Here is a 52,569-nt window from a genome sequence, read left to right as displayed (position 1 = left end):
AAGTGCAGCGACAATGAGCAGGTGAGGTAGGGCGAGGAGCCAGGACTTGACCAGGACCCGCCCATGCGAGAGCTTTTCGGGGTAGTCCACCTCAAAAGTTGCCGGGTAATCAGTGTGCGCCAGGGTGAAGGGTGGGTAGTGGTCGGTGCCCAGCACGCAGTTGGCATAAAAGGCGACCCGCCAGTGCCAGCGCAGAACGCCCACCGTGAACTGAAAGAGCGACGCCGGGTAGCGCCCGGTGAACAGGATCATCACCCCCGCGGCAGCAGTGACCACCACGAAGGCAATCCCGAGTATGGTCAGCACTAGGTAGTGCGGAATGGCCAGAATCCATTTGACCAGCCACATCCACCGCGAGAGGTTGGGATCCAGTTCCCCCTCGAGCCGTGCAGGATACGACCCCCCGGCGGGTGTGCCGATCTCAGGGCTCGACGAGGACAGTATTCTCCTGCCCAGGCCGGCAGCCCCGACGATGATGACCGCTAATCCAGCCGCCAGCGCAGCAAGCCCTGCGAGGACGGGCCCGGAGTTGGCGAGGACGCCGATTGAGCCTGCGGTTAGCAGAACTCCGGTGACGAGAATGAACATGTGCGGCGGACTCATTGTTTCGGCCGGCGAATTAAACTGTCTGGAGTTTTGGGTTGGGTGGGTGTCCATGGTGATGATCCTGGGTTTCTTGTGTAGGAATTGGTCGGAATTTGATGTCACCCTCCGTGTGCGGCGGGCAACGGATGGACTTGTAGGGTGATGGCGATTTTTGCCCAGGCGTGGTCCGCGGCGAAGTAGCGAATGGCCTCAGGGACCTGTCTCGACGGATAGGTCCGGTCGGTGGCCGGGGTGACCTGACGGATTCGATGGGTTCCCTTAACACGTCCGGGCTTTCCCGTCCCGGCTTCGCGCTGAACGTGGACAGGTTCTGGCGGATGAACAGCGTCAGAAGAAGCGCCCCCTGATGCGTCTCATGGGCCCGATGAGCCTGCGAACGCATCCGATGACCCGACCTGCCGGTAGGGGCCTTGGAAGGCCCCTACCGGACAGGGACTGCTCTTGGGTTCACGCTTGCTGCTGGGCGCGGACGGCTTCACGGTCCGGGCTGGGCGGCATGGTCGCCGACGGTGCGGTGCGGGTCCAGGTCCAGGCGGAGCGCAGGATGAAGGCCAGGATCAGCAACTCGACTCCAATGGTGAGGCCGTAGTAAAAGGCCCAGTCCCAGGTCGCCCCTGCCGCGTTGAAGACGGAGAGGGGGATGAATAGCAGGGCAACGACGAGGTTCGTGGCGCGGTTCGCCCTGGCGGGCAGTGTCATCGAGAGCAGCACCATCAGGCTCGGTATCGCTATGATCACGAAGAAGATGGAAACCAATGTCCCGGTGATGTCGAAGACAAAAATCTCGCCACCCCGGATTACATCAATTTCGCCGGGCTGGTAGAGGTGGAAGTAGTCGATGTAGATGACGAGGAACATGAAGCTGGTCCAGGCGGCGGCGAGCTTGGCCTGCACGGGGATTCGTGGGTTGTCGAGCAATTTCGGAGTTTTCGTTCGGAGGGTCATTGGTATTTCTTTCGATTGGAGCGATCCGTCCGCCGGAGTGGCGGCCGGTTTGGGTGTGCATTCGCACGGGTTGGGTCGTTCTCATCGGTGAAGGTCGTCAGACGGTGATCACGACCTTCCCTCGGGTGTGGCCGGCCCCGACGTAGCGGAGGGCGTCGGCCGCTTCGTCCAGGGGGTAGGTGCGGTCAATGACGGACCTGACCTGCCCGCTCGTGAGCAGCTCGGCCAGGGTGAGCAGGTCCTGGCGCTTCCCAACCGACATGAAAGGCAACAGCATCTGACGGGTGAACCCGGACAGCACACGCGCTTTGACGATCCGACCGAGGGGGCCGAACCAGCGGCCCCCTCGTCCGCTGTTGGGGATCAGGGTGCCGGTGGGCGTCAGCGCTCGGCGGACAGCCGCCAGGGGCTGGGCTTCCACGTTGTCGAGGATGACGTCGTAACGCTTGTCGCTGCGGGTGAAGTCGGTCCTCGTGTAGTCAATGACGTGGTCGGCACCGAGTGACCGGACCAGGTCGGCGTTGCGGGTGCTGCACACACCCGTCACCTCGGCACCAAACGCCTTGGCGATCTGTACGGCGAAGGAGCCCACGCCGCCTGACGCGCCCGTCACCAGCACCGTCTGGCCCGGTCGAACGTTCGCGACCTTGCGCAATGCCTGCAACGCCGTCATGGCCGAGGTGGGCACCGCTGCCGCGTCCACGACCGACAGGTTGGCAGGGATGGACACGAGGTTGTCCGCCGGGACGCAGATGTACTCCGCCAGCGCTCCAGCGGTGCTCCAGCCGAACACCTCGTCGCCGGGGCGGAGAGCGGTGACATCCTTCCCTACCGCTGCCACCACGCCGGCGAGGTCCATGCCAGGAATGCCGTGGCGCGGCCGGCGGAGCCCGTACACCAGGCGCACCATGTACGGCTTGCCGGTCATGACGAAGTAGTCGCCAGGGTGTACCGAGGCCGCGCCCACCCGGACGAGGACATCGCCCCGACCGGGTAGCGGTATACCGACCTCGGACGACTCGAGCACTGAAGGCGGGCCGTAGCGGTGCTGGACGGCGGCCCGCATCGTCGCAGCCCCGTCAAGATTCGCCCCCGGCACCAGGGGTGCCCCGGCATTCGATCGCTGTTCGTTTTCCACAGAAGTCTCCTTACACCCGAGTAGCGACTTGCGCTGACTCGTTATCCGTACGTTGTACGACGTACGTTGTACGATAGAGTGTGGGCGTACCTTGTACTAATGTCAAGGCTTCGAGAGAGCGAGGAATCCGTGTCCGCTAGGGAACAACGCCAGGTCACGACAGACGCGGGGCTAACCAAGCAGCGGGTGGTGGTCGAGGCGATCCGACTCGCCGACCGCGAGGGAGTCGAAGGGTTGAGCATGCGCCGGCTGGCTCGCGACCTCGGCGCGGGAGCGATGTCGCTCTACCACTACGTGGCGAGCAAGGAGGAGTTGCTGGACGCGATGATCGACATCGTGTTCGAGGAGATCGAACTCCCACCCGAAGGGACCGACTGGCAGTCGGCGATGCGACGGCGTTCGATATCCGCCCGACAGGTTCTAGCACGCCACCCGTGGGCGAACGGCCTGATGGACTCGCGGACATCGCCGGGGGCGGCGCACCTCCGCCACCGCGAGGCTGTCACCGCCTGCCTGCGGAGGGCCGGCTTCTCGGTTCTGATGGCGACGCACGCCAACTGGTTGCTCGACAGCCTTGTCTACGGTTACGCCCTGCAGGAAGCCAACCTGCCGTTCGATACAGCCGATGAGTTCGCGGACATGGCCGAAGACGTCTACCTGCCCCAGCTTCCTCCAGGCGAGTTCCCCTACCTCAACGAGTCCGCCGCGGCACTCGTCGCTGCCGGCTACGACCCGGCGGAAGAGTTCATCTTCGGCCTCGACCTCGCCTTGGCCGCCCTCGAGCCCCTGAGAGCCTCCGCATAGCGACGCTCACGGACCGCCGCCCGCCCTCTGCACCGCAATTCCGATCCACTACCGCTGCGTTGTAGTGAGTTCGTAGCGATCGTGCGTCTGGGATCCCTACGCGAATTCCGCACCTGAGGTGGAGCGGTGCGCCTCAGACATCAGCGACTCCGGCATCATCGAGCGCTAGCCAGGGGCCAAGACCGAGCGCACTGACCACCACTACGGGCGTCTCCTTGCCCGCCCTATTGCGTCGACGAAACAGGAGAAGTTCTGTCTCACAGGTCCCGAGGTTCTGTACTTGCACGCCCGCAGTAACGAGGTCTTTGACGCGCTGGACTGCCCCAGAGACATCGAATGAGCCATCGCAGAAGACACGACGTGGGTCCTTCAAGCCGGACCCGTAACGGTACCCCCACCGACTCCACAGCACGGCCACAGCCACCCGCCAACAGTGCCACCATCACCGGAGAGCCAGCCAGTCCAGGAATCGCTTCCGGCCCCCTCCGGCTCGTCCGCGGACCCGCTGACCTTCCCAAACTCCAGCTTGACGACGTGCTCGTCTGCCGCAACACCGCCCCGCACGGACACCGCTGTTCACTATCGCCTCGGCAGGGTGACCGAAACCGGCGGAGAGCTCTCCCACGCAGCGATCGTCGCCAGGGAAGCCGAGATACCCGCCGTACTCGCAGTTCCAAGAGTGACAACAGTCCTCATCGGCCCGGCGCATCACTTCGGCTTCCTACTCCAAAATCTTGATGCGCTTTTCCCCTTCCCGTAGCTCGGCGGATTCTTCTTTCGCCGCCCTGGTTTTGGGGTCGTCTTCCTCGTCGGCTTTCTTCAGCCAGCGGTGCAGGGCTGCTGAAGGTTAGAAGTCAACCAAACCTTCAGCAGCCCTCTACCTCTCGCCACCGAGCTGGGATCACCTCAACCTCACCGGCAATTACAGCCGGCCCCGAACCGCCCACAAGCCCGGCCGGAACCAGGCTCTCCGACGACCGTCACTAACCTCTGTGGGCAATACAGCTAGCTTCGGATATTTTTGCGAATTCGCTAGCCGCCCCATCTACGCCAGATCAGGTGAGACCAAAAAGTCCCCGGAACGTCTCATTCCGGGGACTTCACAGGGGTAGGGCTGCTGGGGCTTGAACCCAGGACAAACGGATTAGCAATTGCTGTCTTTCGTCAGTTTCCGGTGGATTCCATCACCCCGTAAATCCCCAGCAATAGCGCCATTCGAGCGAATTCAACTGACCATTGCCTCTCGACCTTGCTCGTTATTTCCGGTGGGTAAGCGGTGGGCTGAGCGCCACCGGCTGGGTGGCCGAACCGCACGAACGTGGCGAGCCTCGAGAAGAGCCGTGGTGCTTTCATCGAACACGGTAGCTTCACAGCAGAACAACTGGACTACCGGCGTCATGCTGTGCCATCGAAACATACCCATGAATGACCAGAAGCATCATCGCTGTTTGTCATTCTGATCCCCATCATCGCTGGGCGGGTCATCCGCGCAACCAGCGCGCGATGCGCCGGGAGCAGACCAAAGTTTCGTTCGGCGCTCCTCCGTCGCTTATTTCCTCCCGAAATTTCGGCCCGCTCCCGGTTCCCCAAGTTGCACTCCGGTCCCTCATACCCAGCGGTGATTCCTTTATCAGAACGACACACAAATCTGACAGACACTTAACTGGTGCGGCTCTGGACCGGTCTTGGAATTAGACGGACTTGCTATGAGCCACTGGCCTTAACTCACCCTGACACGTAGGGCCCTGGCCAAGGACACTCCGTCATGGCATGACGTGCTCCGCCTTGTCGATTCCACGCCGCTGCCCTGCGCCATGTCGCGGGATACCGTGAAACGCAGCGATCTCAGCGGGCATGCCGGCTACGGCTATTGCGCTTCGCATTCGCGCTACTTCCGGGGCTTCCGGCTTTACCTGATCAGCACACCGGAAGGAATGCCCGTCATCTGGGCCTGGCGAACCCGCCGGGCACTTCGCAACAGGCACCCGTGAACCCGGTAGCCGGATTGATCCGTTCTTTGACGGCTTCGGAGAGCAACTGCTGACCTCGATGCTATTGGCGGCCGCGTGTGATGATCGGCCCATTACTGAGATCCACGGCTGGCTCACTGATCCCAGCGAGGATGAGGCAGTGGAGATCCTGCGCCGTCACAACTACCCGATGAACGCTGACGCGCTCTCCAGCATCATGAACTACGCCGCTCAGCAGCGAGACGGGATCTACGGAACCGCCCTCGGCTACGTGGACTGCCTGACGAACCAGACGGTAGCGCCGTGGGTGAATCCCAGCGGCACAGCTCGTCGGCCTGAATTCAGCCCGGAAGAGTTCGTGCGCGGTAAAAACACCCTTTACAGCCTGTCCAAAGAAGGGGCCGGCACTGCTGGGCCCCTGGTCACCGCGCTGACCGTCGCCACAGTGGAAGCCGCTGAAGCCTACGCCGTGGTTTCTCCTGGCGGCAGGCTCGCCGTCCCTCTGGTTGGTGTTCTCGATGAAGCGGCGAACGTCTGCCGGTAGAAGAACCTGCCCGACCAGTACAGCCACTATGGTTCCCGCGGAATCGTCCTCATGACGATTCTGCCATCCTACGCACAGGGCGCGTCGGTGTGGGGTAAAGACGGGATGCGCAAACTCTGGTCAGCATCCAACATCAAGGTCTACGGCGGCGGCGTTGCTGAACCTGATTTCATGACTGAGCTATCCCAGTTCATCGGTGACTACACCTACACAGGGCGCACCACCAGCCGGGGCAAGAACGGGCGCGCCACCAGTGTTGACCCGAACCGAAAAGAGAGAATCCTCGAACCCGACGACCTGGTATCGCTCGAACGTGGCCGCGCTATCGTCTTTGCCTCCGGTATCCGTCCGGTCCTGGTCAAAACCATGCCATGGATGGCCGGGCCTGACGCTGAACAAATCAAAGCCTCCATTGCCGCCCATAACCCAGCAACACAGGCAACACAGGCAACACCCGTAGCTTCGAGCAACGGCTCGACGCCGCCGAAGAACAAGTGGATTCAGGCGGCCCAGAACGATGAGTGAGGGCCTGGGCGGCTGGGACGAAGTAAACCAGGACACTTCACCGGAAACCGTCGATCCTCAGACGACGACGACGGCGGAGGCGACTGAGGCGGCGCCCTCGTTGGTGTTCGCGACAGTGGATCTCTTTGTGCAGGAACATTTGGCGCTCAACTACCGGCGCAATCTGACCGCACAGGGAGGCACACATGGTGCCCCAAGTGGTGGCGGCACGGTGAGGCGATCAGCCGCTTAGAAGCACTTTGGAGGGCGTGGGAGAATCTACGCCGGGACGGCGCCACGGGAATGAGCTCTTGGTGGCGAGACCACGCGGACCACCACATGCAGATCCTTCTCTCCACCGATGGACCTTTCAAGGGCTGCACTCCAGACAAGGGCCACAATCCCCGGCTGGAGCCGTTGCCGTGCATCCCTCCACCAGCGGGTCTCTTCATTCCCCAATGATTTCGTCCTAATATGCCTGTCATTTCTCGAAGTCGTTGCACTGAATGCAGTTGAGTGAAGATGTCGGCGTGCCTAAACAGCTCAATAAGCTCGGTTACAGAGCGAAGGGCCCGCAAGCCGACTGCACCGATAACCCTTCAGCGCCTCGCAAGCATCAGTGGTGCGGGGCGTTCGGGGCCGGTTGGTGGGTTTCGTACATCCGTACGGCCACGACCAGGGCCGAGAGGGCGCTGACAGCAGCCGCGGCCCATACAGCTGCATGGAGTCCCATGAGGTCGGCGATGATGCCGCCGAGGACGGCGCCGACCGCGTAACCGAGGTCGCGCCAGACGCGGTAGACGCCCACGGCGCGGCCGCGCCAGGCGGGGTGTGCGACATCGCCGATAACCGCAAGGAGGGTCGGGTAGACCATCGCGGTACCAGCTCCGAGCAGTGCGGTGCCAGCCGCCCAGGTGCTGAAGCCGTCACCGAGTGCGATGACCACGAGAGCGGCGGCCTGGGTGGCCATTCCACCGGTGATCAGGTGTTTGCGCCCGATCCGGTCCGAAAGCGCCCCTGTAACCAGCTGGCCAACACCCCAGACTCCTGGGTAGAGGGCGAAGAGCAGCCCGATCTGGGCGACGGTCAGTTCGGCGGTGGCGAACAGCAAGGGGAACAGGCCCCAGGAGAGCCCGAAGTTTAGGTTGTTGACCAACCCGGCCTGGCTGGCTGAGGAGAGGGCGGGTTCCTTCAGGCTGGTCTGGGCGGCGATCTGTCGGTCGGTGAGTCCGGCGTGGAGATGATCGTGGAGGCCGTCGGCGCGGGGCACGTGCTGGCCGGCGTCGAGCAGGGCGTGGCCGCGGGTCTCTTTCACGAACACCCCGGACAGCAACAGGGCGATGGCCGTGTAGGCCAGTCCCAGCAGGAACGGCGCCGGCCGTAGACCGTATTGCTCGGCCAGGTACCCGGCCAGCAGGGAGGTCACGGCCACAGCCCCGTAGCCGGCGGCTTCGTTGAGGCCCATCGCGAGACCTCGCTGTTTCGGGCCGACGAGGTCGATCTTCATGACCACGGTGGTGGACCACGTCAGTCCCTGGTTGATGCCCAGCAGTATGTTGGCGGCCACGACCCAGCCCCAGCTCGGGGCGAAGATCAGCATCAGCGGGACCGGCAGGGCGAAGAGCCACCCGATGAGCAGTACGGGTTTGCGCCCGTAGCGGTCGGAAAAGGTTCCGGCGAAGTAGTTGGCGATCGCCTTTGTGATCCCGAACGCGGCGACGTAGGTGAAGATGAAGGTGTAGCCGGTGAGCCCGAACTCGGTCTCGGCCAGCAGTGGCAGCACTGTCTGCTGCTGACCCACCATGCCGCCGACCAGGGCGTTGATCGCGACCAGCAGGGCGAACTGGGCCATGTTTTGCTTCAGTCCCAAGGTGACGATCTCTGTTGCAGGGCTGGGCCTCTTTGGGTTCGTTACCATCGGATGCCTTTCCATTTTGCAGTCGTCAACATACCCTATACCCTAGGGGGTATAGGGTATGAATTGCCAGTCGACAGCGGAGGAAAGACGTTATGTGCCGTGCAGTGACATGCAAAAAATGTGGTAAAACAACCTGGGCCGGGTGCGGTCAACATGTGGACCAAGTCCTACGGGGAGTGCCGGTCGCCCAGAAGTGACGCGGGCACCAAAACGAGCCCAAGACTAAAGGCGGATTCTTCTCCCGGCTGTTCTCACACCGCTGACTCTGCCGGGTAGCCGGCCGGTAGTCAGGTCCGCCGGCCGGTTCAGCCCACCCTGCCCGGGAGGGTGCGTTGGCCGTGCCGGTACAGCAACCATCCGCCGACGATGAGGAGAGCGCCGAAAATCAGGAATCCTATATCCCAGGAAAGTGGGGATCCCAGGTCGTCACGGACGTGGTGAACCTCCAGCAGCTGGTGGTTGATCGGGCCCTCTACAAGGTTGAATATCCCCCACCCTGTAAGCATCAGGCCCACCTGGGAGCTCCAGCTCGGCGCTGCTTAACCCTGCCGCCAGGCCCTCACGGCAGCAACAGAGCCGGCCAGGACGAGAAGCCACGTCGCAATGTGAAAAAACCCGTCAGCCAGCGTATTGATTTTCAGCCCCGCCACCGGTGGTCCTGGCGGTCACGCATCAGTGTCGCTGGGTTTTCATTCCCGCCCGGACTCCGCCCAGTGCACCTGACGGGACGCCTGCACTATCGCCTGCACGCAGGTCAATTGAAGCTACGTTAACGGTGATATCTGTTCTCTTCCGAAAAAGTGCTGGTCCCGCTGGTGCCTTTCTAGGCGGGGTTGACTTCGAGGGAGGTCAGTGCGGCACGCAGTCGCGTGTCGGCGTCATTGGCCACTTCCTGTACGGCTGGGCTGTCGCTGAGCTGGACCATGGTCTGGGGGTCGATGGCCTGGATTGTGGTTTGCGTGGCGTCGGGTCCGCGGCGTACGACGACGTTGCAGGGTAGCAGCGCGCCGAGGTCCGGTTCGGCCGCCAAGGCGCGACTGGCAAGTTGTGGATTGCATGCTCCGAGGATTACATAATCCCCGAGGCCCTGCCCTGCCTCGGCACCAAGTTTGGTTTCGAAGGTTGCGCGGACGTCGATCTCAGAGAGGATGCCGAAGCCCTGCTCGGCCAGCGCCTCGCGGGTTTTCTGCACTGCTTCCTCGTAAGCTGCTGACACTACGATGCTGTGGGTATAGGTCATGTCTTCTCCTTCCACTACGTTCTGGCGGGTATCCGTTTGCTGGCCTTTTTCGATGGTGGCAGTTCAGGCAAGGGAAAGGAACAGCTTCTCCAGGTCCTTTTTGTCCATGCTGGCGTCTTCCTGGGTGATGCACTGTTGAAGACCGGTGGCGATGATGGCGAATCCGGCCCGGTCCAGCGCCTTGGAGACCGCAGCGAGCTGCGTGATGACGTCCTTGCAGTCGCGGCCTTCCTCCATCATCCGGGTTACGGCGGCCAACTGCCCTTGGGCCCGCTTGAGCCGGTTGAGCCGGTTGATAACCGGTGTCAGTTCTGTTGAATCGAGTTGCATGGTGGCCTCCGCCTAGGATTAGTGTCAATGTCATTATATACCCCCCAGGGTGTAGGGGTCGCTCGGGTGATCCGGGCGGGCCTTGCCGTCTGGGTGCGCCTAAGTGAGGTGCGCCGCCGCTGTGGTCCTCGTATAAGTCAACCGCCAATTAGGGGCCCTTCAGCAACCCGTCAAGACCGTAGACTTTCGGGCCCAGAACGATCCGGCTGACCTGCGCTTCGGATGCGGCACTGAAGACTTCGTCCGGGGCCGTGTCAGGTGTTCGATCTGCTGGCTGGTTGGGTGTGGTGCTCATATTCCTCTTCATCCTCGTTCTCGGTTGTTGGTTCAGTCAGTACCAGACTCCGTCGGATAATGACCACTGTTTCAGTAACCATTTTATACCCCAGGGGGTTATTTGCATACCCCATGGGTATATGGAATACTCGGCCACGTATTTCGAACTTCTGGTTTTTGAAAGGACCTTCATGACTTCTTCGACCACTTCCGTTCCCGCTGTAACGGCTCTTGATCCGCAGGAACTGAGTTCCTGGATTACCGAGCATGAGGACCTTGTGATCCTTGATGTGCGGTCGGCTGCTGAGTTTGAAACCATGCATATCCGCGGTTCATACAATGTGCCGCTTCCCCTGCTGTCCGAGCACACGGACGAGCTGGCGGCACGGCGGGGCAGCCGGGTAGTCCTGGTCTGCCAGTCCGGGGTCCGCGCCGAACAGGCCCGTCAGCGCCTCGGTGGCGTGGGGATTGATACGGCGTACGTCCTGACCGGGGGTGTGCCTGGATTCGCTACTGCTGGCGGCGAAGTAATCCGCGGCCAGCAACGCTGGGCCCTTGAGCGTCAGGTGAGGCTCGCGGCGGGCTCCCTGGTCGTCCTGGGCCTGGCAGGAGGGCAGTTCGTCTCACCGAAGCTGCGCCTGCTTGCAGGGGCCATCGGCACCGGCCTGACGTTCTCGGCCGCCACGAACACCTGCGCCATGGGTAAGGCCCTCTCGGCCATGCCCTGGAACAAGACCGCGCAGGAGCCAACCCGGGAGGCAGCTATCCTGCAACTTCCCAGCGCCGACTCCGCATCCAGCGCCAACGCCGGCGCCAATTCCATGACGGGGCCGGCGCGCGCCTCATGACCGCAACCCTGATCCTCGTGCTCAGCCTGTCGGTGGTTATCGGGCTTTCGCTCGGTGTCCTGGGTGGCGGCGGATCGATTCTGACCGTTCCGATCCTGGTGTATGTGGCCGGATTCGAAGCTAAGGAAGCGATCGCTGCGTCCCTGTTCGTTGTCGGAGTCACCTCGGCTGTAAGCGTGATCAGCCATGCCCGCGGTGGCAGGGTGATGTGGCGTACCGGCTTGACTTTCGGCGCCGCCGGCATGGTCGGCGCCTTCGTCGGCGGTCTGCTGGGTGGCCAGATTCCCGGTCAGATCCTTTTGATTGCTTTCGCCATCATGATGGTGGCGACCGCCATAGCAATGCTCCGCGGCAGGAAAAAAACTGGTGGGGATGGCACCGCCGAACCGGTGAAACACGAACTCCCCTTGGGCCGGGTGCTACTGGACGGAGCCGTCGTCGGGCTTGTCACCGGCCTGGTCGGTGCAGGCGGCGGATTCCTCGTCGTTCCCGCCCTGGCCTTGCTGGGCGGCCTGCCGATGTCAATCGCCGTCGGAACGTCACTGGTCGTTATTGCGATGAAGTCCTTCGCCGGACTCGCCGGTTACCTCCCCACTGTCCACCTGGACTGGGGCCTGACCTTGGCTGTCACGGCAGCTGCGATCGTGGGAACGCTCATCGGTTCCAAACTCGCAGGCAGTATTCCCGAAGCCGCCCTCCGAAAAGCGTTCGGTTGGTTCGTCCTGGCCATGGGCACCTTTGTCCTGACCCAACAGGCCCCTGAGGATCTGCGCTGGATCATCCTCAGTGGTATCGCCGCCCTGGCCGTGCTCGCCGCCGTCATCTGCTGGTTCTTCGTTCGCACATGCCCCATCAGGACACGCGCCCGCGACAACGAGCACCGCAACCAAGGCTCCGGGCGAGCGAAACATTCAACCGCCTGAGCCAAGAAGTATCGCTTCACCGAAGAACACCTCACCAAAGAACAATCGCATCAGAAACCAACCAGGAGGCAAGCGATGTCCGAAATTACCATCACCGAAGCCGAGAAGCGCCGTAACACGGATCAGATCATCGATGTCCGGGAAGACTTTGAAGTCGCCCAGGGAACAATCCCCGGCGCCCTGCACATCCCACTAGGGGACTTGGGCGCACGCCTGTCCGAACTCGACCGAACCGTACCGGTGATCGCCATCTGCCGTAGCGGAAACCGTAGCACCACCGCTGCAGACGCCTTGAATGAGGCAGGTTTCACCGCAGACACCATGGCAGGGGGCATGACCGCCTGGCAAGAGGCCGGCCTACCCACCACTTAAAAACCTTTCCCAGGCCCCAAAGCCCCATCCACGTCTGGCTGAAAGGAGCGGGAAGGCACAGCATGGGCCCCGACGAAATGAAGAGTAAGTGGCCGGGCGTGCCCTTGCTCGATGTACGCGCCAGGGAACATGACGTCCCTTCCCCTAATACCACCATGTACGTCGTGTGCGGATCGGGAAAACGGAGCACTCAAGTCGTCTCACTTCTCACCGAGGATGGATTCGACGTAGCGAATGTCGCCGGCGGAATCACCGAACGGTATCGCGACGGATACCCGGTCACTTATGCCACAGCTACTAAAAGCGTCCCCGCTGACCGCCCGAAAAGACCTTCTTCCTGGTCCCTTGGGGCAGTGCTGAACAAGTTCCGCCGCACCAGATAGACGGACCCAGCCTGACAGGGATAAACAAGCCCAACTTGACCAGTCGTATACCCCTATAGGTATTGTTGTTTTTGTGGGTCCTTCACAAGGCAACAATCCCCGCCGATTTTGAGGAGAAAGAAACCATGGACGTTATTGTCATTGACACCCCGCAGCTCGGGGACCGCAGCTACCTGATCCACGACGGGCACGTAGCCCTGGTCATCGACGCCCAGCGCGATGTCGACCGAGTCGAAGCCATCGTGGAAGAAGCGGGCGTGAAGCTCACCCACGTGGCCGAAACCCACATCCACAACGACTACGTCACCGGCGGGCTCGTCCTGGCCCAGAAATACGGGGCCGATTACCTGGTCAACGCCGCCGATGACGTGTCCTTCGAACGCACCCCGATCGCCGACGGGCAAACCGTGCAGGTCGGCGAACTCTTGGTCAAGGCGGTGGCCACCCCCGGCCACACCCACCACCACCTCTCCTTCATCGTCGAGCACGACGGGCAGCAAGCCGTGTTCTCCGGAGGCAGCGTTCTCTACGGCTCGGTGGGCCGCACCGATCTGCTCGGCTCCGAGCACACGGTCGGGCTGACCCACGACCAGTGGGACTCCGCCCGCCGCCTGGCGAAAGAGGCAACAGAAAAGGCAGCCCTTTACCCGACTCACGGGTTCGGTTCCTTCTGCTCTTCCGGCCCGGCAACAGGGGCGTCAGAATCCACCCTGGGCGAGCAGTTCTCCACCAACCACGTCTACACCGAGGGCGACGAGGAACACTTCGTCACCGAGCTCATTGCCAACCTGAGCGCCTACCCCAGCTACTACGTGCACATGGGACCGGCCAACGCTGCCGGCCCCACCGAGCCCAACCTCGAGGTTCCCGATTCTCTGGATCCGGCGGAGCTGAAGGCACGTCTGGAGGCTGGGGAGTGGGTGGTGGACCTGCGTAACCGGGTGGCTTACTCCGCTGAGCACCTGAAGGGGACCATCAGCTTTGAGTACGGCAACGGGGCGAGCTTCACCACCTTCCTGGGCTGGGTCTTCCCCTATGACCAGCAACTCACCCTCGTCGGTTCCCGCGATGACGTTGAGAACGCGATTCGCGACCTGTCCAGAATCGGCATCGACTCACCGGATGCGGCCGTCGGCGAGAACCCCGCCGAGCTGGCCCCGGACGTTCCGGCCACGTCCTACCTCCGGGTTGGATGGGACGGCGTATTGGCCGACCGCCCTGCCGGGGAAACGATCCTGGACGTGCGCCGGGTGGAGGAGTACGAGGCATCCCGAATCGAGGGTGCGGTGAATATTCCGCTGCACGAGCTCGTCACCCGCATGGACGAGGTGCCCGCCGGCCGACTGTGGGTGCACTGCGGCTCCGGCTACCGCTCCGGAGTGGCCGCCAGCCTGCTCGAACGTGCGGGCAAGGAACCGGTGCACATCGACGCGATGTTCGACGAGGCCGCCGACGCCGGCCTGCCCACGGCCAGCTGACCCACCCCCGGCCGCTACAGCCTGGTCTTCGTCTTAGACCCGGCGGGCGGGCAGGGGCATCCTGCCCGCCCGCTCACCCCGGCGACCTTCCCTGTCTAAATCCAACAAACCAGAAAGGGCGCAGATGGCCAGCCTTGCCGTAGCTCCACCCCGGAACCAGACACGTAGCCTGACCGGCATGGGCGTCACCGTCCTGGGGCTGCACGTCGCCGGGTGGGGGGCCCTGTTCGGCTGGTTGCTGCCGGCTCAGGAGGCCGCCGGAGCCAACCCTGGTTTGCTTCTGGGCCTGGCCGTGGGCGCCTACGCCCTGGGCGTGCGTCACGCCTTCGACGCCGATCATATCGCCGCCATTGACAACGCCACCCGCCAGTTCCTCACCAGGGGCCGTGCCACCGTGACCACCGGATTCTGGTTCGCTCTGGGACACTCTTCGGTGGTCGTGCTCTCCGTGCTCCTGCTGGCCCTGGGCGTGGAGGTCTTCGCTGGGGGCCTGGCCGATGAGAACTCCACCTTGCGCCAGGCCGCCGGGATCTGGGGCGGGACCGTCTCAGGGCTGTTTCTGCTCACCGCCGGGATCTTGAACATGCCGGCGCTGCGGTCCCTACACCGGTTGCGCCGCACGATGAGGACCGCACCGGTCGATGAGGCCGAGCTGCACACGCACCTGAACCGGCGAGGAGTGTTGCACCGTGTGCTGCACCCTCTCACCCGGGCGGTGGACCGTCCAGTGAAGATGTACCCGGTCGGGTTCCTCTTCGGGCTCGGCCTGGACACCGCGGCCTCCATCAGCCTCTTCGTCGTGGCCGGGACCTTGGCCCCGTCCCTGCCCTGGTACGCCGCGATGGTGTTGCCGGTGCTGTTCACCGCAGGAATGACCGCCTTCGACAGCGCCGACGGGCTGATGATGGCCCGGATCTACAGCCGGGCCACCGGCGACGCCCGACGCACGGTTGACTACAACCTCGTCGTCACCGGTGTCTCGGTGTTCATCGCCTTCCTCATCGGCGGGACGGGCCTACTTTCCGTGGCCGCCGAGGTCTTCCAACCTTCCGGCGGCATCCTAGAAGCACTCACCACCGTGGACCTGAACTTCCTCGGAATCACCGCGATAGGCTTCTTCGCCCTGATCTGGATGGGCACGGCCGCAACACGCCGGGTCATCCCCTCCACCGGTTGCCTCGACCCGGGGACCCCGGCCATAACCCACTCAGAAATGGCCCCGCTACGGGAAACGTCCTAGCCACCCCACTGTTTCCTGTAAACCGGGCTGCGCCTCGCTAAGGCCCGTCAATACCCCTCAGCAACGGGACGGCTTGGCTGCGATGGTGTATCCGATCCTCTGTCGGCGGACGGACACGTCGGGTCCGGGCAGATCCGGGCCGGGCCGTTGCGACCGGTTGACATCCTTAGCCAGCGGGAGTCAAGACTTGGGTGGGCGCGTACGGCAGAAGGCGCGTAACTGCTAGAGATTCGACCGCGTACGACGAGATATTAAGGAGCACGATCATGTGGAACGGCAATGGTATGGGCGGTATGGGATTGATGTGGATCTTCGGGCTGTTAGTGCTCGTGGGGGTGATCGTGTTGGTGGTCGTGTTGGTGAAGGCCCTCTCCGGTAAGTCCTCACACAATGCCAGTCCCGACGCCCGCCGCGAACCGGGTGTGGACCCTGGCCGAGGAAGGCAGATCCTTGAAGAGCGCTACGCCCGCGGGGAACTGAGCACTGAGGAATACCGGGAGCGGCTGAGGATCCTGGAGGAAGACGGCCAGTGAACCCGCTGACCCGCCGCCAGCTGCTGGCTCTCAGTGCCGCAGGTGCCGGTGCCACAGCCCTCGGCGGGGCGGGACTGTGGTGGACCACCAGCAACGATCCCGGATACACCGGCGGTGAAGAACTGGTCGAGCCCCCGGTGCTCTCCAGCCGTGACGGCGTACTGAAACTGGATTTGGAGGCCGCCCCGGCACGTGTCCAGGTCGGTGGGCGTGAAGCTTCTGTGTTGGCTTTCAACGGGTCCCTGCCGGGCCCGACCCTGCGTGTGGCGCCCGGTGACACGATCCGGGTGGCGATGACCAACGGGCTTCAGGCCCCGACGAACCTGCACGTGCACGGGCTGCACGTCTCCCCTGAGGGAAACGGCGACAACCCGTTCCTGAGCATCAGCCCGGGAGAGTCCTTCGACTATGAGTTCGTCCTGCCCGAGGACCACCCGCCGGGCACCTACTGGTACCACCCGCACCGCCACGGCCATGTGGCCGATCAGGTCGCCGCCGGCCTGTATGGGGTGATCGTGGTGGAGGACCCCGAAGTGATTCCGGTGACCCGGGAGCGGGTCCTGGTGGTCTCGGACCTGTCCCTAGACTCCTCCGGCAACCTGTCTGAGGTCGACCAGATGCAGCAGATGATGGGCCGGGAGGGTGAGGTCGTGCTGGTCAATGGCCAAGTCCGACCGCGGCTGGACGCCGCACCGGGGGAACGGGAGCGGTGGCGGATCGTCAACGCCTGTCCCTCCCGGTATCTGCGTCTGCAGTTGGAGGGCCAGCAGGTTCGATTGCTCAGCCGTGACCTCGGGCGCCTGCCAGTTCCTGAAGAGGGTACAGAAGTGGTGATCGCCCCCGGCAACCGCATCGAGCTGCTCGTCGAGACCACCGAGGGCTCCTCGGTCCTGGTCGCGGCGCCCGTAGACCGTGGCGGCATGGACGAGATGATGGGCGGGGCCATGATGGGCGGAAACGGTCCAGGCAACGGGGAAGCGATCGAGCTCCTCACCTTCGAGGTGTCTGGTGATCCGGTGCAGACGCCGGAGCCCGTGCCAGCGGGCCCTGCGCTGCGGGATCTGCGCGGGGAACCGGTCACCGGTTGCCACACTTTGGATTTCGACATGGGAATGGCCGGCAGTATGGGCGGTGGAAGCCACGGTGAGGGCACCATGATGGCTTTTACCATCAACGGCCGGGAGTTCGATCCCGCCCGCACTGACACCCCGGTGGCGGCTGGGGCCGTGGAGGAATGGACCCTGACCAACTCCAGCCCCATGGACCACCCCGTGCATCTGCATGTGTAGCCCATGCAGATTGTCGAGGACGGTGACCGCGACGTATCGGAGCCGAGGTGGCAGGATGTCATCAACGTCCCAGCGTTTGAGCAGGTGAAAGTCCTTATCGCCCTCGATGAGTTTTCCGGACGAACCGTCTATCACTTTCACATCCTCGACCACGAGGACCAAGGAATGATGGGCATCGTCGAAGCTCGCTGAGGCTAGGGCCGCCGGAGCGCGATGTCGCTGCCCGGCCTAATGCCGATAGCTGTGCCCGAGGACAGCGGACGTCAGGCACGATCGGGTCCCATAGGGGCGCCAGGAGGATCACCGGGTATCAGCCGACAAACAGTACAGTGCTAGGTGCGACAGGGATCGCGCCGCACAGCAAAATCGGATTATCCGACGTTTTGGCCCGAGGGCATCGCTGGGCGTGGCTGATAGCATCTTTGAGCACGAACAAACCACTCGCGTTCCCGGTTAATTCAAGATGCCTCATGCCGTCATTCGGACTCACAAAGTTCTAGCGACAGCACTTTTGAAACGAAACACGGCGAGACAAGTTTCCGAGACGCCCGCAGAGGACTTGATCATCCAGTCCCGCCTAGCGAATCATGCCGTCAAAGGGAGGGGTAAGGGTGGATCGGCGTCAGTATGCTGGATTACAGAACCTCGACTCGATGCGTGTATAGAGTGAGCGGCTCATGCATCATCCATCCCATTCAGGAGACTATCGTGCGGCTACGAACCTTCTTCGCCCCAATGAGCATCGCCGTCTTGGTGTTGCTCGCTCCGAGTCCGGCTTTTGCGGACGCGGAAGGCACCCCCCGCGCCAGCGCCAGCGCGCAGGAAGTTCATCGTATCAATGGGGCAGCCGTGAGTTCCCTGCCGGAGGACCAGCGTAGGCTGTCAGTCGAAGGCAAACTCGGCAGCGACGGTGTGGCCACCGGGCGCCTGTCCTTCACACATCAGAGCCCGTCGGGGCTATCTCACTTCACAGCCCGAGTGACATGCCTGGAGTTCAATGACGGCCAGACAGAAGTCAGTGGAACCATCACCAAGGGCGAAACGGCCGCCAGCGTTGTCCTCGACGGCAAGATGGTAGCTTTCACCCTCGACACAGAAGGTGTGCAGAACTTCTCACTCCCCCAGATCGGTCCCGGAGCAGCCAGCTGTGGGGGTGGCAGGGTCGAAACGGTCCCCGTGACCGAGGCGGGCTTCCACGTTCGCTGATTCTTTCGCGGATGACCTGCGGCGAGTAACGCTGGGGGCCACTGTGGCAGTCGCCGATTAACAGGTTGCCGGGCTCTGGACTTTCCCGCACTTCTGGCCGAGGCCGTCGAGTTCATTGCGGCTCGCTGGGACCGCTGTACTCAACCGCTGATATCGACGGCGGTAGGTCCGACCGGAGGGTAGCTCTGCAATCCAGGACCCACTTCGGCTGGCGGCGCTCCCGTAGGGTGATTCCATGTCCACTTCTTTTGTCCTGACCCTCCTTGGAATCGCCGCTGTCTTACTGGTCCTCCGACTGGTGATACCTGGCCTACCCCTTCAACGGGTCACGCAACGGTTGACCCCACTGGATCTCGCCCTGACCGTTCTGGGTGTGCTGGGGCTGATCCTGCACTGCGCCTCGATGTTCTTCCGACCGCTCGTCGCCGCAATACCGGGCAGTGGCAGCGTGATCACTCAGATCAATTCGATGGGAACGGCGAGCATGATCTGGTACGCGATCCCCACCCTTTTGGTTATGGTGGGATTGCGCCGCCAGCATTGGGTCGCGCTTATCCTTTTGGTAGCGTCATTGCTGGCGGTGGGCATCACCATGTACAACGGCACCGCACTGTCGACCCATCTGGACACCATCTTCGCCGCTGGAGTGATGATCGCCGCAACGGTCTTCCTCCTCAGCACACCTCCTTGGCACCGCGAACCGACCACAATCACCGCCGTTGCCTAGTAGCTAGCTGCTGACTAGGACGGCATGCCTCGGGCGGGACTGCCGAAGTCGCTGTTAACTCATGAATCGGTAGATCGTCGGGGAGCTTCCCCGGACCCGCCTACGCAGCACCTGCGAATGGGATGGCTTGCCGCAGGTCTTTCGAGGTGGTGAATTCTTCGGCGGGTGCTTCTTCTCTGTATTCAACGAGTTCGACGCTGTGTTCCACGAGAGCCTCCTTGACCTGCGCTGGGGTGGCGTAGAAGTACTCCCGCCGAAGGTTCACCAAGTTGACCCGTTCGGCAGCGAAATGGCGATGCAACATACTTTCGATGCCGACAGCGTCCTTGGAGAAAAACAGGGCATGTACATCGAACAAGAACGGCACGGAGGCATCCCCGAGTTCGCGTACACGTTCCATGGGGTTCAGTCGCCGGGTCATACCAACCTTGACCACACCTTCGCCGAAGGCACCGAGGTTCGAGATGACGTAGACGTAGCCAGCGCGAGTGTTTAGCGCGTTGTCTTCCGCGTCCGCTAGTTTGGCTTCGGCTTCCTCCAGCTGGTCCTGAACGCGCTGAACACCTTCGAGGTCGCCTGCTTCTTGCAGTTGCAGGAGCACGGTCATGTAGTGGCTGACCTCCTTCTGCTGCTTGGCTTTCAGCGCTTCCCACTCGCGCTGGGCTTTGGCGGTCTCGCGAGCTTCAGCCCGCGCCTCAGCCTCGAGCTGCTTCTGAATTGCCAGAGCCTGCAGATGCCGTGCGGCAAGTTCGAGTTCGTGTTCACGTAGGGCATGAAAGGAGTCAGTGACACTGAGCCCGATCATGGTGCCGCGCTTGGCTATCTGTTCCCGTGACTTCTGCAGACGGGACCGAGCGGTGTGCAAGTTTCCGGCCTTCACCGTCTTCACACAGTTCTCGGCTTCGGCATTGTACGCACGTAGGAGCAATGCAGAAAGGTCCCGAACAAACTTGTCGCCTTCCTTCGTCGACCCATTAAACGTAAATCCCGAGACAGCCGAGACAGCATTCTTCTGCTTCAAGGTGTCCTTGATCCGCGCCCGAACCGTGGCCAACTCGTCAGCTAGTTTGATCGAGGTTTCAGCTGGGTGCTCGTAGTCGTAGAACCCGACGTTGTGCCGTTCGGCCACCTCCCGGACATCCAGCACCTCACCTCGAACCGACCCAAGCTCATCGCGCGCTGTCCTGAGGTTCCGCTCCATGGCGGCAACCTCAACGTTCAGGTCCGCGACCCGCTGTTCACGGGCCAGAAGGTCCATGGCTCCGATGCGGTGTAGATCGGTCATCATTTGGGTGTTGGCCACGTACACCTCGTCCGCATAAAGCTTCAACCCGGCAGCTGGCACCGGCGGGGCACCCATACTGGTCCGGTAGGTGTTCTGCCCACTGATCCCAAGTCCTTCGGCTGAGGCTCCGAACGCCTTCTTATACTGCTTGACCATGTCCAACAGCACCCACAAGATACCGCCCGCCACCAAGAGACTGACAACGAACGCCTCTGTTGGGAGAACCGCAATGAACACCAAGCCCAAGCCGGCGAGCCACACACGCGAGGCAAAGCCTCGCGGCTTCTTCTTTGGTTTCCCTGGTTCGGGCAATTCGCCTGACGATAGATTGGACATGGATCCCCCAAGGCTCAAGTGATGATGGAGGAACGGTAGCAGGCGCACTCACGAAACAACGATCGCCGAGACTCATGCCAAGCCTGAGTACTCACCCCGGGCCCCACCGGTTTACTGTCCAGTGCCTAACGCCGATAAAGGTCTAGTACGTCAATCAGGTTTGCGGTTAGGCGGTGATGGGGGTGACGGTCCTGAGATGAGAGCGGCGGTGGCCTCCCATTTCGAGTCCTTGGGTGATCGTGAACCGATCACCGGTTGTAGCCTGGCCGAGCGTTTTGAGGTATGGCTTCTCCGGGCTACTAAGAGCCACAAGTTGTCCGGCCTTCGCAGCTGTGGCCTATCTCGCGTCCGTTCCTAGAAAGCTTCGTTACAACAGCCACCGACCGCAATCCGCCTCGATGACCAGAACCCCATTGATGTCCACTACAGTTATCAGCAGCCGCACCAAGCAGCGTAAGAGAAAGCACTAACTCCGCTGTCCGAAAAACACCCAGCAGCCCAGACGGAACCTGAAGCCGTCTTCACCCCCCAGTGAAGACGATCCGCACCAGACCCCAATGCTGACACTTACCCGGCCATCACTCGCCCCATACGTGCTGGCCCGACTTCTCCCACAGTAGACCTAACACCTTTCCGTGGACAGAGCCGTAAGTCCCGGCGGCGGGCCCCCCCCCCACTTGCAGAACCAGAATTGGATTGCTCTCTGCTACTTCGGTCAGATTCCGAGATTGGCTCACTGATCGTGACACAGTGGCCGACGTCGGGAGAATGGGATCCATGACATCTGCCGAGGTTGTTCTTCCCGATGGTTTACAGCCAAACTCTCGATGTATTCAAGGTCCGCGTCCGTGCTGCTTGCCTCCGGGAGATCATGCCCCATCAAGGGACCTACCCGCTCGCATTACCATCCTCCGCGAAAACACCGCCAACAAGTAAACACTCTGAGCCCCGATGTGAATGTCAACGAAACTGCCACTCAGCTCAGGGACGAAACCCCGTCAAACGCGTATCCGTGGTCTCCTGCTTTGGTTGCGCGCGGACAGTCTCACGCTGCTGCGGCTCTCCCACAGGTGGACGGCTTGAGCTGGTCGCATGGATCTACCCGCCCACAAGTGGATGACCCGCCTCAAACACCCAGCAGCACATCGTTACCATTCAATGGTGCGATTCGACCCCGAAGTCCATCCTCAGTTGTTGATTTCCTGTTGGATGATCATTGCTAGGGCTTTGAGTTCTTGCTGGTCTTCGGCAGAAAAGACTCGGGGGGTCTGGTCAATGATGCACAAAGTGCCAACGGCCCACCCTTTAGTCCCAAATATCGGGTACCCGGCGTAGAAGCGAATGTGCGGTTCGCCTGTGACCAGTGGATTGTTCTTGAATCGCGGATCGGCCAGTGTGTCGTTGATGATCAGAGGACCGGCCCGGCGGATAGTTTCATTGCACAGCGCAACGTCCCGGGGCGTGTTCCGGCTGAGTGGTCCGACGACTGATTTGAGGAACTGCCTCCGGTCAGTGATCAGGGCAACGCTTACAGAGCTGACACCGAAGCGTTCTTGGGCTTGGCGGGTGATCCGGTCGAAGCGTTCCTCGGCGGCGGTGTCGACCAGGCCGGTCTGGTCAACGGCCAGCAGCCGCTGAGATTCGGCCTCCCCGGGCAGGAGGAAGGACACGCCAGCGGCCCCCAGATCGCTCAGCGCCTGATCCACAATGTTTTGCGCCTGATTGAGGCTCCCAGAAACCATCTGACCCGTACTTTCAGTATTGGTGACCTCAGCATCGGTGCTGTAAGGGACGCGGTACTGCGAAGTGGTGCTCTGCAGAATCTCGTTAAGGGTCAGGGCGAAGACATCGCGTTCCAGTGAGGGAATGGTTTGCACGCCGGCCAGGTAGGCGTCCAGTTCCAACTGGGACAGTGTCCCGCCCCGGGCGAAGTACTCAATCCACAACTGGACCGGTTCCATTCGGGTCTGGGTCGCACCGGCGACGGTGAGCTGCTGCTGTGTTCGTGCATCCATGAATAACCTTCAACTCGCTTCGTGGGGACCAGCTGCCCTGCCCACCAGAGGGCGTATGGTTCCCAGCGATATCAATGAATATCCCAGCTCACTAAAGGTTAGCCGAGGGCCAGACGTGTTCGTAGGAAAACTGCCTCTTTGTCATGCCAGCTTTCGTTGTGTCAACGAAAATATGCTCCACATACCTTAGTGTGTGGTGCTGCCGGTTCTAAACTGTAGCCATGGCAGAAGGCCAGGGCGAGGGGTCGGTTGCGGCGCAGCTTCAGGAGCTGATGCTGCGGTCCGAGAATGTCGAGGTGTTCCTCGAAGCGTTCACTGTGCACGCCTCCAAAATCCTGGGCCCGGAGGTCGAGCTTCTGTGTGGGATCACCCTCAACCGAAGGGACCGGATCGTGACCGCAGGCAGTAGCGGCGAGGCTATTGAACTCAATGAGGTTCAGCACGATTGCGGCGAAGGTCCTCGCACCCAAGCTGCCCGGACCGGCCAGCCTGTTGTTGTCGAAGATGTCCGTAGCGATACGCGATGGCCGGAGCGCTTCGAAGCTTTAGAAGACCAGGGTATCGCCTCAATCCTTGCCATACCCGTGATGATCGGTGGAGACAACGGGGTCGGGCTCAACCTCTACAGTCGCAAGCCCGGGGTTTTCACCCCGAACGTTGTTGAACGTTTTGAACAGTACACTGGTGAGGCCGCAAGCAGCCTTGAGCTGGCCCTGAAACTGGCCTTCTATCAAGACGCTGCGGCCGATCTGCATGCAGCCCTGGAATCACGCACGAACATTGACATGGCTGTCGGAATCATTATCGCTCAGAACCACTGCACTCAGGCTGAAGCCGTTCAAATACTCCGGCGGGCTGCCAGGCATCAACAGATCAAACTGCGTGCGCTGGCGGAACGGATCGTCCAGTCGATCAACTCGGCGCCGGCAACCACCCACTTCACCCCCGCCCCGAGGCAGAGCTACGCGAAAAACTGAGCCAGGTTGCAACACGACACCTCATTCCTGCCTCGATAGGCCGATAATGGCTGATACGTCAACCAGATTGCTAGCACGACATCCCGGTCACTTGCCAAGCAGGTAGCCAGCCAGAAACTGGCGATCGGATCGGGATTGGTCCCGTTTCCCTGATTCCTGAAGCCGTGGGGACTAATCCTGCTGGACCGGTCAGTGATCGTGACGTATCCGGCGCTCCAGTTTGGTTAGCGAATCTAACCGACGGGCAGTGAGTCTTCGCAGCTCGCTGTTCGAGTCCGTCGTCTGAACCCGTTTCGTAGAATGCCGGCGACTTGGTACCGGTGAGGAGTTCCGCTGCAACTGCGTGAGGGGTTTCGATTGGTGTGCTGGCTCCATACCTAATTATTGTGCGTCGCCCGGTTCAGCGCCACCCATTGCTATCGCCAGGCACTGCCCTGGGCTGCGGCAATCTGTTCCACATAGAAGTGAGCCCCGAACGGGGCCGTCTTCCGTAGGGGCGTAAGACGGCTCCGCTCAGGATGCCGGTATGGACACGGCTCCCAAAGGCAGCAATGGTGGTCCCGGTACCATCGGCTCCTCTGGCATAAGTATCCGGTCCATTCCATGGGAAATACCTAGGCTGCCTGATGTAGAAATAGGGTCCTCGTATATGCACTCAAAGGTCATCGATCTGGACATTCGACCCTATCCAGTGGGGAAGAGATCCAGATGTCCTGCGCGCTTAGAGGGATTGCAATAGATAGAGGGCCAACTGATGGAAAAACCAACCGCCAAGGCTATCGTGGACGAGGACGGCAAGAAACCCTTGAGGAGCAGTCGGATCGCAACTGGAATGAATTGCTGCAGGAACTGCGGGTGATGCAGACGGGGACACAAATTCTTATTGCTTTTTTGTTCACAATCCCGTTTCAGCCCACGTTCGAAGACCTCGACGACGTTCAGCGTGTCGCCTATCTGGTCCTGGTGATCGTCGCTGCGGTGATGGTTGTTGTGCTGCTGGCACCGATCGGTCTTCACCGGTCTTTGTTCCGGCGTCGCCTTAAGCGGCAGATAGTTGAACACAGTGCCGTGCTGGTGCGCTTATCGCTGCTGGGCATTGCCGTCCTCGCGGCCGGCGGTGCTGCCCTGGTCTTTGACATCGTGCTTGGCCGAACGGCAGGCGTGAGCCTGTTCGTCGTCGCAGCCCTACTTTGGTTGGTTTACCCCGCCATCGTCGGACGGCAAAAACGGGCATAAGCAAATTTGGCCAGTAGCCGAGGTTCATGAGTGCCGGTAGCAAACCAGGATACAAGAAGCGTATTGAGCTCGTCCCGGGTGGTGGAGCCGTGCCGGTCAGTGTGAGGCGTGCACCTTTTTTTAGCCCGCTGCCCACCGCTGGGGACAGCTCTCGTGAGTTATCCACCGCTACTACGATCGGGGAGCCATTGATTTGCTCCCATTCCAAGCCGTGGATAACCCGACCTGCCCCCAGCCCTGGACAGCTTAGAGCGAAGTGCAAGTGCCCGAAGGCCCGCTGGTTATCTGCTCCTCATGGGCGGGTTTCGTGGCCCTCGAACTATTGTCGGCCAGCATGGACCCGCAGAGGGGGCACGGTCACATCAGATGTATCTTGTTATCGTTAAACGCCAATAACATTCCACTACGCAGGCCTCGCGGGATCCGTCCGGCATTATGTAGTTTTCGATGATGAGTCGATTAAGTGTCGCTTTTAATGAGGATAAGGCGGTAGATTGGTATCTGTCACGTAAGGGAGCCAGTAGACCATAAGTATCGCAACTACATCAGGAACTGCTCATGCTCGGACAGCCAGACTCGGAATCCGCGAGATTGTCCGACGCTTGAATGCTGCCCTTGGTGCAACCCTCGTAGCCGCGCTAGCCGGTAGTAAAGACCGGAAGATCAGCTACAAGTGGGCACAGCAAGATGGCCCAACCCCTAACGCGTCCGCGGTGAAACGTCTTCAGTTCGCCTACGCCCAATGGATCCTGATTTCCGATGCCGAAGGTGAACATGTCGCACGCATGTGGTTCATCGGTGCTAACCCTTGGCTCGGGCACGACTCACCCATTGATGCCATCCGAGCCGATAAGTATCGTGAAACTGCAGCAGCCGCCGCCGCAATGGTCGACGACGGGTTCATCGGTTAATGCGGACCTGCGAGAGAACTGGTCTTGCTCTCGTCGCCGGACCGGTTTCGGCTTATCGTGTGGCCAAAGAATCCTACGGCCCACTAAACCCGCAAGAGCGCGGCCTTCCGAGCGATGACCGGTCCCAGTGGTACCGCTTCGATACGCCCGGGCGCACCGTATACGCAGCCGAAGATCCCAAGACTGCGTTCCTCGAGGCATTGTCGTGGGCGCGAATGACCGCCTCGCATGCAGAGTATTTGAAGAAGACCGCGGCCTTCTTCGGTGAATCCCTTGAAGTGATCCGGCAAGAAGTTGAAGAGCAATGGCATGCCAACGGGCACATGGTTCCTGGATGGATTCCCGCTAACTGGCGTGACGGGCGGCTGCTCTACACCTTGGATTTCGGGGACGGTCATTGGGTTGATATTTCCCATGCCGACACCCTGGCAGCCCTCAATGATGCTCTCAGCAGCCTGCTGTACAGCATCGATGTCGAGGACACTCTGACTTTGGCTGAAATCACCGGTGGCCGACGCGAGGTAACGACAGTCCTTGCATCCTGGATCAGGGACCAAATCCTTGATGATGGGTCATACCCCATGGGAATCCGATTCCCCTCAAAACATGGGGCCGTCGGTCAAGGACATGGTTACTGCTGGGCTTTTTGGCTCAGACGCGCCGACATTAAGGACCCGTACGCGTTCGAGTTCCTGGGACTCACCGGCGAAGTCGCTGAACGAGACCTGGAGCGGGCGCTGACCGGGGACATGCGGATCACGAAGCTGGCCGCTATTTGGTGGGCCGAGTTCGAGGACATCGGCCGTGCTCTCAACACCCGCCGGCGATACAAGGACATCATGGACAACTACGTCGGCCCGGGCGTTGGCGGCCTCCGGGTCCGGGAAGCAAACGTTTCCACCCTGGACCGTTTCCTGAAGACCATGAGGACCAAGCACGGCAACGCCACGGCGAAGCTTTGCAGAACCGTCCTGTCAGGCATGCTGGGTCTCGCAGCCCGGCACGGCGCCCTGGACGGTAATCCGCTCCGCGACGTCGCCACGATCCCGACGAACCACAAGGAGGTCCGGGCGCTCACAGTACCCGAGGTCGGAGCGCTCCGTGCCGGCCTTCGACACTGGGAAGCCAACAAGACGCAGGCAGGCCGCTACCCCACCGTCGACATGCTCGACGTCGTCGACCTCATGCTGGCCACCGGTGCCCGCATCGGCGAGGCTTTAGCGATTCGCTGGCAGGACATTGACCTGAAGGCAGAGCGGCCGACAGTCACCGTCAACGGGACCATCGTCTATATGCCGGGACAAGGCCTGACCATCCAGGACCACCCTAAGAGCACCAATTCCCGGCAGAGGTACTCACTCCCACCTTTCGCGGTGGAAATGCTCCTGAGGCGGCAGCTTGGCCGCTTGGAGGCCAACCCCTGGGACGTCGTCTTCCCATCCGCGGTCGGTTCTCTCCGGGATCCGAACAACTTCCGTAAGCAATGGCGCGCTGCGCGGGACGAGCTCGGGTTTCAGTGGGTTACCCCCCATACCTTCCGGAAGACTGTAGGAACCATGCTGGAGGCCTCCTCAGGCATGGCGTCGGCATCAGCACAGCTTGGCCATTCCAGCGAGAACGTCACCCGGAAGCACTACGTGCAGAAGACCCATGTGGCGCCGGACAACACCGTTCTGCTGGAAGCGTTTGGTCAGCGCCTGGATTGAATTCGGTGGGTTTCCGGTGGACGCCTGCCTCAGACTCCCAAAGCAAAGAGCCCCTGATCCGCGTTTCCGCAGGCCAGGGGCTCTTTTCGGTAGGGCTGCTGGGGCTTGAACCCAGGACAAACGGATTATGAGTCCGCTGCTCTAACCAGCTGAGCTACAGCCCCGCACCATGACGCCGAAGCGCACTGTTTATTCTAGCGACACCCAGGTTATTCCAAAGACCCCACTTCTCAGACGTCCATTCGACTGACACCACTCGCGTGGCGGGAAACCCCACGGACGGGACGCCTACACGACTTCGGAGGCCCGCGAATCGCCGTAGTACAGGCCCTCGAACGTGGCCAGCGTAGCGGTGAGTGAGTGGACGTCCACCATCGACCGGCTGGCCTTGCCCATCCGGTCGAGATCGGCGGCGGGAAGGTTGAGCAACTGGGTGATCCGGTCGGCCAACTCGGTGCTGTCGTGTGGGGTGAACAGGTACCCATTGACGCCGTGGTCCACCAGGTGGGGCAGCGCCATCGCGTTGGCGAGCAGTACCGGGGTTGAGGCCGACATCGCCTCAAGTGTCACCAGGGATTGCAACTCGGCGGTCCCTGGCTGGCAAAACAATGCCGCCCTCAGGTAGGTCCGCCGGAGCTCCTCATCCGTGATCAACCCGCGGAACACCACTCGCTCAACCAGACCGAGTCGGGCAACCTGCGCCTGGAGTGCAGCCTTCACCTCGCCACCACCCACAATCTCGAGGTGGACGTTGAGCGCTGGTGGGGTTTTGGCGATGGCGTCGATCAGGACATCAACATGCTTTTCCTCGGCAAGGCGTCCGACGAAGAGAACCGTGGGGTGATCCTCGGGCTCAAGAGCTTCACCCGGTCTTGGTTCGTAGGCGGCCGAGTCGATGCCGTTGGACAGGGGCAGCACTTTACGCAGGAACGCGTGCTCATGCATCGCCTTCGCGGCCAGCGGGGTGGGAGTGGTGACCACGGCCGCCTTACTCATAACTTTGCCCATGTCGCGCCACGAATTCTTCGCAACGATTTTCTTGAACCACTCGGGGAAGGGCAGGAACGGATTCAGGTTCTCAGGCATGAAGTGATTGGTGGCAACCACGCGGATGCCGCGCTTAACCGCCTCATAGAGGGTGTATTCGCCCACCATGTAGTGGCACTGAATGTGCACCACATCGGGCTGCACGCGGTCAAAGAGCATGCTGATGTCCCGTTTGATCTCCCACGGCAGGCAAATTCGCCAGTAATCATGGGTGGGAACGGCGTGGGACTTTAGCCGGTGCACCGGCCACTCGCCGTCCGCCTCGGTAAAACTCTTGCCGTTCTGGGTACTCGGCGCGAGCACGTGGACATTATGCCCGCGGGAGTGCATTCCCTTGGCCAGCCGGTAGCCGAACTGCGCCGCCCCGTTAATGTTGGGTGGATAGGTCTCCGCGGCAATCAGAATGGTCAAGGGCAATTTATCGGCCGGGTGGCTCACGGTGGATTCCTCTGTGGGTGACTGGCGGATACGGCTGCTGGACAGATTAGGCTCAGCTAGCGCCGACGTCGTACTTCATTTCGACGCTCCAACACATCGGGATGATGGCGGGACAGCGCGATGACCCCCACAATAGCAACCAATGCTGCCATTCCCATGGCAATGGCGATGACGGATTCCACGTCGGGTTCCAGCTCCCCCAGAATCACAACGCCCACCGCGATCCCCACTATCGGATCAATGACCGTCAGTCCGGCGATCACCAGGTCCGGCGGACCGGTTGCGTAGGCACTCTGCACGAACCAGGAGCCAAGGGCAGCCGCCACAGCAATCGCCACCAGCGTGTAGGGCGGCACGTTCAGAAGGAACTGCCCATTGGGATCCAACAGGTGGGTAGCGATAATCTTCGTGAGCACTGCGACAAAGCCGAATAGCACCCCGGCCCCCAGAATGTAGGCGAAGGCGCCGAGCCGGCGCCGAAAAAGTACCGCCAGGGATCCGAACAGGGCGACGGCAATCGCCAGCAGAAGCACGGTGACCAGTTCCTGCTCCGGAAGCACCGCATGGTTCTCGCGTGTGACGTTGACCGCGAGCAACACGAACAGGGCGCTGCCGCTCACGCACGCAGCGATAGCGACGACGGTGGCCCGGTTGATCCGGATGCCCTGATCCTTGGAGTTTACGACGGTGGTAATCACCAGAGCGATCGCTCCGATTGGTTGCACCACTGTGAGACTTGCCAGGCTGAGGGCGACAACATTCAAAGCCATGCCCATCACCAGCAGGATAAGCCCGAGCACCCACCGCGGGCTGCGCAGCAACCGGACGAACCCCTTTGAGTTCAATGAGAGACCGCCGGTATTGGACCGCACGGCACTGCCCTGACGCTGGGCTCCGACGGCGAGGAAACACGCACCGACCAGGGCCAGCACAATGGCTAGCCAGACCATTCGCCAGCCTTTGTGCGACTAGGGCTGAGGCAGCTAACCCGCATCAACGGTCCCGGGATGGGCAGATCCGCTGGATCTGCCGTCCGAGCGATACTTCCGGTGGGCCGCGCTGAAGTATCCGTAGAACGCTATGAGGTGACCGACGCAGCCCAGAATGAGGAGGATATTCGCAGTGATGAGCAGCCACTGCAGGTCAAATCCGGGCACCCGGTGCAGCAGGAGCATCGGCGACCCGGTGAGCAGCAGCGCGGTGCGGATCTTCCCCACGTTGGTGACCGGAAGGTGCAGCGGCCCGCGGAACAGGATGAGCGCGTTGAGGATCAGGATCGCGTCCGGGATGACAATGGTCCAGACCAGCCAGGCGGGTGCGATGCCATCCACCACGAAAACCACTGCAATGACGATTAGCGCGGTGCGATCTGCAATGGGGTCGAGCCACTTACCGACTGAGGACACCTGGTTGAACCGGCGAGCAATGTATCCATCTACCCAGTCGGTCGAACCGAGGACCACAAGGGTGATGACCGCGAGGGCGTCCTCGTTGTTCACGATGAGGTAAACGAACAACGGGACCCCGAGGAACCTGATGAGCGTGATGATGTTGGGCAGGGTCCAGAAGGTCGCCAGTTCGTCGTTCTCGTGTCCCGGCCTGGCACCGGCCCCAATGAGTCTGATCACTATCGCCTCCCCCCACCATTATGCAGGCAGAGGGAACACCCGAACGTCATGTCCGGTCGAGCGGAGCGTTTCTAGCGGGAGACCAGTTTTCGCACCATGACGACGATCGCTGCCACCGAGCCGGCTACCACTGAGAGCGGCTTCCACCGGTCGGCCAAAGTAACATTGTGCTCGTGTTCCCGAGGTCCGCTGGGAGTGCGCTCGGGGATGACCGACCGCGCCTGCCCTGCGATCCGGTCGGCGCTCACCTTAGCTGAAGCCTTAGCACGGTTCCAGCGAGTTTTGACGTCGAGTCCGCTTCCCAGCTCATCCCGCAGATCCGCGAGGTGATCACGGCGCGACCCGGACCGACGGCGCAATTCGCCGTACGACGGCGTCGGCTCCTTGGGCTTGGAATCCTTGGGCTTGTCGTCGGGCCTTTCTTCTTTAGGCTTTTTGACGTCAAGGGTTGCCGGATCGAAACTTCGGCCTTCACGCAGAACGCCGATGTCGTAACGCACGCCGCGGATCGCGTCCTCGGGCAGCAGAGGCAACGCCTTCTTGAATCTGGAGAACCCAATCAGTGCGGTAATGGCAATGACGATCAGGAACAGACCCGCCACCAGCAGCGCTGCCAGCCAGCCGTCCATGATGGAGGCCAGGCCGAGAATCGCGGCGACGATCAGCGCAACAGCGAGGAAGGCGAGGAAGACAACTGCGACAACAAGAAATGCTGCAGCGATGCCCGCTTTGATGCCCTTCTGCTTCATCTGCTCGAGTGCCATCGCGAACTCGTCGCCGAACTGGCGAGGTGTCAGCCTGGCTAGAAGCTTGACCAGTCCAAAGACCGATGGCTTGCTGGAAGTCCTTGTGCCACGTGTGCTAGCGGAGCTATCCATAGCCCTGCCTCCATCCCTCGTCTAACAGGCCGCGTGAGCGGACCTGCAAGCTGCGTTAACCTTTTCCTAAAATTACCATTGAGCGGCTAATGCCGATTCCGTGTAAGCCTACTTCAATAGCAAGCACCCTTAGTGCCCGTCGGCTGGCGAAGCGGCCTAAGATGGAATTTGACGTCAGCGTGGTGCGTTGCCAATCCCCAATTTTAGGATGAGATTCAGCGCGCCACCGCTCGAGTTCTCCTTACCCATTTTTCGAGGCCCCCGGGCCACCCGTGACACAGGAAAAACCTTGGTCGGATAGGCACCAGTTGAGCACAGTAATCCACCCCGGCGCTTCGTTGTCCCGGCGTCAGAAGCTGATCTACGTGGTGATCCTGGGCTCCCTCACTGCGCTGGGCCCGTTCACCATCGACCTTTACCTGCCGGCGTTCCCATCGCTGCAGAGCGATCTTGGGGTCACCGAAGCAGCTGTGCAGCTGACGCTCACCGGCACAATCGTCGGGTTCGCCGTCGGACAGTTGATCGTTGGTCCGCTCAGCGACAAGGTGGGGCGCAGAGTCCCCCTGATTCTCGCGACGAGTGTTCACATTCTCGCGTCCCTGGGCGCCGCCATGGCTACCGACATCACCATGTTGATGGTCTTCCGCGTACTGCAGGGCGTTGGGGCGGCTGGCGGTGGCGTCGTCGCGATGGCCATGCTGCGCGACCTGTTCAGCGGGTATCCGCTGGTCAGAATGCTGTCCTACCTGGCTCTGGTCAATGGGCTGGCCCCGATTTTTGCGCCGGTCATCGGATCGCAACTGCTGCTCGTCATGCCCTGGCCCGGTATCTTCTGGTTCCTTGCCGCCTACGGGTTGCTGGTCATCATTGCCGTATCGGTGTTCCTCGTGGAGACGCTTCCCGCGGAGCGGCGGGGGACCTCGGGCGCCACCGCCCTGCAACGCTACCGGGCAGTGCTCACCGACCGGATCTTCATCGGCGTCCTGCTGGTCGGTGGCATGAACTTCTCCGGGCTGTTCTCCTACCTCTCCGCGTCCCCGTTCCTGTTCCAGGGCACCTACAACTTCAGCGAACAGCAATATGGCTTGCTGTTCGCAGTGAATTCGTTGGGCATTGTGGCGGGCGTGCAGATCAGTTCACGGGTGCTGCGCCGGATCGGCCCCCAGTGGGTGATGGTCTTCTCCACCGCGTCGATGCTGCTGATGTCCCTGCTCATTGTCCTGTTCGCGCAGCTGGGACTCGGACTGTGGGGGATAGTCGTGCCTCTCTGGTTCTACATCATGGCGGCCGGATTCACGTTCCCTTGCGTGCAGGTGCTCGCACTGGCCAACCACGGCGCCCAGGCCGGCACCGCAGCGTCACTGCTGGGTGCGGTCACGTTTGGGCTTGCCGGAGCGATCTCCCCGGTGGTCGGACTGCTGGGTGTCTCGGCCACCACCATGGGCGGCGTGATGGCCGCCTGCATCAGCGCCGGAGTGGTTTTCCTGTGGACCGTGGTCAAGCCACGGACCGTCCCACCCTTGCGCTAGGTGTATTGACCTGAGAGCTTAGCGACGCGGCCAGCAGTTGCTAGCTCCGTTCGGCCTTACCGGAGATGTTGCGGGCCATCGACTTGAAGATGATCCCGTGGAAGGGGAGCACTCCCAGCCAATACAGCCGGCCGGCGAGACCCTTCGGGAAGAACACTGCACGTTGGGTGTACTCGCTGCCGGTGCCGTCGGGGCTCACCGACATTTCCAGCCAGGCGCGGCCGGGGAGTTTCATCTCGGCGCGTAACCGGAGCCGTTCGCCTTTGATGATTTCCTCGACCCGCCAGAAGTCCAGTGGATCGCCGGTCAGCAGTTGGTCCGCATGGCGCCGACCCCGGCGAAGTCCCACGCCGCCGGCAAGTTTGTCCATCCAGCCGCGGGCAGCCCAAGCCACCGGCAACGAGTACCAGCCATTATCACCGCCGATACCCTCGATGACCTTCCAGAGTCGCTCGGGGGTCGCCTTGGATTGGTAGACCTGCACGTCGGTGAACACGGTGTGCCCGGCCCATTCGGGGTCGGTGGGCAGCGGATCCGCTGCGGTGTCAACGCGTGAGGCTCCCGCCCAGCTCGTCTCCACCTCTCCCCCACGTTCTTTGCCTAGCGCCAGGTCCACTGCTGTGCGGTAGTTGGTGAGCCCGCCGTCGGGAATCGGCAGATACTCGTCGATGTCGTGTTCGGCGGTGATCGCGTCGTGCTGCAGCGACTCGATCAGCGGCATCGCCATCACCCGTGGGATGGGTGTCACGAGGTTGACCCAATGGCCTGCGAGGCGGGGGGTCAGCACCGGTAGTGCGAGGATCTTGCGTCGCGGCAGTCCGGCCCCGACTGCGTACTGGTTCATCATCTCGGCGTAGGACAGCACGTTCCGCGAGCCAATATCGAAGGTCCGGTTGAGGTCGGTCGGCAGGGTGAGCGCGCCCATCAGATAGTGGAGCACGTCCCGGACGGCGATGGGCTCAATCCTGTTGAGCACCCACTTGGGCGCTGGCATCACGGGAAGCACGTCAGCGAGGTGCCTGATCATTTCGAACGAAGCCGATCCGGAGCCGATGACCACACCGGCCTGATAGGCGATGGTGGGCGTTCCGGATTCCAGGAGAATCCGTCCCACCTCCTCGCGGGAGCGCATGTGGGTGGACAATTTGACGTTTTCGGGGTGCAGGCCGCCCAGGTAGACCATCCGCACGACACCGGCCTTGGTGGCTGCCTTCGACACCATCGAGGCAATTTTCGACTCCTTGGTTTCGAAGCCCTTCCCGGTCCCCATCGAGTGGACGAGGTAGTACAGGGTGTCCACCCCTGCGCAGGCTTCGATGAGCGATGCCTCATCCTCAAGGTCGCCCTTCACTACCTCCACCGAAGACGCCCAGGGGACGTCCTTGAGCTTCTGTGGGGACCGCACCAGCACGCGCACCGTGTGACCTTCGGCAACGAGGCGGGACACCAGCCGTCCGCCGATATATCCGGTGGCACCGGTGACTAAGATCAGTTTGCTGTCTTGTTCCATTTCCTCAGCCTACGCTTCGCGCAGGGATCCTCGTGCCAAAAAGGAAACCCCTTCCCGCCAGCACGAAGCTGGTGGGAAGGGGTTTGATGGCTCCTCCGACTGGACTTGAACCAGTAACCCTTCGATTAACAGTCGAATGCTCTGCCAATTGAGCTACGGAGGAAAGCAGCAGATCCAACTTTACATACCGAGAGCGGGGAAGTGAAATTGGCTGGTAACTAGTCGGAACGCAACTGCCGACGACGCATTTCCAGCTCCAGCAGATCTCGCTGTAACTGCACGTACTGCTCGGGGTCTGCGGCGGCGTCGACCCGCTGCAGCCGCCCCTGCATCTCGGCCTTGAGCCGGGTGATGCGCAGTTCGTAGAGCCGGTTCAGAATGTCCCGGCAGTAGAGGGCGAGTGCATCCTCGGCCTTCGACGGCAGCGGCGTGACAGCCAACTCCGTGACCAATCCCCGCAACACCTCAGGGACCTCCTGGCGGACCCGTTCCACCCACTGGGCTGGATCCACGCTGGCTGCGCCCGCCGCCTGTACAGCGTCTTTCAGCACGCCGTACACGCGCTCCGAGAACTCCGACTCGGTGAACCTTTCCCAGTGCACCGGCTCCAGCAGGTTTGGGTACTGAAGGACCACCTCAAGGACTTCGCGTTCCATCCTGCCGATCGGGTCCCTGGGGTCCGGCCGCTGGAACTGCTGCACCTCGCGCCCCTGGTCCGATCCGCCGGGTGTGGTTGCTCCGTCGGAGGACGACGACGCGCCGTTCTCCCGGGATCCGGCACCCGATCCGCCGCTCGTGCCAGCGCTCACCCCGGTCCCCTTGCGGGCGGCAGTGGCCACGGCGCGGGCCACCTGGTCCTCGCCAACGAACTGCATGCCCAACCACCGGGATAGCTCACGGGTGTAAATGGACCGCAGCGACACGTCACGGATGCGGGCGACGATCGGTGCAGCATGCCGCAGCGCGTTGACCTGACCTTCACCGGTGGTCAGGTCGTAGTTGCCGAAGGATGCCTTGATGGCGAACTCGAAGAGTGGCCTGCGTGAGGAAATCAGGCCGCGGACGGCGTCGTCGCCCTTGGCCTGGCGCAGCTCGCACGGGTCGGCGCCGCTGGGCTCGACCGCGACGTAGGTCTGCGCGACGAACCGCTGGTCCTCCTCGAAGGCGCGCAGGGCCGCCTTCTGACCGGCGGCGTCGCCGTCGAAGGTGAAGACCACTTCCCCACCGGACCCGTCGTCGGACAGGAGCCGGCGCGCGATCTTGATGTGGTCGGCTCCGAAGGCGGTACCGCAGGTGGCGACGGCGGTCCCCACCCCAGCGAGGTGGCAGGCCATCACGTCGGTGTAGCCCTCGACCACCACCAGCTGACGTGCCTTGGCGATCTCCCGTTTGGCCAGGTCGATGCCGTACAACACCTGGGATTTGCGGTACAGGGACGTTTCGGGGGTGTTGAGGTACTTGGGGCCCTGATCCTCCTCGTACAGCTTCCGCGCCCCGAACCCGACGGTGTCGCCGGTGATGTCGCGGATCGGCCAGATCAGCCGGCCCCGGAACCGGTCGTAAATCCGCTGGGCGTTGTTGGAGGAGACGCTGAACATGCCGGTGAGCTTGAGCTCGTCCTGGGTGAAACCCTTGCCGGTGAGGTGGGTCAACAGTCCGTCCCACCCCTGCGGGGCGTAGCCCACCCCAAACAATTCGGCGGCGGCCCGGTCGAAGCCGCGCTCCTGCAGGAACCGACGGCCAGCGGCGGCGCCCTGGGTGAGGAGCTGGTCGCGGTAGTACTCAGCGGCGATCTTGTGAGCATCGAGCATGCGCTGCCGTTTGCCAATGTCCTCCCGGCGCGGGCCGGTCCCCCCGTCCTCATACCTCAGCTCGAAGCCGATCCTCGAGGCAAGCTTTTCGACGGTCTCGGAGAAGGACGTGTGGTCCATTTTCTGGACAAACGAGATAACGTCTCCACCCTCGCCGCAGCCGAAGCAGTGGTAGGAGCCCAGCTGGGGGCGGACGTGGAACGACGGCGACCGCTCGTCGTGAAACGGGCACAGCCCCTTGTAGGAGCCCACGCCAGCGGATTTCAGCGTGACGTACCCGTCGACAATCTCTTTGATGTCAGTGCGTTGGCGTACCTCATCGATGTCTTCACGCTTGATGAGTCCGGCCATGAAAACAGTCTATGCGTCGCCGCTACCCCGGGGTTGCGCCGGGACCCCATGTGCAGGAGGAGTGCCCCACGGGGTACCACCGGTGACCGGCGCCGCCGGCTACCAGAGGGACGGGACCGGTCCGACCGCCCGTCGGTGCAGGGCCAGGGCTGAGGCGTCGGTCAGGGAAGCGACCTGGTCGATGATGACCCGCAACCGGCCGTCGTCGTCGGGGGCGTCTTTCCAGTCCGCAGCGAAGGTCGGTTCAAGGAACCTGTCTCCCGCAGCCGACATCTGGGCGACCAGCGAACTGAGCACCTCCCGCTGGCGTTCGTAGACAGGCTGGCGCCGCTCGGTCGTCATCACGAAGGTGGTGGCCAGGCCCTTCATGACGGCAATCTCCAATTCGGTTTCCCCGGGGACCACCATTTCCGCGTGGTACCGGGTGAGCGGATCGTGGCCGTAGAGCGCACGGGTGGCGGCGAGTGCGCTCAGGCAGAACCGGCCGATCAGCTGGCTCGTCATGTTTTTCAGGGCGGCCATCGACCGCCGGCTGCCGTCGGCGTCGCGCACCCACATGTCCGTCGCCTCGAGGCGGGTGAGGGCCGCTTCCACCGCCGCGGGGTCGCTGTCCGGGAGGTACCACTGCTGGGTGTACCCGACCACCCGGGCGCGCTGGTCGGAGCTGTCCAGCTGCTTGAGCTGGAAATGGCCGGCGACGATGGCGTCTTCGACATCGTGCACCGAGTAGGAAATATCGTCGGCCAGATCCATCACCTGGGCTTCGAGGCAGGACTGGCCGGCGGGGGCGCCCTCCCGGAGCCAGTCGAAGACCGGCAGATCGTCCTCGTAGGCGCCGAACTTGGAGCTCCGCTGCCCGTGGCGGACCGGCGCGTTCGCGGCGGTCCACGGGTACTTCGAGGCAGCGTCGAGGCTGGCTCGGGTGAGGTTCAGTCCGGCCGGGGTGCCGTCGACGCGGATCACCTTCGGTTCCAGCCGGGTCAGGAGGCGCAGGGTCTGGGCGTTGCCTTCGAAACCGCCGACCGAATGCGCCAGATCGTTGAGCGTGGATTCGCCGTTATGGCCGAAGGGCGGATGCCCGAGGTCGTGGGCAAGACAGGCGGCGTCGACGATGTCAGGGTCGCAACCCAGTGCGCGGCCCAGTTCACGGCCCACCTGGGCGACCTCGAGGCTGTGGGTGAGACGGGTCCGGACGAAGTCATCCGTGTCCGGGGCGACCACCTGGGTCTTGGCACCGAGGCGTCGCAGCGCCGAGGAGTGCAGGACCCGGGCGCGGTCGCGCTCGAAGTGGGACCGGTGGGTGCTCTTGGCGGGCTCGTCGACCCACCGCTGCATGTCGGCGTCGGTGTACCCGGCAGTGACCGGCGCATGCGGGAAGCTCCTGGGAGATTCAGCCACCGGAGACATCCACTTCTGCAGCGGAAATGTCCGCCTGCTGCGCATCGTTGAGGGCCCGGGAGTTCAGCCAGTCCTGCGGTAGCGAGGTTTTCTTGGGGCTGCCGGCACGGCCGCGCGGACCCTCGGCGTCGACACCCGGGTACGGGGAGCCGGCGTCGAGCTCGGCCAACAGCTCCCGCAACACCTCAAGGGTGGGAACGGCAGCCAGCTTGGCGCGCAGCTCCCCGCCCACCACGTAACCCTTGAAATACCAGGCCATGTGCTTGCGGATGTCCCGTAGCGCCATCATCTCGTTGCCGAAGGTGTCCACCAGCAGTTCCGCGTGGCGGTAGACGGTCGCGGCCACCTCGCCGAGGCCGGGCTGGTGCCTGCTGCTGTCTCCCTCGAACGCGTTCATCAGGTCACCGAACAGCCAGGGCCGGCCCTGGCAGCCACGACCGATGACGACGCCGTCGACGCCGGTCTGCCGCACCATCCTGATGGCGTCCTCCGCCGACCAGATGTCACCGTTGCCCAAAACCGGAATGTCGGGCAGGGCTTCGCGGAGTTCGGCGATAGCGTTCCAGTCGGCCTTGCCGGAGTAAAACTGCGATGCGGTGCGTCCGTGCAGGGCTACGGCTGCGACGCCGCTGTCCCGTGCGATCTTCCCGGCCTCGCGAAAGGTCAGATGATCCTCGTCGATGCCCTTGCGCATCTTGATGGTGAGCGGGATTCCACCCTTCGACGCTTCCCGGACGGCGGTCTGCACGATGCCAGTGAACAGGTCAAGCTTCCAGGGCAGCGCTGCACCACCACCTTTGCGGGTAACCTTCGGGACGGGGCACCCGAAATTGAGGTCGATGTGGTCGGCGCGGTCCTCTTCGACGAGGATCCTGATCGCAGCGCCAACAGTGACCGGGTCGACGCCGTAGAGCTGGACCGAGCGGACCGCCTCGTCGTCGTCGTGCGAAATGATCCGCAGCGACTCCGGGTTGCGCTCCACCAGGGCGCGGGAGGTCACCATTTCCGAGACATACAGGCCGCCACCGTATTCGCGGCAGAGGCGGCGGAACGCTGTGTTGGTGATCCCGGCCATCGGCGCGAGCACCACAGGCGTTTTGACGGTGATTCCACCGAGCTGCAGTGGGGGCAGGTCAAGCCGCGTGTCGGCGGGCAGCGTTGATACAACAGTCACTTGTCCATTGTCGCAAGCGGAGGCAAATCGGGAAGGGCCGCAGGTTCGCGGCGTGTTTTGTCGGGTTCCGCCGTGTTCTGTCGTGTTCTGCCCCGGCAGGTTGTTAGTCGTTGCTGCGGTCTGCGGCGTCCCGACGGGAGCGTCGGGTCTGGACGGCGACCAGACCGGCGCCGGGCCCGTCGGTGGACCCCCCAGCGATGGTGCCCCCGCCCGCGCCGGCACCTTCGGTAACTGAGCTCCCGGCGGCGAGGACCCCGGGAGTCGGGCCGCCGTCGCCATCCAGTGCGTGTCCGCGAATACCCACCGCCTTCACCACCAGGACGGCGATCAGGGTGGTAGCTGGAATGGCAAGCACCAAGCCGATGGAACCCACCAGGGTGCGAACCACCTCCTCGGCGAGCTCGCCACTGGTGAGGTTTTCCAGCACGGTGCGGTCGTAAAGCGAGACCAGGATCAGCAACGGCAGCGCCGCACCAGCGTAGGCGAAGGCGATCGTGTAGACGGTGGACGCGATGTGGTCCCGCCCGATCCGCATGGCGCCGGAGAACAGCCGGCGGGCCGAGGTGTTGGGAGCCAGCTCGTATAGCTCCCAGACAGCCGACGACTGGGTAATGGTCACGTCGTTGAGCACGCCCAGCCCGGAAATGATCAGGCCGCACATGATGATCCCGGAGATCGACACCTCCCCTGAGGCGTTGACCAGCACGTACGCGTTCTCGTCGCCCACCCCGAACAGGTAGATCGACTCGGTGGCCCAGGCCGCCAGGAGCGCGGTGATCGACAGGCCGAAGAGGGTGCCGAGCAGGGCTGTCGACGTTCGGGCGGAGAATCCGTGGGCGAAGTACAGCACGCCGATCATGATCACCACCGACCCCACCAGAGCCAACAACAACGGCGGCTTGCCTTCCACGAGGCCTGGCAGGATGAACTGGGCCAGCACCACCAGCGCGCCGACCAGGCCGATCATCGCCCGCAGTCCACGCCAGCGCGCGACGGCGACCACCACCACCGCGTAGAGCACCGCAAGCCACATCATCGGCACGGTTCTGACAAAGTCAATGAAAATGTAAGGCGCGCTGCCGCCCTGGATGACGCCGTCGAGATTCAGGTACCGGATTCTGTCCCCGGCCTCGACGGCCCCGGCACGGGCGAGCTCGGGGGTCACCTCCACGGGGATCGGTGGCCCGCCGGCGTCGGGCACCGTTGAGGCCACCTGGCACTGCAGCGCTTCGCCACCGGCGTCGACCGTGGGCTGGGACGAGGGACAGTCCTCCAGCGACACCCGTTCCACCTGTCCCACCTCGATGGAGACCCCCTCCGCGGTGGCATACGGGTTGGCGATGGTGACACTGCTGCGATCGCCGCTGGGCCAGAGGAGGATCATGCCGATGATCGTCAGGACGCCCACCGGGACCAGGATGGCGGCGAGCAATAGGTTTGCCCGCTGCCGGGCGCCAATCGTTGCTGCGCTCGGCTCCGAATTGCCTGTGTCATGAGGGTGGCTGTGGCCCACGAGATTCCTAGCTCTCCTTGAGGGTGTTCAGTGCACTGGGTGGGTGCTCTACGGGATTCTACGCGGGAACGGGACGCGCCCTCTTCTGGACATAAGCTATAACCACGGTTTGACAGACACAACGCAGTAGGCGGAAAAGGCAGATGAAGGAGCGGTTTAGTGAATCGGATGAGGTTCCCGCCGGGACGGTTGCCCATGCACCGGTAATCACCGTCCGGAAGGCAACGGGCACGGTCAAGGGGGTGGCGCTGGTGCTCCACGGCGGCCGGGCGAACAGTTTCGAACCGGTGCGCGCACGCCACCTCAGCCCGGTGCGGATGATCCCCTTCGCGGCTCAGATTCACCATCGCGGTGCCAGCCACGGCCTTGAGGTGTGGACCCTCCGCAACCGGGTGCGCGGCTGGAACGGACAGGAAATGTCACCGCTCCACGATGCCCGCTGGGCTCTGGCGGCGATTAAGGACCGGCATCCCGGGGTTCCCATTTATCTGGTCGGCCACTCCATGGGCGGGCTGGTTGCGCTCTGCGCCGCCGATGATCCCCAGGTCCGTGCTGTGGTATCCCTCGCGCCGTGGCTGAGTGAGACCACCCCCGCAGAGCCAGTGACCGGTCGGCGCGTGCTGATCCTTCACGGCGACTCGGACCGCTGGACCTCGCACCGGCAATCGCTGCGCTATGCCCACCGTGCCCGCGCGCTGGCCACCGAGGTGCATTACGTCACCGTCACCAACGCCGGACATTTCATGGTCAAGAAGGCCACCCTCTGGCATGAGCTCACCGCCTCGTTTGTACTGAAGTGCTTCGCTGAGGATACGGGGGCTGCGGTGGATCCCGACGGCACCCGGCCCGCCCGGGAACTCCTGGTCAGCGACCAGCCCCTAGCCATCACCGTCTGACCATCACCGTCCAGCAACCGGCCCTAACCAACCCATCAAAGGTGCGCGATGCCTGATTTTCCGTTTCCAAGCTTCGTTGAAGGCTTCGGCTGGGCGGCGCTCGGCGTCGTCGTGCTGCTGGGCGCCACCTTCGCCCTGGCACAGGTCCAAAAACGCCATTCCGTGATCGATACGGCGTGGGGACTCGGCTTCGTAGTGATCGCAGCGGTCACCTTCGTGACCTCCGCCGATTCAGGCGGCGACGACGCCCGCCGCTGGCTCATGCTGATCCTCACCACTGTGTGGGGGCTGCGGCTTGCCGGTTTCATCGGCTGGCGTGCCCGCGACGGGGCCGAGGACCCGCGCTACGAGGACATGCTCAGCGAGGCGCCCGGCTCCCGCAACGTATTCGCGCTGCGGAAGATCTACCTGACGCAGGGAGTGGTGATGCTCTTTGTGTCACTTCCCATTCAGGTGGCCATGTACGCGACGGGTCCGCTCGGGTGGCTGGCCTGGGTGGGAGCTTTCATCTGGTTGGTTGGCTTCTTCTTTGAGACGGTCGGCGATTACCAGATGGCCGCCTTCCGGAACAATCCCGCCAACAAGGGCACCGTGATGGACAGTGGTTTGTGGCGCTACACCCGCCATCCCAACTATTTCGGTGATGCCGCCGTCTGGGTGGGCCTGTTCCTGGTGGCAGCCGATTCCTGGCCGGGGGTCCTCACCATCCTCTCCCCCGCCCTGATGTTCTGGACCCTGTCCAACAAGACGGGGAAACCGCTGACCGAGAAGCGCCTCGGCACGCGGCCCGGCTACCGCGAGTACATCGAGAACACCAGCGGCTTCTTCCCGCTTCCACCCAAACCCGGACGAGGTGCATCATCCTGAGTCGGCTCTCTGAGAAAATTGCCCGCTGGCAGCCGCAACCCAACGATCGTTTCTACCGGATGATCGTGCGGACCGGGCAGGCGCTCCGGTTCGCGTTCCGCATCCGTGTGATCGTCACCGGCCAGGAGAACCTGCTGCCGCCCGGACCGCGGAACGGACAGTCCCGCCGTCCGGTGCCGGGCGAGGGCGCGGTTGTCGCGATCACCCACTTCGGGTACCTTGACTTTGCGTTTGCGGAGCTGGTGCTGTGGCAGCACGCGCGCGCCCAGATGCGGTTCCTCATCACCAAGGGCGCGGGGTCGCACTGGTTCGCCGGACCGGCCATCCGGGCGGCGGGACACGTGATCGTTGACCGCAGCGCCGGAAGCGCCGCCTATCAGATTGCGCTGGAAAAGCTGAAGGCCGGCGAATATGTGGCGATCCTGCCCGAAGCCGGGGTCAGCCGCAGCTACACCGTCCGTGAGTTGAAGACCGGTGCTGTGCGCCTGGCGGCGGAGGCCGGGGTGCCAATCATCCCGATTTCGGTGTGGGGGTCGCATCGTCTGATGAGCCGGGGCCGCAAGCTGTCCCTCAAGACCGTCTTCCGGGCTCCGGTCCGGGTCCACGTCAGTAAGCCGATCTGGCACGGTGCGGATGCCGACGTCGTCAATGAAACGGAACTGCTGCGGGCCGAACTCCAGGACGGGATTGACCGCGGCATTGCCGACTTCCCGCTGGTTCCCGAGACCGGCGCCTGGTGGCAGCCTGCCCACCTCGGTGGTGGCGCCATGACCGAGGAGGAACGTATCGCCGCGGATGCCCACGACACGGCCGCTGGCCGGCACAAACGGCAATAGCGGGAGAGGCACGGGCAGCACGCTTCGCTCCCCCGATCGGCGGCGAACTTATGCGCAGGTATGGCGGGTAATCTCCTCCAGGCGCCCCGCCGCCGGAAGCAAGTGTGCAGGTCTGGCGGGTTAGGATCGCGCCAACCCGCCAGAGCTGCACACTTCTTTGGGGCCACTCGCCATAACTGCACAATTTTGAGGCAGCGTCCCCGTTCTTCGAGGTAACAGGGGCGAGCTAGTCGCCGACGACCTGGGTTTCGGGGGCGCTCACCGTCGCTGACCCCATGGCCAGCAGAGGCTCGACGACATGGACCAGCGCGGTCATCGAATCGTCCACCTCGAGCAGCACCGGGAACTGGTGGACCAGCATCGCGAGCAGGGAAGCCACAGCGGCCTCCTGCTCGGCCGGAGCCAGCTCGGGGCGGTAGCCCACCAGCACGTCGGCTGGATCGTCGGTCCGGGCCTGGGTGTAGCTGATCGCGAACGCGGCGATCGTGCCGCCGTCGGCGCGTGGCTTGTCCCTGAGCACCACCGCTCCGCCTGCCCCCGTGGTGTCGGCGAGCAGATACTGTTGGGCCTGGCCAAGGGTCATGTCAGCTGGATCCCAGGCATGCACCGCGTTGTACCAGGCGGCGACGGCGGTGGTCAGTTCCACCGATCCGGTCGCCGCCTCGTCCAGTTGCGGCCCGCCGGCGTCGTCGAACACCGGCAGTGACAAAGCGCCAGGTTCGACCTTCACAATTCGTGACCGCTGGATCTGCCCGAACCCTGACGCCGCCGCAAACTCCCCGCCGGTGCTGCCCGGGATGACCTTTGCCCGCAGCTTCGTGGTACCCGACGGCGAGCCGCTGGCCTCGTTGCGCAGCATGCCCAGCAGCGTGGACCCCACACCGGAGCGCCGGTGGTCGGCGGCCACCTCGACGTAGGCCCACAGCCGCTGGTTGTGCAGCTTCGGCTCGAAGACGTACGCCGCGGCGACGGGAACTCCGGCGTCTGTGCCCACAATGTCCTCGGCCACGATGCAGCGCAGCCACGGGTTGTTGGACGACGGACGGAACAGCGCCCGGGCCTGCTCGACCTGGGCGTTTTCTGATCCACCCCACAGCTGGATCAGTTCCAGGTCGTCCCCGTCACGCCATTCGCGGTAATGCAACGCCATCAGGAGCCGATCAACCTGGCGGCGAGATAACCCTCCACCTTGTCCAGCGACACCCGCTCCTGGGCCATGGTGTCGCGTTCGCGGATGGTCACCGCCTGGTCGTCGAGAGTCTCGAAGTCGACGGTGATGCAGAACGGGGTGCCGATCTCGTCCTGACGACGATAGCGTCGGCCGATGGCACCGGCGTCGTCGAAGTCGATGTTCCAGTTCCGGCGTAGCTGGGCGGCGAGATCCTTGGCCTTGGGCGACAAGTCCTCGTTGCGACTCAGCGGGAGGACGGCAGCCTTGACCGGGGCCAGGCGCGGGTCCAGTTTCAGGACGGTGCGCTTGTCGACGCCGCCCTTGGAGTTGGGTGCCTCGTCCTCGGTGTAGGAATCCACGAGGAAGGCCATGAAGGACCGGGTCAGGCCGGCGGCGGGTTCGATCACGTAGGGCGTATACCGCTCGTTGGTGCCCTGATTGAAGTAGCTCAGGTCGGTCCCCGAATGCTTCGAGTGGGTCGACAGATCGAAGTCGGTGCGGTTGGCGATGCCTTCCAGCTCGCCCCACTCCGAGCCCTGGAACCCGAACCGGTATTCGATGTCGGTGGTGCCCTTGGAATAGTGGCTGAGCTTTTCCAGGGGGTGCACGAACAAGCGCAGGTTATCCGGGTTGATGCCCAGACCGGTGTACCAGTCGAAGCGGCTCTTGATCCAGTATTCGTGCCACTCGTCGTCGGTACCGGGCTCGACGAAGAATTCCATCTCCATCTGCTCAAACTCTCGGGTCCGGAAGATGAAGTTGCCGGGCGTGATCTCGTTGCGGAAGCTCTTGCCGATCTGGCCGATGCCGAATGGTGGCTTTTTCCGGGAGGTGTTGAGGACGTTGTTGAAGTTCACGAAGATGCCCTGGGCGGTTTCGGGCCGCAGGTAGTGCATGCCCTCCTCGCTGGCGACCGGGCCCAGGAAGGTTTTCAGCAGACCGGAAAATTCCTGTGGCTCGGTCCACTCGCCGCGGGTACCGCAATTGGCGCAGGCAATGTCCTTCAGACCGTTCTCGGCGGGACGGCCCTTCTTCTCCTCATATTCTTCCTCAAGGTGGTCGGCACGGAACCGCTTGTGGCAGCTCAGGCATTCCACCAGGGGATCGCTGAACACGTCGACGTGGCCGGAGGCTTCCCACACCTTGCGCGGGAGGATCACCGAAGAGTCAAGGCCGACGACGTCGTCGCGTCCCCGGACCACTGACTGCCACCACTGGCGCTTGATGTTTTCCTTCAGCTCGGCGCCGAGGGGCCCGTAGTCCCAGGCCGACCGTGAGCCGCCGTAGATCTCCCCCGCCTGAAAGACGAAGCCGCGGCGTTTCGCGAGGGAAATGATGGGGTCGAGTGCGGACTGGTTCTTCGCCAAGGTGATTCTCCATTTCTACAGGCCGCTGGGTGCGGTCCGTGGTGGTGTCCGGCAGGGAATTGGCCCAGGGAATGGGCTGGGGCCTGCTCGAATCGAAGGTATAACCCTAGCCTATCGGGGGGCTCCCGCCGCGGGCTGCGGCAGGCCGGGGTGGGTCAGCGGAAGCGCAGGGCGCGTCTGGGCCAGGGCAGGGTGGTCAGCACAATGGCGATGAGGGTAAGGATGGGTCCTGCCACTGTGGCTAGTTCCACCACCGTGCCCGGGGTGGGAAGCGCGAGGTCGAGGAGCAACGAACCCACCAGCTGTCCACCGATCATGCCGAGCCCGGTGAGTAATACCCCCATGCTGCGCACCAGTACCGCGCCGAGTCCGATGAAGACACACCCCAGAGGGCCGCCCAGGTAATACCACCACTCGGTGGGCAGTGTCTCGCCCGGCCCGGCAATCAGGGTTTTGATCAGCCACGCCACGAACAGCACCAATGTTCCGGAGATAAAATTGACCAGGGTGGCGATGATGGGGGTGCCGTAGTGGACCGCCGAGGTGCCGTTCATGGCCTGCTGGAAGCTGATCAGGAAACCGGCGAGCACCGGGAGTAGGACGGGGATCAGCCAGGACCGAAGGTCGCCGGTGGCACCGAACCGGGGCGACACTGCCCACACTACCGAGGCGACGGCGAGCGCCGTCCCGATCAGCCGCATCGTGGTGAGCGGTCGTTTGCCTGCCGGGCCGATCCCCGCGCGGTCGGCCAGCAGCCCGCTGAGGGTCTGGCCCATCACCGCCGCCACCGTGAACAGCGCCACACCCAGGACCCCGATGGTCAGTGATTGGGAGAAGACGAAAAAGGCTCCGATGGTGCCAGCCGCGAGATAGATGGGTGGGAAGCGCCGTTCCCGAACAGAGGGAAGGATCTGCCGGAAACCGGCCCGTCCCCCGGGCAACACGCAGGTGATCAACCCCATCACTACTAGCCCTATAGCGAAACTGACCAGGGCAGCGCCGGCGCCGTCGTTGAGGTGGGTGCCCAGGGCACCGTTGATTCTGCCTTGCAGGGGGATGGCTACTCCGGCTAGGACGGCGAGGAGCAGGCCGAAGACCAGGGGAAGCCGGGGGTGGTGTGACACTCATTGATCCTATGGCAGCCTCATCACCGGAGCGGTACCGTCTAGGTACCGCGCCAGTTCGTGCCATGTCAGCCGGCCCGGTCGGGCAGAATGGTCCCATGAGTAAATCCCACGACGTTGACCCGCCCGCCGACGACACCGTCGAGATCACTGATGACATGATCCGGCTGGGCCAACTGTTGAAGCTAGCCAGCCTCGCTGAGGACGGCGCGCAGGCCAAAGAATTGGTGGATCACGGACTTGTAAAGGTCAACGGCGCGATCGAGGAGCGGCGTGGTGCCCAGCTTCATCCCGGCGATGTAGTGACCGTCAATGGTGCCTCGATACGAATTACCCGCGGCTAGGCTGCGGTTCAATCCCAAACACTGTGAGCTCAATAAACTCTTTCACATGCGCCAGTTCCCGCATGCTGATGCTGTGGCCGATCCCGGCGTAGAGCACCTTGGTGAGGGTGGTGTGGCCGACCGCCCAGCGGTGGGTGAATTCGATTCGGTCGGCAGTGATCACCGGGTCCTCCTGGTCGCGTCCCCAGAACAGTGGTACCGGGTGGGCCGCGGCGTCGTCATCGTTGAAGAATGGGCTCCCCTCGGCGGGAACCGCGAACCCTGAGAGGCCGACGACGGCGGTGAAATCCCGCGGACGGTGGCGCAGGAGGCTGGTCGCGACCGCCATACCCATGGAGAATCCGAGCAGCGAAACGCTGGTGTGCGCTCCCCTGACCGAGTCCAGCCAGGTCGCCACCCGGGCGACGGAGTCGGTGACAAGTTCCACCGAATATCCGGTGTCCTGCGACAGGGGGAACCAGGTGTAACCCGGACCCTGGGCGTGGGACGCCCTGACTGACGCCACCGTGAGATCGGACGGCAGATGATCCGCCAGCCCCATCAGATCCTCCTCGTTGGCGAGATGCCCGTGGAACATGACGAGCAGGGCGGTGCCCTGCCGCTCGGCTTCGGGCCGCGACCAGAGGACCACCGGGTCCCAGGCCGGCACGGTGAGCTGTTCGGCGGCTGGAGTATGGGGCATTTCCGAAAGAGTCATTGAAGTATTCTGGCATGCACTGGCTGGCGGTACCCAGCCGGGGGTCGCGTTCGGTGGACGTCTGTTACAGGATAGGAGGATGAACCGGAACCTGTACCTGCCCCCGGACTCTCACCCTGCCCAGAACAGCACCCCTCACCCCTGGACGCGATATGTGGCGCTGGGCGACTCGTTTACCGAGGGTATTGGGGACCCCAATCCCGAGAGCGTGGGTGGCAACCGTGGCTGGGCCGACCGGGTGGCCGAAGAACTCAGCAGGAGCCGCGATGATTTCGCGTACGCCAACCTCGCGGTCCGTGGCCGGTTGCTGCAACAGATTGTGGACCAACAGGTGGAGCCGGCCCTGGCGTTGAAACCGGACCTGATCACCATTTCGGCCGGCGGTAACGACCTGATCCGCCCCGGTGGCGATCCTGACCAGTTGGCGGCGCGCCTGGATGACGCCGTCGGGGCGTTGCGCGCCGATCACGCGACCGTGGTGCTGTTCACGGGCCCCGATGCGCGGGAATCCGTGCTCGGCAACTTCCGGTCCAGGACCGCCATCTACAACGAGAACCTGAGGATCATCGCCGCCCACCACGACGCGCTGATCGCCGATATGTGGGCCTTGCGGCAGCTGGTCAGCCCCCGGATGTGGGACGACGACCGACTTCATTTCTCACCGCTGGGCCACCACACCATCGCCATGATGGTGCTCGAAACCCTCGCCGTCCCCCACTCTCTGACGGCCCTCGAACCACAGCCGCTCCCCCATAAGAGGTGGCGTACCGCCCGAACCGAGGATCTGGTGTGGGCCAAGGTCTATTTCGTGCCCTGGGTACTGCGCCGGTTGCGGCGCCAATCCGCCGGGGACGGCATACTGGCCAAACGACCCGACGCTGCCCCCATCTTCGGCCCGGGAATGCCACCGGGCGCCGCCGGTTAGGGACCCACCATGCTGGCCACCCGGCGACGACGATATATTGCGTCAGGGCGCGGAGTAGAAGGCCTCCCGGAGCAGTCCGTCAAGTTGCTGGATTTGCGTCAGAAAAGCGTCGTGACCGATCGGAGAGTTGATCATGTGCACCGGCACCTCACCCGGCAGGGCCTTCGCCAGGACGCGGGACTGGCCCGGGTAATACAGCCGGTCCGAATCCACCGCCGCAATGAAGAACTCGGCGCTGACGTTCCGGAGAGCATCCTGCAGGGTGCCCCGGTCGCGGCCGGCGTCGTGGCCCATGAGGGCTTCAGTCAGCAGAACGTAGCTATTGGCGTCGAACCGTTCCACCAGTTTGTCGGCCTGATGATCGAGGTAGCTTTCCACCTGGTAGCGACCACGGTCCGCGGGATCCGGGGAACCGAACGGCGTCTCACCGCCCTGGGCGGTCCGGCCAAAGCGGTGCTCAAGTTCGGGCTCGGACCGGTAGGTGATGTGGGCAATCCGTCGCGCCAGCCCCAGTCCGTCAACCGGCCCGGGGCCCGGGTAATAGTCACCGCCAGCGAAGCCCGGGTCCAACCGGATGGACCGAAGCTGCGCCTGGGCAAAGGCAATCTGCTCGGCCGAACTGGCCGCCGTGCACGCAATTACCGCACACCGGTTGACCCGGTCCGGGTACAGAAGGGCCCACTCCAGGGCCCTGGCCCCCCCAAGTGACCCACCGACCACCGAATGCCACTGCCCGATGCCTAGGGCATCCGCGAGAAGTGCTTCAGCTCGGACCGAGTCCCGGACCGTGATGTAGGGGAACCGCGAACCCCAGGGGACGCCGTCGGGATCCGCGGTAGCCGGTCCCGTTGACCCGTAACACCCGCCGAGCATGTTGATGGACACGGCAAAATATCGGGTGGTGTCGATGGTTTTCCCGGGGCCGACCAGCTGGTCCCACCAGCCGTCCTCAGCCGAGTCGCCGCGGGCGACGTGGGAACTGCCGGTCAGCGCGTGCTGGATCAGGACGGCGTTGGATCGATCGTCGTTGAGGGTGCCCCAGCTTTCGTACGCGAGGGTGAGGTCGGGGAGGTGCCCCCCGGTTTCACAAGTGAAGGCCCCAAGGCTGCGAGTGCGGAGGACGCCGTCGAGACCTTCAGCAGGGGCCAGGGAGGCGTCGCTGGGCGCCCCCGGGCCGGGGCCCTGCTGTGTCGTGTGAAGTGTTGCCACTGGTATCGCCCGCCTTGGAGTTCGCGCTTGCGCCTGACACCCTGCCCGCCGCCTGGTCGTCACCCGGGGCACCCCACCGCGAAGGAGGGTTGCCGTCCAGCAAGCCGGGGCTTGGTGGAGCGGGCGTTCCGCTCCGTGCTGGCACTCGTGACCTATTCCTAGATAACCCGAAAAGCACCTCCCGGCGCAAATATGTGAACGTCTGTGGCCTGAAGACATGGTAAGGGTACCCTAAGTCGAGACACAGATCACAAAGTGCCAAACTAAGGCCATGCGCTTGGACCATGTCTCATATGCCTGTGAACCCGACGGCCTCGTAGCAACTGCTGGGAGGATTTCCGACGCCCTGGGCGTCGACCCTGTAAAGGGTGGTGTACACCCCCGCTTCGGCACCCGGAACATGATCTTCCCGATGCTCAATGGCCAGTACCTGGAAGTGGTCGAGGTGCTGAACCACCCGGCCTCGGACAAAGCTCCGTTCGGGCAGGCAGTGCGTGCCCGCTCCGAAGCTGGCGGCGGTTGGATGGGCTGGTGCGTCGCGGTGGACGATCTGGCCCCATTCGAGCAGCGGCTGGGCCGGAGCGCCGTGCCGGGTAACCGCAAATTTCCGGATGGGCAGGAACTAACCTGGCAGCAGATCGGGATCAAGGGGCTCATCGCTGACCCGCAGGTCCCCTACATGCTGCGGTGGGACGACGGTACCGAGGCACTTCATCCGTCGCAGGCCAAACCGGCGTCGGCCCGCCTTGATTCGCTGACGATCGCCGGCTCCCCCGATCGCATCGCCGAGTGGCTGGGCACCGACGCCACTGAGCCTCTCGATGGCGTCGCAGTGCACTGGGTGGCGCCGAACGGCACCCCGGGCGTCATGTCGGTGACCTTCCAGACAGCCAATGGCCTGGTGGAAATCTAGCCAGCCCGTGTAAAGGGGTCGCCGTTGCTACGCGCCGATTCCGATCGCCGGGCCGAAGAGGGCGAAGCCCACAAACCCGGCGATGTCGAGGACCGCGTGGGCAATAACCAGGGGCATCACCCGTTTGGTCCTCGTGTAGGCGTAGCCAAAGATCAGGCCCATGATGAAGTTGCCGATGAACGGCCCGAAGCCCTGGTACAGGTGGTAGCTCCCCCGGAGTAGGGCACTCGTAAGGATGATCACCGGCGCCGACCAGCCGAGCTGCCGGAGCCGGTGGAAGAGGTAGCCCACCACAATGACCTCTTCGAGCACCGCATAGCGCACCGCTGAAAGGATCAGGACGGGTACCGTCCACCAGTAGGCGTCGAGCGCTGCGGGTTCGATCGCCGTCGTAATCCCCAGCGCACGACCCGCCGCATACACGCCCACCGTGCCAGCACCGATCACTGCCGCGAGACCGACACCCAACCCGAAGTCGGTCTTCGGGTTGCTGAAAGTGAATCCCAAAGTTCGGAACGCCGATTTGCCGGGCTCGGTGAGCAAAAGCAGGACCAGGAAGACGGGGACCAGGGCGAAGAAAATGCCCAGTAGTTGGTACGCCAGGTCGAAATACTGTCGGTCGTTGAGGACCGGGTTTAGCCGGGTGGTCTGCGCCGCGAGGGGCGCCTTGCTCAGTTTGTCCAACAGATTCACCACGGCGTACACGGCGGATTGGCCGAGGGACAGTCCGAGGACGATGGTGATCTCTGCGGTGATCCGCCGGCGCTGAACGGGTGCGGAGCTTTCGGCGGCGCTCGACGTGGCCGGCGCCTTAGGTGGTTCGGTGGACATGCCAGCCATCCTAGTGGGCGTTCCTTGGTGCTAGTCGGGCCCCACCGTCGGCGCGACGATCACCGCAGTGCCGTGCTTCTCGAAGGCCTGCAGTTGATCGTCGGTGATCCCTGAATCGGTGATCAGATTGCTGAAGGTATAGCCAGTCATGGTGGCGAAACGGCGGGTGCCGATCTTTGATGAGTCGGCAACGACATAGGCGGTGGACGCGCGTCTGGCGACCATCGCGTTGACCGCAGCCTCACCTTCGTCGCTGATGGTGGGTCCCACGATCGGATCCAGTCCGTTGACTCCCACGAAAGCGAAGTCCAGGGCTACCCGCTGCAGCACCGCGTCAGCGTACGATCCGACGAGTTCGTAGGATCGTGGGTT

Annotated in this window: 49 protein-coding genes, 2 tRNA genes, 6 pseudogenes and 1 riboswitch (1 of these 58 cut by a window edge); of the genes and pseudogenes, 28 read left to right on the top strand and 29 right to left on the bottom strand. The window is 63.0% G+C overall.

Translation table 11 applies throughout. The features are described from left to right. From ACX80A_RS09855 to ACX80A_RS09845, 3 genes and pseudogenes are all read right to left on the bottom strand, one after another. Window positions 1–399 (bottom strand): annotated as a pseudogene (locus ACX80A_RS09855) (DUF4389 domain-containing protein); the annotation flags it as partial. Window positions 400–1,053: 654 nt separating this feature from the next. Next, on the bottom strand, window positions 1,054–1,551 hold the full coding sequence (locus ACX80A_RS09850) for a DUF6326 family protein (RefSeq protein ID WP_459259520.1): 498 nt from the start codon (window positions 1,549–1,551) through the stop codon (window positions 1,054–1,056). A gap of 97 nt (window positions 1,552–1,648) precedes the next feature. Next, a complete protein-coding gene (locus ACX80A_RS09845; protein ID WP_459259519.1) occupies window positions 1,649–2,689 on the bottom strand; it encodes an NAD(P)-dependent alcohol dehydrogenase in 1,041 nt (346 codons plus the stop codon). A gap of 99 nt (window positions 2,690–2,788) precedes the next feature. On the opposite strand from ACX80A_RS09845, the gene ACX80A_RS09840 reads away from it, so the two are divergent. Together ACX80A_RS09840 and ACX80A_RS09835 are read left to right on the top strand one after the other, a co-directional pair. After that, the gene (locus ACX80A_RS09840) at window positions 2,789–3,493 is read left to right on the top strand and encodes a TetR/AcrR family transcriptional regulator C-terminal domain-containing protein (protein WP_459259518.1); all 705 of its coding nucleotides are present in this window, start codon (window positions 2,789–2,791) and stop codon (window positions 3,491–3,493) included. 433 nt (window positions 3,494–3,926) lie between these two features. Continuing rightward, the gene (locus tag ACX80A_RS09835) at window positions 3,927–4,253 is read left to right on the top strand and encodes a PEP-utilizing enzyme (protein ID WP_459259517.1); all 327 of its coding nucleotides are present in this window, start codon (window positions 3,927–3,929) and stop codon (window positions 4,251–4,253) included. On the opposite strand, the pseudogene ACX80A_RS09830 reads toward ACX80A_RS09835, so the two are convergent. Beyond that, window positions 4,218–4,334, bottom strand: a pseudogene (locus ACX80A_RS09830) (IS3 family transposase); the annotation flags it as partial. The gene ACX80A_RS09835 and the pseudogene ACX80A_RS09830 overlap by 36 nt on opposite strands. Before the next feature lie 901 nt (window positions 4,335–5,235). Between ACX80A_RS09830 and ACX80A_RS09825 the strand changes: the two are divergent. From ACX80A_RS09825 to ACX80A_RS09805, 5 genes and pseudogenes are all read left to right on the top strand, one after another. Beyond that, a pseudogene (locus ACX80A_RS09825) lies at window positions 5,236–5,442 on the top strand (IS982 family transposase); the annotation flags it as partial. A 100-nt stretch (window positions 5,443–5,542) separates the two neighbouring features. After that, the gene (locus tag ACX80A_RS09820; RefSeq protein WP_459259516.1) at window positions 5,543–6,007 is read left to right on the top strand and encodes a type IV secretory system conjugative DNA transfer family protein; all 465 of its coding nucleotides are present in this window, start codon (window positions 5,543–5,545) and stop codon (window positions 6,005–6,007) included. Between the two features lie 6 nt (window positions 6,008–6,013). Continuing rightward, window positions 6,014–6,532: a TraG/TraD/VirD4 family protein gene (locus ACX80A_RS09815; RefSeq protein WP_459259525.1), complete on the top strand. Its 519-nt coding sequence runs from the start codon at window positions 6,014–6,016 to the stop codon at window positions 6,530–6,532. Next, window positions 6,525–6,764: a hypothetical protein gene (locus ACX80A_RS09810; protein ID WP_459259515.1), complete on the top strand. Its 240-nt coding sequence runs from the start codon at window positions 6,525–6,527 to the stop codon at window positions 6,762–6,764. The genes ACX80A_RS09815 and ACX80A_RS09810 overlap by 8 nt, the downstream gene beginning before the upstream one ends. Continuing rightward, a pseudogene (locus ACX80A_RS09805) lies at window positions 6,749–6,973 on the top strand (DUF4913 domain-containing protein); the annotation flags it as partial. The gene ACX80A_RS09810 and the pseudogene ACX80A_RS09805, both read left to right, overlap by 16 nt. A 154-nt stretch (window positions 6,974–7,127) precedes the next feature. Here ACX80A_RS09805 and ACX80A_RS09800 read toward each other — a convergent pair. The 5 genes and pseudogenes from ACX80A_RS09800 to ACX80A_RS09780 form a co-directional block, all read right to left on the bottom strand. Beyond that, on the bottom strand, window positions 7,128–8,429 hold the full coding sequence (locus tag ACX80A_RS09800) for an MFS transporter (RefSeq protein ID WP_459259514.1): 1,302 nt from the start codon (window positions 8,427–8,429) through the stop codon (window positions 7,128–7,130). A 305-nt stretch (window positions 8,430–8,734) separates the two neighbouring features. After that, window positions 8,735–9,079 (bottom strand): annotated as a pseudogene (locus ACX80A_RS09795) (DUF2243 domain-containing protein). A 173-nt stretch (window positions 9,080–9,252) separates the two neighbouring features. Then, complete coding sequence (locus ACX80A_RS09790; protein ID WP_459259513.1) at window positions 9,253–9,669, bottom strand: DUF302 domain-containing protein; 417 nt, start codon at window positions 9,667–9,669, stop codon at window positions 9,253–9,255. A 63-nt stretch (window positions 9,670–9,732) separates the two neighbouring features. Continuing rightward, on the bottom strand, window positions 9,733–9,999 hold the full coding sequence (locus ACX80A_RS09785) for a metal-sensitive transcriptional regulator (RefSeq protein WP_459259512.1): 267 nt from the start codon (window positions 9,997–9,999) through the stop codon (window positions 9,733–9,735). Between the two features lie 148 nt (window positions 10,000–10,147). Continuing rightward, the gene (locus ACX80A_RS09780; protein WP_459259511.1) at window positions 10,148–10,294 is read right to left on the bottom strand and encodes a hypothetical protein; all 147 of its coding nucleotides are present in this window, start codon (window positions 10,292–10,294) and stop codon (window positions 10,148–10,150) included. Between the two features lie 172 nt (window positions 10,295–10,466). Here ACX80A_RS09780 and ACX80A_RS09775 point away from each other — a divergent pair, with 172 nt between their 5' ends. From ACX80A_RS09775 to ACX80A_RS09730, 10 genes and pseudogenes are all read left to right on the top strand, one after another. Beyond that, the gene (locus ACX80A_RS09775; protein WP_459259510.1) at window positions 10,467–11,123 is read left to right on the top strand and encodes a rhodanese-like domain-containing protein; all 657 of its coding nucleotides are present in this window, start codon (window positions 10,467–10,469) and stop codon (window positions 11,121–11,123) included. Beyond that, window positions 11,120–12,046 carry a sulfite exporter TauE/SafE family protein gene (locus ACX80A_RS09770; protein ID WP_459259509.1) on the top strand — a complete coding sequence of 309 codons (927 nt, stop codon included), beginning with the start codon at window positions 11,120–11,122 and terminating at the stop codon, window positions 12,044–12,046. The genes ACX80A_RS09775 and ACX80A_RS09770 overlap by 4 nt, the downstream gene beginning before the upstream one ends. Window positions 12,047–12,121: 75 nt before the next feature. Then, window positions 12,122–12,418: a rhodanese-like domain-containing protein gene (locus ACX80A_RS09765; RefSeq protein ID WP_459259508.1), complete on the top strand. Its 297-nt coding sequence runs from the start codon at window positions 12,122–12,124 to the stop codon at window positions 12,416–12,418. A 62-nt stretch (window positions 12,419–12,480) separates the two neighbouring features. Continuing rightward, window positions 12,481–12,801 (top strand): rhodanese-like domain-containing protein, encoded by a 321-nt coding sequence (locus tag ACX80A_RS09760; protein ID WP_459259507.1) that lies wholly within the window; start codon window positions 12,481–12,483, stop codon window positions 12,799–12,801. 125 nt (window positions 12,802–12,926) lie between these two features. Then, window positions 12,927–14,279, top strand: coding sequence for an MBL fold metallo-hydrolase (locus ACX80A_RS09755; RefSeq protein WP_459259506.1), 1,353 nt, complete (start codon window positions 12,927–12,929; stop codon window positions 14,277–14,279). 178 nt (window positions 14,280–14,457) lie between these two features. Next, window positions 14,458–15,519: a HoxN/HupN/NixA family nickel/cobalt transporter gene (locus ACX80A_RS09750; RefSeq protein ID WP_459259505.1), complete on the top strand. Its 1,062-nt coding sequence runs from the start codon at window positions 14,458–14,460 to the stop codon at window positions 15,517–15,519. 266 nt (window positions 15,520–15,785) lie between these two features. Beyond that, window positions 15,786–16,052 carry an SHOCT domain-containing protein gene (locus ACX80A_RS09745; protein WP_459259504.1) on the top strand — a complete coding sequence of 89 codons (267 nt, stop codon included), beginning with the start codon at window positions 15,786–15,788 and terminating at the stop codon, window positions 16,050–16,052. After that, window positions 16,049–17,533: pseudogene (locus ACX80A_RS09740) on the top strand (multicopper oxidase family protein). The gene ACX80A_RS09745 and the pseudogene ACX80A_RS09740 overlap by 4 nt, the downstream one beginning before the upstream one ends. Before the next feature lie 516 nt (window positions 17,534–18,049). Next, complete coding sequence (locus ACX80A_RS09735; RefSeq protein WP_459259503.1) at window positions 18,050–18,547, top strand: hypothetical protein; 498 nt, start codon at window positions 18,050–18,052, stop codon at window positions 18,545–18,547. Between the two features lie 235 nt (window positions 18,548–18,782). Further along, window positions 18,783–19,274, top strand: coding sequence for a hypothetical protein (locus tag ACX80A_RS09730; RefSeq protein ID WP_459259502.1), 492 nt, complete (start codon window positions 18,783–18,785; stop codon window positions 19,272–19,274). A gap of 100 nt (window positions 19,275–19,374) precedes the next feature. On the opposite strand, the gene ACX80A_RS09725 is transcribed toward ACX80A_RS09730, so the two are convergent. Both ACX80A_RS09725 and ACX80A_RS09720 read right to left on the bottom strand, forming a co-directional pair. Next, the gene (locus ACX80A_RS09725; protein ID WP_459259501.1) at window positions 19,375–20,895 is read right to left on the bottom strand and encodes a DUF4041 domain-containing protein; all 1,521 of its coding nucleotides are present in this window, start codon (window positions 20,893–20,895) and stop codon (window positions 19,375–19,377) included. A 1,187-nt stretch (window positions 20,896–22,082) separates the two neighbouring features. Then, on the bottom strand, window positions 22,083–22,910 hold the full coding sequence (locus ACX80A_RS09720) for a GAF domain-containing protein (RefSeq protein ID WP_459259500.1): 828 nt from the start codon (window positions 22,908–22,910) through the stop codon (window positions 22,083–22,085). Between the two features lie 221 nt (window positions 22,911–23,131). Between ACX80A_RS09720 and ACX80A_RS09715 the strand changes: the two genes are divergently transcribed. From ACX80A_RS09715 to ACX80A_RS09700, 4 genes are all read left to right on the top strand, one after another. Next, on the top strand, window positions 23,132–23,887 hold the full coding sequence (locus ACX80A_RS09715; protein ID WP_459259499.1) for a GAF and ANTAR domain-containing protein: 756 nt from the start codon (window positions 23,132–23,134) through the stop codon (window positions 23,885–23,887). A 708-nt stretch (window positions 23,888–24,595) separates the two neighbouring features. After that, entirely contained in the window at window positions 24,596–25,123 is a 528-nt protein-coding gene (locus ACX80A_RS09710; RefSeq protein ID WP_459259498.1) for a DUF6328 family protein, read from the top strand. 713 nt (window positions 25,124–25,836) lie between these two features. After that, complete coding sequence (locus ACX80A_RS09705; RefSeq protein WP_459259497.1) at window positions 25,837–26,034, top strand: hypothetical protein; 198 nt, start codon at window positions 25,837–25,839, stop codon at window positions 26,032–26,034. Between the two features lie 59 nt (window positions 26,035–26,093). Next, a complete protein-coding gene (locus ACX80A_RS09700) occupies window positions 26,094–27,740 on the top strand; it encodes a tyrosine-type recombinase/integrase (protein ID WP_459259496.1) in 1,647 nt (548 codons plus the stop codon). 90 nt (window positions 27,741–27,830) lie between these two features. Here the strand turns inward: ACX80A_RS09700 and ACX80A_RS09695 are convergent. The 5 genes from ACX80A_RS09695 to ACX80A_RS09675 form a co-directional block, all read right to left on the bottom strand. Then, window positions 27,831–27,904 (bottom strand) — tRNA-Ile (locus ACX80A_RS09695). 124 nt (window positions 27,905–28,028) lie between these two features. Then, complete coding sequence (locus tag ACX80A_RS09690) at window positions 28,029–29,225, bottom strand: glycosyltransferase (protein ID WP_459259495.1); 1,197 nt, start codon at window positions 29,223–29,225, stop codon at window positions 28,029–28,031. Between the two features lie 56 nt (window positions 29,226–29,281). After that, window positions 29,282–30,175 (bottom strand): DMT family transporter, encoded by an 894-nt coding sequence (locus tag ACX80A_RS09685; RefSeq protein ID WP_459259494.1) that lies wholly within the window; start codon window positions 30,173–30,175, stop codon window positions 29,282–29,284. A 33-nt stretch (window positions 30,176–30,208) separates the two neighbouring features. Then, window positions 30,209–30,853, bottom strand: coding sequence for a CDP-alcohol phosphatidyltransferase family protein (locus ACX80A_RS09680; protein ID WP_459259493.1), 645 nt, complete (start codon window positions 30,851–30,853; stop codon window positions 30,209–30,211). A gap of 71 nt (window positions 30,854–30,924) precedes the next feature. After that, the gene (locus tag ACX80A_RS09675) at window positions 30,925–31,731 is read right to left on the bottom strand and encodes a phage holin family protein (RefSeq protein ID WP_459259492.1); all 807 of its coding nucleotides are present in this window, start codon (window positions 31,729–31,731) and stop codon (window positions 30,925–30,927) included. A gap of 308 nt (window positions 31,732–32,039) precedes the next feature. Here ACX80A_RS09675 and ACX80A_RS09670 point away from each other — a divergent pair, with 308 nt between their 5' ends. Further along, window positions 32,040–33,260, top strand: a complete 1,221-nt coding sequence (locus ACX80A_RS09670) for a multidrug effflux MFS transporter (RefSeq protein WP_459259491.1) — start codon at window positions 32,040–32,042, stop codon at window positions 33,258–33,260. Window positions 33,261–33,300: 40 nt separating this feature from the next. Here ACX80A_RS09670 and ACX80A_RS09665 read toward each other — a convergent pair whose 3' ends face one another. The 6 genes from ACX80A_RS09665 to ACX80A_RS09640 all read right to left on the bottom strand — a co-directional run bounded on the left by ACX80A_RS09665 (window position 33,301) and on the right by ACX80A_RS09640 (window position 41,017). Then, on the bottom strand, window positions 33,301–34,770 hold the full coding sequence (locus ACX80A_RS09665; protein ID WP_459259490.1) for an SDR family oxidoreductase: 1,470 nt from the start codon (window positions 34,768–34,770) through the stop codon (window positions 33,301–33,303). Between the two features lie 87 nt (window positions 34,771–34,857). Further along, window positions 34,858–34,933: transfer RNA gene (locus ACX80A_RS09660), tRNA-Asn, on the bottom strand. Between the two features lie 55 nt (window positions 34,934–34,988). Continuing rightward, on the bottom strand, window positions 34,989–36,932 hold the full coding sequence (gene dnaG / locus ACX80A_RS09655; protein ID WP_459259489.1) for a DNA primase: 1,944 nt from the start codon (window positions 36,930–36,932) through the stop codon (window positions 34,989–34,991). Window positions 36,933–37,031: 99 nt separating this feature from the next. Next, window positions 37,032–38,339, bottom strand: coding sequence for a deoxyguanosinetriphosphate triphosphohydrolase (locus tag ACX80A_RS09650; protein WP_459259488.1), 1,308 nt, complete (start codon window positions 38,337–38,339; stop codon window positions 37,032–37,034). After that, on the bottom strand, window positions 38,323–39,504 hold the full coding sequence (dusB, locus tag ACX80A_RS09645; protein ID WP_459259487.1) for a tRNA dihydrouridine synthase DusB: 1,182 nt from the start codon (window positions 39,502–39,504) through the stop codon (window positions 38,323–38,325). The genes ACX80A_RS09650 and dusB overlap by 17 nt, the downstream gene beginning before the upstream one ends. A gap of 103 nt (window positions 39,505–39,607) precedes the next feature. Then, window positions 39,608–41,017 (bottom strand): YibE/F family protein, encoded by a 1,410-nt coding sequence (locus ACX80A_RS09640; RefSeq protein WP_459259486.1) that lies wholly within the window; start codon window positions 41,015–41,017, stop codon window positions 39,608–39,610. Between the two features lie 143 nt (window positions 41,018–41,160). Here ACX80A_RS09640 and ACX80A_RS09635 point away from each other — a divergent pair, with 143 nt between their 5' ends. From ACX80A_RS09635 to ACX80A_RS09625, 3 genes are read left to right on the top strand one after another with little or no spacing between them, the layout of a single operon-like run. Continuing rightward, window positions 41,161–41,913 (top strand): alpha/beta hydrolase, encoded by a 753-nt coding sequence (locus ACX80A_RS09635; protein ID WP_459259485.1) that lies wholly within the window; start codon window positions 41,161–41,163, stop codon window positions 41,911–41,913. Window positions 41,914–41,961: 48 nt separating this feature from the next. Further along, the gene (locus ACX80A_RS09630) at window positions 41,962–42,780 is read left to right on the top strand and encodes a DUF1295 domain-containing protein (protein WP_459259484.1); all 819 of its coding nucleotides are present in this window, start codon (window positions 41,962–41,964) and stop codon (window positions 42,778–42,780) included. A 59-nt stretch (window positions 42,781–42,839) separates the two neighbouring features. Then, a complete protein-coding gene (locus ACX80A_RS09625; protein ID WP_459259483.1) occupies window positions 42,840–43,616 on the top strand; it encodes a lysophospholipid acyltransferase family protein in 777 nt (258 codons plus the stop codon). A 226-nt stretch (window positions 43,617–43,842) separates the two neighbouring features. Here the strand turns inward: ACX80A_RS09625 and ACX80A_RS09620 are convergent, their stop codons facing one another. The 3 genes from ACX80A_RS09620 to ACX80A_RS09610 all read right to left on the bottom strand — a co-directional run bounded on the left by ACX80A_RS09620 (window position 43,843) and on the right by ACX80A_RS09610 (window position 47,278). Next, window positions 43,843–44,766: a GNAT family N-acetyltransferase gene (locus ACX80A_RS09620; RefSeq protein WP_459259482.1), complete on the bottom strand. Its 924-nt coding sequence runs from the start codon at window positions 44,764–44,766 to the stop codon at window positions 43,843–43,845. Beyond that, on the bottom strand, window positions 44,766–46,154 hold the full coding sequence (locus ACX80A_RS09615; RefSeq protein WP_459259481.1) for a glycine--tRNA ligase: 1,389 nt from the start codon (window positions 46,152–46,154) through the stop codon (window positions 44,766–44,768). The genes ACX80A_RS09620 and ACX80A_RS09615 overlap by 1 nt, the downstream gene beginning before the upstream one ends. Window positions 46,155–46,309: 155 nt before the next feature. Beyond that, window positions 46,310–47,278, bottom strand: coding sequence for a DMT family transporter (locus tag ACX80A_RS09610; RefSeq protein ID WP_459259480.1), 969 nt, complete (start codon window positions 47,276–47,278; stop codon window positions 46,310–46,312). 98 nt (window positions 47,279–47,376) lie between these two features. On the opposite strand from ACX80A_RS09610, the gene ACX80A_RS09605 reads away from it, so the two are divergent. Beyond that, on the top strand, window positions 47,377–47,622 hold the full coding sequence (locus ACX80A_RS09605) for an RNA-binding S4 domain-containing protein (protein ID WP_459259479.1): 246 nt from the start codon (window positions 47,377–47,379) through the stop codon (window positions 47,620–47,622). Here the strand turns inward: ACX80A_RS09605 and ACX80A_RS09600 are convergent. Then, window positions 47,609–48,319, bottom strand: a complete 711-nt coding sequence (locus tag ACX80A_RS09600; RefSeq protein WP_459259478.1) for an alpha/beta hydrolase — start codon at window positions 48,317–48,319, stop codon at window positions 47,609–47,611. The genes ACX80A_RS09605 and ACX80A_RS09600 overlap by 14 nt on opposite strands. 79 nt (window positions 48,320–48,398) lie before the next feature. On the opposite strand from ACX80A_RS09600, the gene ACX80A_RS09595 reads away from it, so the two are divergent. Then, entirely contained in the window at window positions 48,399–49,244 is an 846-nt protein-coding gene (locus ACX80A_RS09595) for an SGNH/GDSL hydrolase family protein (protein WP_459259477.1), read from the top strand. Window positions 49,245–49,286: 42 nt separating this feature from the next. Here ACX80A_RS09595 and metX read toward each other — a convergent pair whose 3' ends face one another. Next, window positions 49,287–50,453 carry a homoserine O-acetyltransferase MetX gene (gene metX / locus ACX80A_RS09590; protein ID WP_459259476.1) on the bottom strand — a complete coding sequence of 389 codons (1,167 nt, stop codon included), beginning with the start codon at window positions 50,451–50,453 and terminating at the stop codon, window positions 49,287–49,289. A gap of 18 nt (window positions 50,454–50,471) precedes the next feature. Further along, window positions 50,472–50,606, bottom strand: a riboswitch (SAM riboswitch). 118 nt (window positions 50,607–50,724) lie between these two features. Here metX and ACX80A_RS09585 point away from each other — a divergent pair. After that, entirely contained in the window at window positions 50,725–51,366 is a 642-nt protein-coding gene (locus ACX80A_RS09585) for a VOC family protein (RefSeq protein ID WP_459259475.1), read from the top strand. 27 nt (window positions 51,367–51,393) lie between these two features. Here the strand turns inward: ACX80A_RS09585 and ACX80A_RS09580 are convergent, their stop codons facing one another. Both ACX80A_RS09580 and ACX80A_RS09575 read right to left on the bottom strand, forming a co-directional pair. Next, the gene (locus ACX80A_RS09580) at window positions 51,394–52,197 is read right to left on the bottom strand and encodes a CPBP family intramembrane glutamic endopeptidase (RefSeq protein ID WP_459259474.1); all 804 of its coding nucleotides are present in this window, start codon (window positions 52,195–52,197) and stop codon (window positions 51,394–51,396) included. Between the two features lie 30 nt (window positions 52,198–52,227). Beyond that, window positions 52,228–52,569: the 3' portion of a DeoR/GlpR family DNA-binding transcription regulator gene (locus ACX80A_RS09575; RefSeq protein WP_459259473.1), read on the bottom strand. Its footprint extends 459 nt past the window's final position; only the last 342 of its 801 coding nucleotides appear in the window; the start codon falls outside the window, past its right edge; the stop codon is at window positions 52,228–52,230.

The sequence above is a fragment of the Arthrobacter sp. TMN-50 genome (genome assembly GCF_054511125.1).
The sequence above is the reverse complement of the archived record's forward strand: the minus strand, read 5'-3'. Positions and strand labels throughout refer to the sequence as shown.

Excerpts from the sequence above, each read along its gene's own strand:
- ACX80A_RS09580 (WP_459259474.1), bottom strand. The coding sequence starts at position 52,197 with ATGTCCACCGAACCACCTAAGGCGCCGGCCACGTCGAGCGCCGCCGAA.
- ACX80A_RS09755 (WP_459259506.1), top strand. The coding sequence starts at position 12,927 with ATGGACGTTATTGTCATTGACACCCCGCAGCTCGGGGACCGCAGCTAC.
- ACX80A_RS09730 (WP_459259502.1), top strand. The coding sequence starts at position 18,783 with ATGTCCACTTCTTTTGTCCTGACCCTCCTTGGAATCGCCGCTGTCTTA.
- ACX80A_RS09775 (WP_459259510.1), top strand. The coding sequence starts at position 10,467 with ATGACTTCTTCGACCACTTCCGTTCCCGCTGTAACGGCTCTTGATCCG.
- ACX80A_RS09760 (WP_459259507.1), top strand. The coding sequence starts at position 12,481 with ATGGGCCCCGACGAAATGAAGAGTAAGTGGCCGGGCGTGCCCTTGCTC.
- ACX80A_RS09720 (WP_459259500.1), bottom strand. The coding sequence starts at position 22,910 with ATGGATGCACGAACACAGCAGCAGCTCACCGTCGCCGGTGCGACCCAG.
- ACX80A_RS09585 (WP_459259475.1), top strand. The coding sequence starts at position 50,725 with ATGCGCTTGGACCATGTCTCATATGCCTGTGAACCCGACGGCCTCGTA.
- ACX80A_RS09665 (WP_459259490.1), bottom strand. The coding sequence starts at position 34,770 with ATGGAACAAGACAGCAAACTGATCTTAGTCACCGGTGCCACCGGATAT.
- ACX80A_RS09785 (WP_459259512.1), bottom strand. The coding sequence starts at position 9,999 with ATGCAACTCGATTCAACAGAACTGACACCGGTTATCAACCGGCTCAAC.
- ACX80A_RS09710 (WP_459259498.1), top strand. The coding sequence starts at position 24,596 with ATGTCCTGCGCGCTTAGAGGGATTGCAATAGATAGAGGGCCAACTGAT.
- ACX80A_RS09745 (WP_459259504.1), top strand. The coding sequence starts at position 15,786 with ATGTGGAACGGCAATGGTATGGGCGGTATGGGATTGATGTGGATCTTC.
- ACX80A_RS09790 (WP_459259513.1), bottom strand. The coding sequence starts at position 9,669 with ATGACCTATACCCACAGCATCGTAGTGTCAGCAGCTTACGAGGAAGCA.
- ACX80A_RS09780 (WP_459259511.1), bottom strand. The coding sequence starts at position 10,294 with ATGAGCACCACACCCAACCAGCCAGCAGATCGAACACCTGACACGGCC.
- ACX80A_RS09650 (WP_459259488.1), bottom strand. The coding sequence starts at position 38,339 with ATGTCTCCGGTGGCTGAATCTCCCAGGAGCTTCCCGCATGCGCCGGTC.
- ACX80A_RS09625 (WP_459259483.1), top strand. The coding sequence starts at position 42,840 with ATGATCGTGCGGACCGGGCAGGCGCTCCGGTTCGCGTTCCGCATCCGT.
- ACX80A_RS09770 (WP_459259509.1), top strand. The coding sequence starts at position 11,120 with ATGACCGCAACCCTGATCCTCGTGCTCAGCCTGTCGGTGGTTATCGGG.
- ACX80A_RS09685 (WP_459259494.1), bottom strand. The coding sequence starts at position 30,175 with ATGGTCTGGCTAGCCATTGTGCTGGCCCTGGTCGGTGCGTGTTTCCTC.
- ACX80A_RS09850 (WP_459259520.1), bottom strand. The coding sequence starts at position 1,551 with ATGACCCTCCGAACGAAAACTCCGAAATTGCTCGACAACCCACGAATC.
- ACX80A_RS09820 (WP_459259516.1), top strand. The coding sequence starts at position 5,543 with ATGCTATTGGCGGCCGCGTGTGATGATCGGCCCATTACTGAGATCCAC.
- ACX80A_RS09765 (WP_459259508.1), top strand. The coding sequence starts at position 12,122 with ATGTCCGAAATTACCATCACCGAAGCCGAGAAGCGCCGTAACACGGAT.
- ACX80A_RS09605 (WP_459259479.1), top strand. The coding sequence starts at position 47,377 with ATGAGTAAATCCCACGACGTTGACCCGCCCGCCGACGACACCGTCGAG.
- ACX80A_RS09635 (WP_459259485.1), top strand. The coding sequence starts at position 41,161 with ATGAAGGAGCGGTTTAGTGAATCGGATGAGGTTCCCGCCGGGACGGTT.
- ACX80A_RS09750 (WP_459259505.1), top strand. The coding sequence starts at position 14,458 with ATGGGCGTCACCGTCCTGGGGCTGCACGTCGCCGGGTGGGGGGCCCTG.
- ACX80A_RS09800 (WP_459259514.1), bottom strand. The coding sequence starts at position 8,429 with ATGGTAACGAACCCAAAGAGGCCCAGCCCTGCAACAGAGATCGTCACC.
- ACX80A_RS09600 (WP_459259478.1), bottom strand. The coding sequence starts at position 48,319 with ATGACTCTTTCGGAAATGCCCCATACTCCAGCCGCCGAACAGCTCACC.
- ACX80A_RS09725 (WP_459259501.1), bottom strand. The coding sequence starts at position 20,895 with ATGTCCAATCTATCGTCAGGCGAATTGCCCGAACCAGGGAAACCAAAG.
- ACX80A_RS09810 (WP_459259515.1), top strand. The coding sequence starts at position 6,525 with ATGAGTGAGGGCCTGGGCGGCTGGGACGAAGTAAACCAGGACACTTCA.
- ACX80A_RS09840 (WP_459259518.1), top strand. The coding sequence starts at position 2,789 with ATGTCAAGGCTTCGAGAGAGCGAGGAATCCGTGTCCGCTAGGGAACAA.
- ACX80A_RS09620 (WP_459259482.1), bottom strand. The coding sequence starts at position 44,766 with ATGGCGTTGCATTACCGCGAATGGCGTGACGGGGACGACCTGGAACTG.
- ACX80A_RS09715 (WP_459259499.1), top strand. The coding sequence starts at position 23,132 with ATGGCAGAAGGCCAGGGCGAGGGGTCGGTTGCGGCGCAGCTTCAGGAG.
- ACX80A_RS09595 (WP_459259477.1), top strand. The coding sequence starts at position 48,399 with ATGAACCGGAACCTGTACCTGCCCCCGGACTCTCACCCTGCCCAGAAC.
- dnaG (WP_459259489.1), bottom strand. The coding sequence starts at position 36,932 with ATGGCCGGACTCATCAAGCGTGAAGACATCGATGAGGTACGCCAACGC.
- ACX80A_RS09675 (WP_459259492.1), bottom strand. The coding sequence starts at position 31,731 with ATGGATAGCTCCGCTAGCACACGTGGCACAAGGACTTCCAGCAAGCCA.
- ACX80A_RS09630 (WP_459259484.1), top strand. The coding sequence starts at position 41,962 with ATGCCTGATTTTCCGTTTCCAAGCTTCGTTGAAGGCTTCGGCTGGGCG.